Source organism: Flavobacterium sp. UW10123 (assembly GCF_040538975.1).
In the GTDB taxonomy this organism is placed as follows: Bacteria; Bacteroidota; Bacteroidia; order Flavobacteriales; family Flavobacteriaceae; genus Flavobacterium.
In genome coordinates this window covers 57,672-115,342 of sequence record NZ_JBEWQE010000008.1, presented here as the reverse complement: position 1 = coordinate 115,342, position 57,671 = coordinate 57,672, and the positions used below count along the sequence as shown (strand labels likewise).

Annotated in this window: 58 protein-coding genes and 1 riboswitch (1 of these 59 only partly in view); of the genes, 29 read left to right on the top strand and 29 right to left on the bottom strand. The window is 33.5% G+C overall.

Features of this window, described 5'->3' with window-relative positions; all coding sequences use genetic code 11:
• Positions 1 to 264 precede the first annotated feature (264 nt).
• From ABXT06_RS10840 to ABXT06_RS10790, 11 genes are all read left to right on the top strand, one after another.
• On the top strand, positions 265 to 3,387 hold the full coding sequence (locus ABXT06_RS10840) for a SusC/RagA family TonB-linked outer membrane protein (RefSeq protein WP_354590780.1): 3,123 nt from the start codon (positions 265 to 267) through the stop codon (positions 3,385 to 3,387).
• 11 nt (positions 3,388 to 3,398) lie between these two features.
• The gene (locus tag ABXT06_RS10835) at positions 3,399 to 4,907 is read left to right on the top strand and encodes a RagB/SusD family nutrient uptake outer membrane protein (RefSeq protein ID WP_354590779.1); all 1,509 of its coding nucleotides are present in this window, start codon (positions 3,399 to 3,401) and stop codon (positions 4,905 to 4,907) included.
• Positions 4,908 to 4,973: 66 nt separating this feature from the next.
• Complete coding sequence (locus tag ABXT06_RS10830) at positions 4,974 to 5,810, top strand: hypothetical protein (RefSeq protein ID WP_354590778.1); 837 nt, start codon at positions 4,974 to 4,976, stop codon at positions 5,808 to 5,810.
• Between the two features lie 147 nt (positions 5,811 to 5,957).
• Positions 5,958 to 7,412: a glycoside hydrolase family 30 protein gene (locus tag ABXT06_RS10825; protein ID WP_354590777.1), complete on the top strand. Its 1,455-nt coding sequence runs from the start codon at positions 5,958 to 5,960 to the stop codon at positions 7,410 to 7,412.
• A 91-nt stretch (positions 7,413 to 7,503) separates the two neighbouring features.
• Positions 7,504 to 8,955 (top strand): glycoside hydrolase family 30 protein, encoded by a 1,452-nt coding sequence (locus ABXT06_RS10820; RefSeq protein ID WP_354590776.1) that lies wholly within the window; start codon positions 7,504 to 7,506, stop codon positions 8,953 to 8,955.
• 29 nt (positions 8,956 to 8,984) lie between these two features.
• Positions 8,985 to 10,460: a glycoside hydrolase family 30 protein gene (locus ABXT06_RS10815; protein WP_354590775.1), complete on the top strand. Its 1,476-nt coding sequence runs from the start codon at positions 8,985 to 8,987 to the stop codon at positions 10,458 to 10,460.
• A gap of 16 nt (positions 10,461 to 10,476) precedes the next feature.
• A complete protein-coding gene (locus ABXT06_RS10810; RefSeq protein ID WP_354590774.1) occupies positions 10,477 to 12,219 on the top strand; it encodes a cellulase family glycosylhydrolase in 1,743 nt (580 codons plus the stop codon).
• A gap of 45 nt (positions 12,220 to 12,264) precedes the next feature.
• Positions 12,265 to 13,341: a glycoside hydrolase family 16 protein gene (locus tag ABXT06_RS10805; protein WP_354590773.1), complete on the top strand. Its 1,077-nt coding sequence runs from the start codon at positions 12,265 to 12,267 to the stop codon at positions 13,339 to 13,341.
• A gap of 72 nt (positions 13,342 to 13,413) precedes the next feature.
• On the top strand, positions 13,414 to 14,253 hold the full coding sequence (locus ABXT06_RS10800) for an endonuclease/exonuclease/phosphatase family protein (RefSeq protein ID WP_354590772.1): 840 nt from the start codon (positions 13,414 to 13,416) through the stop codon (positions 14,251 to 14,253).
• Between the two features lie 2 nt (positions 14,254 to 14,255).
• Positions 14,256 to 15,680 carry a glycoside hydrolase family 30 protein gene (locus ABXT06_RS10795; RefSeq protein WP_354590771.1) on the top strand — a complete coding sequence of 475 codons (1,425 nt, stop codon included), beginning with the start codon at positions 14,256 to 14,258 and terminating at the stop codon, positions 15,678 to 15,680.
• An 11-nt stretch (positions 15,681 to 15,691) separates the two neighbouring features.
• Entirely contained in the window at positions 15,692 to 17,920 is a 2,229-nt protein-coding gene (locus ABXT06_RS10790; protein WP_354590770.1) for a glycoside hydrolase family 3 N-terminal domain-containing protein, read from the top strand.
• Positions 17,921 to 17,964: 44 nt separating this feature from the next.
• Here the strand turns inward: ABXT06_RS10790 and ABXT06_RS10785 are convergent, their stop codons facing one another.
• Positions 17,965 to 19,986 (bottom strand): hypothetical protein, encoded by a 2,022-nt coding sequence (locus tag ABXT06_RS10785; protein WP_354590769.1) that lies wholly within the window; start codon positions 19,984 to 19,986, stop codon positions 17,965 to 17,967.
• A gap of 149 nt (positions 19,987 to 20,135) precedes the next feature.
• Positions 20,136 to 20,393 carry a hypothetical protein gene (locus ABXT06_RS10780; RefSeq protein WP_129748489.1) on the bottom strand — a complete coding sequence of 86 codons (258 nt, stop codon included), beginning with the start codon at positions 20,391 to 20,393 and terminating at the stop codon, positions 20,136 to 20,138.
• A 281-nt stretch (positions 20,394 to 20,674) separates the two neighbouring features.
• On the opposite strand from ABXT06_RS10780, the gene ABXT06_RS10775 reads away from it, so the two are divergent.
• Entirely contained in the window at positions 20,675 to 21,430 is a 756-nt protein-coding gene (locus ABXT06_RS10775) for an NUDIX hydrolase (protein ID WP_354590768.1), read from the top strand.
• Between the two features lie 18 nt (positions 21,431 to 21,448).
• Here ABXT06_RS10775 and ABXT06_RS10770 read toward each other — a convergent pair whose 3' ends face one another.
• On the bottom strand, positions 21,449 to 21,514 hold the full coding sequence (locus ABXT06_RS10770) for a hypothetical protein (protein ID WP_354590867.1): 66 nt from the start codon (positions 21,512 to 21,514) through the stop codon (positions 21,449 to 21,451).
• Here ABXT06_RS10770 and ABXT06_RS10765 point away from each other — a divergent pair.
• Positions 21,492 to 21,812 (top strand): MmcQ/YjbR family DNA-binding protein, encoded by a 321-nt coding sequence (locus ABXT06_RS10765; RefSeq protein ID WP_308853978.1) that lies wholly within the window; start codon positions 21,492 to 21,494, stop codon positions 21,810 to 21,812. The two genes, ABXT06_RS10770 and ABXT06_RS10765, sit on opposite strands and share 23 nt — an antisense overlap.
• Positions 21,813 to 21,817: 5 nt before the next feature.
• On the opposite strand, the gene ABXT06_RS10760 is transcribed toward ABXT06_RS10765, so the two are convergent.
• The 10 genes from ABXT06_RS10760 to ahcY all read right to left on the bottom strand — a co-directional run bounded on the left by ABXT06_RS10760 (position 21,818) and on the right by ahcY (position 30,664).
• Positions 21,818 to 22,426 carry an alpha-ketoglutarate-dependent dioxygenase AlkB family protein gene (locus ABXT06_RS10760; protein ID WP_354590767.1) on the bottom strand — a complete coding sequence of 203 codons (609 nt, stop codon included), beginning with the start codon at positions 22,424 to 22,426 and terminating at the stop codon, positions 21,818 to 21,820.
• On the bottom strand, positions 22,402 to 22,650 hold the full coding sequence (locus tag ABXT06_RS10755; RefSeq protein ID WP_354590766.1) for an Ada metal-binding domain-containing protein: 249 nt from the start codon (positions 22,648 to 22,650) through the stop codon (positions 22,402 to 22,404). Before ABXT06_RS10755 ends, ABXT06_RS10760 begins: the two co-directional genes overlap by 25 nt.
• A gap of 134 nt (positions 22,651 to 22,784) precedes the next feature.
• The gene (locus ABXT06_RS10750) at positions 22,785 to 23,489 is read right to left on the bottom strand and encodes a 2OG-Fe(II) oxygenase (protein WP_354590765.1); all 705 of its coding nucleotides are present in this window, start codon (positions 23,487 to 23,489) and stop codon (positions 22,785 to 22,787) included.
• Positions 23,486 to 24,241, bottom strand: coding sequence for an SDR family oxidoreductase (locus ABXT06_RS10745; RefSeq protein WP_354590764.1), 756 nt, complete (start codon positions 24,239 to 24,241; stop codon positions 23,486 to 23,488). Before ABXT06_RS10745 ends, ABXT06_RS10750 begins: the two co-directional genes overlap by 4 nt.
• A 162-nt stretch (positions 24,242 to 24,403) precedes the next feature.
• The gene (locus ABXT06_RS10740; RefSeq protein WP_354590763.1) at positions 24,404 to 25,246 is read right to left on the bottom strand and encodes a bifunctional helix-turn-helix domain-containing protein/methylated-DNA--[protein]-cysteine S-methyltransferase; all 843 of its coding nucleotides are present in this window, start codon (positions 25,244 to 25,246) and stop codon (positions 24,404 to 24,406) included.
• A 135-nt stretch (positions 25,247 to 25,381) separates the two neighbouring features.
• On the bottom strand, positions 25,382 to 25,843 hold the full coding sequence (locus ABXT06_RS10735; protein ID WP_354590762.1) for a GNAT family N-acetyltransferase: 462 nt from the start codon (positions 25,841 to 25,843) through the stop codon (positions 25,382 to 25,384).
• A gap of 66 nt (positions 25,844 to 25,909) precedes the next feature.
• Positions 25,910 to 26,242 (bottom strand): DMT family transporter, encoded by a 333-nt coding sequence (locus ABXT06_RS10730; RefSeq protein WP_354590761.1) that lies wholly within the window; start codon positions 26,240 to 26,242, stop codon positions 25,910 to 25,912.
• A 52-nt stretch (positions 26,243 to 26,294) separates the two neighbouring features.
• Complete coding sequence (locus ABXT06_RS10725; RefSeq protein ID WP_354590760.1) at positions 26,295 to 26,579, bottom strand: hypothetical protein; 285 nt, start codon at positions 26,577 to 26,579, stop codon at positions 26,295 to 26,297.
• 252 nt (positions 26,580 to 26,831) lie between these two features.
• Complete coding sequence (locus ABXT06_RS10720; RefSeq protein WP_354590759.1) at positions 26,832 to 29,150, bottom strand: patatin-like phospholipase family protein; 2,319 nt, start codon at positions 29,148 to 29,150, stop codon at positions 26,832 to 26,834.
• Between the two features lie 197 nt (positions 29,151 to 29,347).
• Positions 29,348 to 30,664 (bottom strand): adenosylhomocysteinase, encoded by a 1,317-nt coding sequence (gene ahcY, locus ABXT06_RS10715; protein ID WP_111426181.1) that lies wholly within the window; start codon positions 30,662 to 30,664, stop codon positions 29,348 to 29,350.
• Between the two features lie 316 nt (positions 30,665 to 30,980).
• Between ahcY and ABXT06_RS10710 the strand changes: the two genes are divergently transcribed.
• A complete protein-coding gene (locus ABXT06_RS10710; protein WP_354590758.1) occupies positions 30,981 to 31,631 on the top strand; it encodes a 4'-phosphopantetheinyl transferase family protein in 651 nt (216 codons plus the stop codon).
• Between the two features lie 27 nt (positions 31,632 to 31,658).
• On the opposite strand, the gene ABXT06_RS10705 is transcribed toward ABXT06_RS10710, so the two are convergent.
• The 3 genes from ABXT06_RS10705 to ABXT06_RS10695 all read right to left on the bottom strand — a co-directional run bounded on the left by ABXT06_RS10705 (position 31,659) and on the right by ABXT06_RS10695 (position 33,020).
• Complete coding sequence (locus ABXT06_RS10705) at positions 31,659 to 32,057, bottom strand: group III truncated hemoglobin (protein ID WP_354590757.1); 399 nt, start codon at positions 32,055 to 32,057, stop codon at positions 31,659 to 31,661.
• Positions 32,054 to 32,341, bottom strand: a complete 288-nt coding sequence (locus ABXT06_RS10700; protein ID WP_354590756.1) for a hypothetical protein — start codon at positions 32,339 to 32,341, stop codon at positions 32,054 to 32,056. Before ABXT06_RS10700 ends, ABXT06_RS10705 begins: the two co-directional genes overlap by 4 nt.
• A gap of 82 nt (positions 32,342 to 32,423) precedes the next feature.
• Positions 32,424 to 33,020, bottom strand: a complete 597-nt coding sequence (locus ABXT06_RS10695; RefSeq protein WP_354590755.1) for a Crp/Fnr family transcriptional regulator — start codon at positions 33,018 to 33,020, stop codon at positions 32,424 to 32,426.
• A gap of 95 nt (positions 33,021 to 33,115) precedes the next feature.
• Here ABXT06_RS10695 and ABXT06_RS10690 point away from each other — a divergent pair, with 95 nt between their 5' ends.
• The 5 genes from ABXT06_RS10690 (at position 33,116) to ABXT06_RS10670 (ending at position 39,436) form a co-directional block, all read left to right on the top strand.
• Complete coding sequence (locus ABXT06_RS10690) at positions 33,116 to 33,844, top strand: phosphoglycerol geranylgeranyltransferase (RefSeq protein WP_354590754.1); 729 nt, start codon at positions 33,116 to 33,118, stop codon at positions 33,842 to 33,844.
• Between the two features lie 20 nt (positions 33,845 to 33,864).
• Positions 33,865 to 34,488, top strand: coding sequence for a nicotinamide riboside transporter PnuC (gene pnuC / locus ABXT06_RS10685; RefSeq protein ID WP_354590753.1), 624 nt, complete (start codon positions 33,865 to 33,867; stop codon positions 34,486 to 34,488).
• Positions 34,449 to 36,563, top strand: coding sequence for a DUF4301 family protein (locus ABXT06_RS10680; RefSeq protein WP_354590752.1), 2,115 nt, complete (start codon positions 34,449 to 34,451; stop codon positions 36,561 to 36,563). The genes pnuC and ABXT06_RS10680 overlap by 40 nt, the downstream gene beginning before the upstream one ends.
• 1 nt (position 36,564) lies before the next feature.
• Positions 36,565 to 36,969: an alternative ribosome rescue aminoacyl-tRNA hydrolase ArfB gene (arfB, locus tag ABXT06_RS10675; protein WP_354590751.1), complete on the top strand. Its 405-nt coding sequence runs from the start codon at positions 36,565 to 36,567 to the stop codon at positions 36,967 to 36,969.
• A 280-nt stretch (positions 36,970 to 37,249) separates the two neighbouring features.
• A complete protein-coding gene (locus tag ABXT06_RS10670; RefSeq protein ID WP_354590750.1) occupies positions 37,250 to 39,436 on the top strand; it encodes a TonB-dependent receptor in 2,187 nt (728 codons plus the stop codon).
• A gap of 50 nt (positions 39,437 to 39,486) precedes the next feature.
• On the opposite strand, the gene ABXT06_RS10665 is transcribed toward ABXT06_RS10670, so the two are convergent.
• Positions 39,487 to 39,903 (bottom strand): Rieske (2Fe-2S) protein, encoded by a 417-nt coding sequence (locus ABXT06_RS10665; protein ID WP_354590749.1) that lies wholly within the window; start codon positions 39,901 to 39,903, stop codon positions 39,487 to 39,489.
• Positions 39,904 to 40,060: 157 nt separating this feature from the next.
• Between ABXT06_RS10665 and greA the strand changes: the two genes are divergently transcribed.
• The 6 genes from greA (at position 40,061) to ABXT06_RS10635 (ending at position 44,932) form a co-directional block, all read left to right on the top strand.
• On the top strand, positions 40,061 to 40,537 hold the full coding sequence (greA, locus tag ABXT06_RS10660) for a transcription elongation factor GreA (RefSeq protein WP_026728641.1): 477 nt from the start codon (positions 40,061 to 40,063) through the stop codon (positions 40,535 to 40,537).
• Positions 40,538 to 40,587: 50 nt separating this feature from the next.
• Positions 40,588 to 40,977, top strand: coding sequence for an HIT family protein (locus ABXT06_RS10655; protein WP_354590748.1), 390 nt, complete (start codon positions 40,588 to 40,590; stop codon positions 40,975 to 40,977).
• Between the two features lie 265 nt (positions 40,978 to 41,242).
• Complete coding sequence (locus ABXT06_RS10650; protein WP_354590747.1) at positions 41,243 to 42,508, top strand: hypothetical protein; 1,266 nt, start codon at positions 41,243 to 41,245, stop codon at positions 42,506 to 42,508.
• Between the two features lie 3 nt (positions 42,509 to 42,511).
• Positions 42,512 to 43,186, top strand: coding sequence for a hypothetical protein (locus ABXT06_RS10645; RefSeq protein WP_354590746.1), 675 nt, complete (start codon positions 42,512 to 42,514; stop codon positions 43,184 to 43,186).
• A gap of 118 nt (positions 43,187 to 43,304) precedes the next feature.
• Entirely contained in the window at positions 43,305 to 44,258 is a 954-nt protein-coding gene (locus tag ABXT06_RS10640; RefSeq protein WP_354590745.1) for a hypothetical protein, read from the top strand.
• Positions 44,259 to 44,263: 5 nt separating this feature from the next.
• Entirely contained in the window at positions 44,264 to 44,932 is a 669-nt protein-coding gene (locus tag ABXT06_RS10635) for a hypothetical protein (RefSeq protein ID WP_354590744.1), read from the top strand.
• A gap of 96 nt (positions 44,933 to 45,028) precedes the next feature.
• Here ABXT06_RS10635 and ABXT06_RS10630 read toward each other — a convergent pair whose 3' ends face one another.
• Complete coding sequence (locus ABXT06_RS10630) at positions 45,029 to 46,180, bottom strand: sensor histidine kinase (RefSeq protein ID WP_354590743.1); 1,152 nt, start codon at positions 46,178 to 46,180, stop codon at positions 45,029 to 45,031.
• 161 nt (positions 46,181 to 46,341) lie between these two features.
• Between ABXT06_RS10630 and ABXT06_RS10625 the strand changes: the two genes are divergently transcribed.
• From ABXT06_RS10625 to ABXT06_RS10610, 4 genes are all read left to right on the top strand, one after another.
• Positions 46,342 to 47,217 carry a flavin reductase family protein gene (locus tag ABXT06_RS10625; protein WP_354590742.1) on the top strand — a complete coding sequence of 292 codons (876 nt, stop codon included), beginning with the start codon at positions 46,342 to 46,344 and terminating at the stop codon, positions 47,215 to 47,217.
• Between the two features lie 33 nt (positions 47,218 to 47,250).
• The gene (locus tag ABXT06_RS10620; protein ID WP_354590741.1) at positions 47,251 to 47,622 is read left to right on the top strand and encodes a DUF3127 domain-containing protein; all 372 of its coding nucleotides are present in this window, start codon (positions 47,251 to 47,253) and stop codon (positions 47,620 to 47,622) included.
• 137 nt (positions 47,623 to 47,759) lie between these two features.
• Positions 47,760 to 48,404, top strand: coding sequence for a leucyl/phenylalanyl-tRNA--protein transferase (aat, locus tag ABXT06_RS10615; RefSeq protein ID WP_354590740.1), 645 nt, complete (start codon positions 47,760 to 47,762; stop codon positions 48,402 to 48,404).
• Between the two features lie 4 nt (positions 48,405 to 48,408).
• The gene (locus ABXT06_RS10610; protein WP_354590739.1) at positions 48,409 to 49,203 is read left to right on the top strand and encodes an MOSC domain-containing protein; all 795 of its coding nucleotides are present in this window, start codon (positions 48,409 to 48,411) and stop codon (positions 49,201 to 49,203) included.
• Here ABXT06_RS10610 and ABXT06_RS10605 read toward each other — a convergent pair.
• The 11 genes from ABXT06_RS10605 to ABXT06_RS10555 all read right to left on the bottom strand — a co-directional run.
• A complete protein-coding gene (locus tag ABXT06_RS10605) occupies positions 49,200 to 49,910 on the bottom strand; it encodes a HesA/MoeB/ThiF family protein (protein ID WP_354590738.1) in 711 nt (236 codons plus the stop codon). The genes ABXT06_RS10610 and ABXT06_RS10605 overlap by 4 nt on opposite strands.
• A 42-nt stretch (positions 49,911 to 49,952) precedes the next feature.
• Complete coding sequence (gene thiH / locus ABXT06_RS10600) at positions 49,953 to 51,065, bottom strand: 2-iminoacetate synthase ThiH (RefSeq protein ID WP_354590737.1); 1,113 nt, start codon at positions 51,063 to 51,065, stop codon at positions 49,953 to 49,955.
• Between the two features lie 131 nt (positions 51,066 to 51,196).
• The gene (locus ABXT06_RS10595) at positions 51,197 to 51,973 is read right to left on the bottom strand and encodes a thiazole synthase (RefSeq protein ID WP_354590736.1); all 777 of its coding nucleotides are present in this window, start codon (positions 51,971 to 51,973) and stop codon (positions 51,197 to 51,199) included.
• Positions 51,954 to 52,592 (bottom strand): thiamine phosphate synthase, encoded by a 639-nt coding sequence (locus tag ABXT06_RS10590; RefSeq protein ID WP_354590735.1) that lies wholly within the window; start codon positions 52,590 to 52,592, stop codon positions 51,954 to 51,956. The genes ABXT06_RS10595 and ABXT06_RS10590 overlap by 20 nt, the downstream gene beginning before the upstream one ends.
• Positions 52,585 to 53,337 (bottom strand): hydroxymethylpyrimidine/phosphomethylpyrimidine kinase, encoded by a 753-nt coding sequence (locus tag ABXT06_RS10585; RefSeq protein WP_354590734.1) that lies wholly within the window; start codon positions 53,335 to 53,337, stop codon positions 52,585 to 52,587. Before ABXT06_RS10585 ends, ABXT06_RS10590 begins: the two co-directional genes overlap by 8 nt.
• Entirely contained in the window at positions 53,304 to 53,906 is a 603-nt protein-coding gene (locus ABXT06_RS10580; RefSeq protein ID WP_354590733.1) for a thiamine phosphate synthase, read from the bottom strand. Before ABXT06_RS10580 ends, ABXT06_RS10585 begins: the two co-directional genes overlap by 34 nt.
• A 74-nt stretch (positions 53,907 to 53,980) precedes the next feature.
• The gene (gene thiC / locus ABXT06_RS10575; RefSeq protein ID WP_354590732.1) at positions 53,981 to 55,804 is read right to left on the bottom strand and encodes a phosphomethylpyrimidine synthase ThiC; all 1,824 of its coding nucleotides are present in this window, start codon (positions 55,802 to 55,804) and stop codon (positions 53,981 to 53,983) included.
• A 99-nt stretch (positions 55,805 to 55,903) separates the two neighbouring features.
• Entirely contained in the window at positions 55,904 to 56,110 is a 207-nt protein-coding gene (gene thiS, locus ABXT06_RS10570; protein WP_354590731.1) for a sulfur carrier protein ThiS, read from the bottom strand.
• A gap of 66 nt (positions 56,111 to 56,176) precedes the next feature.
• Positions 56,177 to 56,273: riboswitch (TPP riboswitch) on the bottom strand.
• A gap of 85 nt (positions 56,274 to 56,358) precedes the next feature.
• Positions 56,359 to 56,922, bottom strand: a complete 564-nt coding sequence (locus tag ABXT06_RS10565) for a DNA-3-methyladenine glycosylase I (protein WP_354590730.1) — start codon at positions 56,920 to 56,922, stop codon at positions 56,359 to 56,361.
• 73 nt (positions 56,923 to 56,995) lie between these two features.
• The gene (locus ABXT06_RS10560; protein ID WP_354590729.1) at positions 56,996 to 57,430 is read right to left on the bottom strand and encodes a lipocalin-like domain-containing protein; all 435 of its coding nucleotides are present in this window, start codon (positions 57,428 to 57,430) and stop codon (positions 56,996 to 56,998) included.
• Between the two features lie 164 nt (positions 57,431 to 57,594).
• Positions 57,595 to 57,671 carry the final stretch of a hypothetical protein gene (locus ABXT06_RS10555; protein WP_354590728.1) on the bottom strand. Its footprint extends 604 nt past the window's final position, so only the last 77 of its 681 coding nucleotides appear in the window; its start codon lies off the right edge, out of view; it ends in the stop codon at positions 57,595 to 57,597.

Sequence of the window (57,671 nt, the reverse complement as noted above, 5' to 3'; positions counted from 1 at the left end):
GTTGTAGTTTTAATAATTTTCAATAAAGTTTTGTTGCATAATTATAGTGTAGTGTTATTTATAAAAATTAACTTTTCTTTAGTACTATTTATTGCTTTTTTAAATAATTGTAAAACAGTAGTTTATGTTTTTTTTGATGTGTTTTTATAATATTAAAACTTTCTTTTTGATGTGTTTTTGTAATGATTTTTAGATGTGAAAAGTAAAAATTTAGTTTTAGTATTGCATCAAATTACTAATTAATTAACCAAAATTTTTAGAAAAATGAAATTAACAAAACTACTTGTTTTTTGTATTTCATCTTTATTATTCTCGGTTATAGCTGTGGCTCAGGATGTCACAGTAAATGGAATAATAAATGATGAAAATGGATTGCCTGTTCCAGGCGCTACTGTTTTATTAAAAGGCACTACGAAATCGACAGCGTCAGATTTTGACGGAAAATTTCAAATGCAAGTGCCATCAAATGGAACATTAACAATTACATTCATTGGTTATAGTACAGTAACTGAAGCTGTAAATGGAAGAACAAAAATTTCAATTCAATTAAAACCTGAATCACAATCTTTAAATGAGGTTGTTGTTGTCGGATATGGTACTCAAAAGAAATCAGTTGTAACTGGAGCAATTTCTAGTGTAAAAGCATCAGATTTAGAAGATTTGCCAATAACAAGGGTTGAACAATCTCTTCAAGGTAGGGTTTCTGGGGTTACTATTGCTGCAAATGCGGGACAACCTGGATCTTCTTCTACAATACGAGTAAGGGGTATTACTTCTTTTGGAAATAACGAGCCTTTATGGGTTGTTGACGGTGTAATTGTGGACTCAGGAGGAATTGGATATTTGAATCAGTCAGATATTGCTTCTATGGAGGTTTTAAAAGATGCAGCCTCTCAGGCTATTTATGGTGCTAGAGCAGCAGCTGGGGTTATCCTTATCACAACTAAAAAAGGTAAATCTGGAAAAATGAGTGTAAACTATAATGGGTACACTGGATTTTCTGCTGCAGCAAGAAAACTTGATTTATTAAATGCTACGGAGTATGCTACCATTATGAATGAAAGGTATGCAAATGGCTATAATGATCTTTCAAAACCTTATGATTTGCCATATAAAAACATGTCTTCGTATGGAGTGGGAACAGATTGGCAAAAAACTATTTTTAACGATCATGCAGAAAGAACAGGTCATGAATTAAGTTTATCTGGAGGAAATGATGTATCAACTTTTTATGTATCTTTTGGATTGTTAGATCAAGAAGGTATTGTTGCTAGTCCTATCTCAAACTATAACAGAAAGAACATTCGTTTAAACTCAACGCACAAAATCGTAAAGGGATTAACTTTTGGTCAAACATTAGGATATTCTCATGAAAAGAATGCTGGAATTGGAAATACAAATAATGAGTATGGTGGACCATTAAGCTCTGCTATTAACTTAGATCCAATTACACCAGCTATCGTTACTGATCCAACTATGGCGGCGGCTTATCCATATAATCAAGACTATATTTTAAGAGATCCGAACGGAAATCCTTATGGAGTATCTCAAGTAGTAACTCAGGAAATGAGTAACCCCTTAGCATATATTCAGACAAGACTTGGTAATTATAGCTGGGCTGATAATTTTGTAGGGAATGCCTATTTAGAAGTTGAGCCAATTAAAGGTTTAAAAATTAGAAGTACATTAGGAGGTAAGTTGTCTTATTGGGGTTCAGAAACTTTTACACCAGTATTTTATTTTAACTCATCAACTATAAACCCTATTAATAGTTTATCAAGAAACACTAATAGAGGTTTTGGGTGGAATATTGAAAACACTGTTTCGTATACTAAACAAATTGATGATCATAACTTTACGGTATTAGCAGGACAAGGTGCATATGTTGATAATATTACATATGGATCTACAGTTACTTATAAAGACATCCCATACACCAATTTTGACGATGCAACTTGGCCAGATAAACACCCGCAAGACAATATTGAAGCTACTGCTTCTAATGGTTTTGCACATAAAGTAACATCGCTATTTGCTAGAGCGAATTACGATTATAAGGAAAAATATCTATTTACTGGTATAATACGTCGTGACGGTTCTTCTCGTTTTGGTCAAAATTACAAATACGGAACTTTCCCATCGTTTTCTTTAGGATGGGTACCAACAAAAGAAAATTTCTGGCCGGAAAATAAAGTGGTAACACAACTTAAATTTAGAGGAGGTTATGGTATTACAGGTAGTGATGCTATTGGAGATTTTAAATTCTTACCAACTATTGGTACAGGAAGAAACTATACTTTAGGAAACCAAGGTTCAGTAGTTGTAGGTAATAGCCCAAATGCACCTGCAAATCCAGATTTGAAATGGGAAGAAACAAGCCAGGCTAACGTTGCTTTTGATATCACATTCTTCAATGACTTATCTTTGACTACTGATTTTTATGTGAAAAAATCTTACGGTATTTTACAAGAAGTTGACTTGCCTGGTCATATCGGTAGTTATGGTAAACCTTCCGCAAACGTTGCTGATATGGAGAACAGAGGTATCGATTTTGAACTTTCTTATCGTAAAAAAATCGGGCAGGTTGGTTTCAGCATTAGTGGAAATATTTCTTACTTAGAAAATGAAGTGACTAATTTGGGTAAAGATATCCAGTTTATTTCAGGTGATGCTTCTTTCCAAAATATGGGACCTGTTACAAGAACACAAGTTGGACAAACTTATAACGCTTTCTACGGATTTAAAACACAAGGAATTTTTCAGAATCAAGCAGAAATTAATGCTTATACAAATGCTTCAGGAGGTTTGATCCAGCCAGCGGCAAGACCAGGAGATTTTAGATGGCAGGATCTTAATGGAGATGGAACGATTACTGACGATGATAAAACTTTCATCGGAAGCCCACTTCCAAAATATACTTACGGTTTCACAATCAATTTAGATTATAAAAACTTTGATTTGTTAATCTTTACTCAAGGAGCAATCGGAAATAAAATTTTCCAAGGTTTACGTCGTCTAGATATTAATGATGCTAATTTTCAAACTTCAGCTTTAGGGCGTTGGACAGGAGAAGGTTCTACAAATTCTTATCCAATTATTTCTTCAGTTGATACTAATAAAAACTTCTCAAACCCATCAGATTTTTATTTAGAAGATGGAGATTATTGGAGAATCAAAACCGTTCAAATCGGATATAATTTGCCAAGTGATGTTGTTGCAAAAGCAGGTCTTTCGAAAACAAGACTTTATTTGACTGGAGAAAATTTATTAACATTTACAAAATACTCTGGATATGATCCTGAGATTGGAGGAGGAGTTTTTGGTATTGATAAAGGATATTATCCACAAGCAAGAACTGTAATGGTAGGGGTTAATTTACAATTTTAAAATTAAGAATCATGAAAATTAAAAATATAAGATATTCATTCGTCGCAGTTGGATTGTTGCTACTTAGCTCTTCTTGTGGTGAAGACTTTTTAACAGTAGACCCAAAAGGGCTTCCGTTAGTAGATAATTATTATAAAGATGAATCAGAAGCATTTTCGGGTCTGGTTGCCGCTTACGATATAATGGGAAAACAATCTAAAGGTTTTGAAAATATGATCACGATGCTAAATGCTGGATCAGATGATTTTTATGCTGGAGGAGGAGGTCCTGGGGATGGTGCTGGGATACATGCTTTTGATAATTATAAACTGGACAAAATAAATATGCCAAGAAGTTTTTGGGGGGATTTTTTTCAGGGAATTGCGAGAGTAAACATTTTATTGCAAAAAATGGATGGTGTGGATATGTCTGATGCTAAAAAAATCCGTTTCACAGCAGAAGCAAAAGCACTACGTGGTTATTACTATTTTGAATTAGTGAGAACTTTTAGAAACTTGCCATTAATTCTAGTTCCAATTTCGCCAGCTGAAGGATATAAAAGTACTCAAGTTGATCCAGCAGAAATTTATGCACAAATTGAGAAAGATTTATTAGAGGCTAAAGCAGCTCTTCCAAATACAATTGATGTTGCATCAGAAGGTGGGCGTTTTTCTAAAGGTATGGTTCAGGCTTTACTAGGAAAAGTATATTTATATGAAGGTAAAAATTCTTTAGCTGCAGCTGAATTTGCAGAGGTAAATGGTACACCAGGCGGAACTAGTAAGTATGGTTACAAATTATTAGATAAATACTCTGATTTGTGGGTGATTAGTAACAAATTTAACTCAGAAGCCATTATCGAAATTATGCATACAGACAAAAGTAATGCAGACTGGGGATTCTGGGGAGGCGCAGCCGATGAAGGGAACTCTGTTAATATCATGGTTGGACCAAGAGGATTTGGTAGAACAGGAACTACTGTGCCAGATTATATTTCTGGATGGAGCTTTAATCCTGTAACGCCAAGTTTATACAATGCTTTAAAAGGAGATCCACGTTTTGATGCAACAATTGTTGATATGTTAGCCTTAAAAGCAGCAGGTACAGCAACTTATGCTCCAGGAGATCAGGATACTGGGTATTTCTTGAAGAAATTTATGCCTTTAAATTCAGATTCTTCTCAAGGAGGAGGAGCTCAAGCTTTAAATTATAAACAAGATACATATGCAATTCGTTTAGCTGATACTTATTTAATGGAAGCAGAAGCTTTAGGCGGAACAGGATCTAGAGCACAAGCTTTATTAGATGCAGTTAGAGCTAGAGTTGGATTGGCTTCTGTGCCAGTTTCTTTAGACGCTATCGCGAATGAAAGAAGATTAGAATTGGCAGGTGAGGGACATCGTTGGTTTGACTTAGTAAGAACTGGAAAAGCAGCAAGTGTTCTTGCTTCTAGCGGATTTACTGCTGGTAAAAATGAAGTTTGGCCAATTCCGCAAAAAGATTTAGAGAACACTGCACTAGTTCAAAATCCTAATTACTAACAGTTAATAAGATAACATATGAAAATAAATTTAAACAAAAAACAAAGATTTTTACTATTGTTTTTTATGGCTGCTGTACTAGGATTTACAAGCTGCCAGCCAGAGGATTCTTTTGTTAATAATGGATTAACGAATGAAAATCTTGATGCAACTTTTGATATTGTTCCTGTAGAAGGTAAGGTAAATACCTATAATTTGGTTGCAAAAACGAGTCAAGTTCTAAAATCAATTTGGAATACAGGTGATGGAGATTTTATTGGGCAAGGAGTACAGGAAGTTTCTTTTCCTGATGCTGGAACCTATACAATTACACAAACTGCCATTGGTACTGGTGGAAGTAAGGCTACCGCTTCCAAAGAGTTAGTAGTTGCAAAAACAGATCCTCTTAAGGGGAATTTAGTGCAAGGAGGTACTTTTACTACCGCTGAAGATCAAGCAAAATGGACTGTATTGAATCTTAGTGCTTCAGGAGCTGCTTTTTGGTCATTTGCAAATAACAGTGCAACAATTCATTCTCCTGGAGGATGGGCTCAAGAAGGAATTTATCAAGCAATTGATGTTATAAAAGATAAAGAATATACAATAGATATGTTTGTTAGTTCTCCTAGCGGTTCAGATGAAACATGGCTTGAGGTGTATGCAGGTACATCTGTTCCTCAATCTGGAGTAGAGTACAAAGACAACAAAGTTATGGGATTAAGTACTTGGGACGGCTGCGCAAAATCTAAATTTTCAGGAATGCTTTCTAAAGTAGGATGCGTTAAAAATGACAAAACAGGAACTGTTTCTAACGTAGTGAAATTCGCTGCATCAGGGAAAATATATCTATTAATTCGTTCAGGAGGAAACAAGTTTACGCCAGACGGTATCACTGTTTCTAAAGTTGAATTTAGAGGAAAATAAAAAGTTAAGTTAAGTTTAAGTTTAAGTTTGGTTGTAAATAGCCCATAATCATTATGAGTATGGGCTATTTTTTAAATCCTCAAAGGGTAGAACTCGATTTTTTGATTTCTTCTAAACTTCAAATAAAAATATAATAATTGGAAGCGAATGAAAAAAAATAGCCTAAAAATTTTATGCCTTTTGTTTGCTGCTGCAGCATTTGCACAACAGCCAAAAACAAAAAATGAGTTTACAACCAACGGCAAAAAAATAACCGTTTATACTACCGCAGAAAACTCAAAGTTACGATTGACCACAACAGATAATTTGACTTTTTCTGCCGCAAAACAACCCTTAGAAACAGAAACTTCTGTTTTTGTACAGCCAGCTAAAAAGTTTCAGACTTTTATGGGAATCGGAGGAGCTATTACAGATGCTAGTGCCGAAATATTTGCTAAACTTTCAAAAGAAAAACAAGCAGAATTTTTAGATGCTTACTACGATAAACAAAAAGGAATAGGCTATTCTTTGCTAAGAACAACAATTCAAAGTTCTGATTTTAGCAGTGGAAGCTATTCTTATATCGAAGAAGGAGACAAAGATCTGAAGACTTTTTCTATTGATCATGATAGACAATATCGTATTCCTTTAATCAAACAAGCTATCCAAAAAGCGGGTGGAAAGCTTACAACTTATGTAGCGCCTTGGTCACCAAATGCTTTTATGAAAAGCAACAAGAATGTATTAAAAGGAGGAACCTTGCTTCCAGAATATTATCAGACTTGGGCAAATTTTTATGTGAAGTTTATAAAAGCTTATGAAAAAGAAGGAATTCCGATTTGGGGAACTTCTACGCAAAATGAGCCAATGGCTGTTCAGACTTGGGAATCTTGTATTTATACAGCTGAAGCTGAAAGAGATTTTATCAAAAATTATCTTGGACCAACTTTGAAAAAAGAAAATCTTGGGTATAAAAAAATCATTGTTTGGGATCACAACCGTGATTTAATGAATTATCGTGCTAACGTAATTTACTCTGATCCAGAAGCATCAAAGTATGTTTGGGGAATGGGATTTCATTGGTATGAGACTTGGTCAGGCGGAGCACCAATGTTTGATAATGTCGGAAAAGTAAATGAAGCTTATCCAGATAAAAAACTTATGTTCACAGAAGGATGTATCGAAAAATTTGATGCATCAAAATATCAATTTTGGGGTAATGCAGAGCGTTACGGAATCAATATGATTCATGATTTTAATAACGGGACAGTTGCTTGGACAGACTGGAATATTCTTTTAGACCAGTTTGGAGGACCAAATCATGTTGGAAATTTCTGTTTTGCACCAATTCATGCAGATACAACAACAGGAGAATTAATCTACACGCCATCTTATTATTACATCGGACACTTTTCAAAGTTTATCCGTCTAAATGCTACTCGAGTAAGTACAGCAGTAAGCAAAAGCGCTTTATTGAGTACCTCTTTTTTAAATGCTGACGGAACCATGGCCACTATTGTTATGAACCAATCAGCAAACGACCTTACCTACAATTTGATTATTGGAGATAAAAAGGCAGAAGTGAAAATTCCGCCACACGCTATACAAACACTTGTTTATTAATATTTTGCAGTAAAGTAATGAAGAGGACTAATTTGAATCATCCATATTAGTCTTCTCTTGCTTTTAATTTTAAAACGATTATTTAAGCAGCATGAAAGTTACCTCTCAAATATTTTTATCAGCCTTTGTCTTAATGCAATTAAGCTGTTTTACCTCGAAAATAACAGCTCAGAAAAATAATAAAATAAAGGTTTATACTACCGCAGAAAATACCAGTTTGAAATTATCATTATCAAATGATTTAATTTTAAAAAACAACACTACAGAACAAAAAACAACAACAGTATCTATTACTGTAAATCCTGAAAAAACAGACCAAACCTTCCTCGGAATTGGAGGAGCAATTACAGATGCAAGTGCAGAAGTTTTTGCAAAATTATCGCCAAAAAAAAAGCAGGAATTCTTAACTGCTTATTACGATAAAAATAAAGGTATTGGATATTCTTTGGCAAGAACAAACATTCACAGCTGTGATTTCAGCAGTGACAGCTATACTTATATTTCCGAAGGAGACAAAGATTTAAAGACTTTTAATATTGACCACGATCGAAAATATAGAATTCCATTAATCAAAAAAGCAATTGAAACAGCCGGCGGGAAACTAACGTTATTTGTTAGCCCATGGAGTCCCCCAGCTTTCATGAAAGACAATAATGATATTTTGCACGGCGGCGTTTTATTGCCTGAATTTGCCCCAGCTTGGGCATTGTATTACACCAAATTCATAAAAGAATACGAAAAAGAAGGAATTCCAATCTGGGGTTTAACCGTTCAGAACGAACCAATGGCAAAACAAAGCTGGGAATCTTGCATCTATACGCCAGAAGCTGAAAGAGATTTTGTTAAAAATCATCTTGGCCCAACTTTAGAAAAAGAAGGATTAGGTTCTAAAAACGTGATTATTTGGGATCATAATCGTGGAGATATGTTAACCAAAAGAGCAAATCTTGTTTTCTCAGATCCTGAAGTTTCTAAATACGTATGGGGAATTGGATTTCACTGGTACGAAACATGGAACGGAGGCCCTCCTCAATTCGAGTCTGTAGCAAAAGTTCACGAAGCATTTCCAAACAAAAACCTGCTTTTTACAGAAGGCTGTATCGAAAAATTTGATGCTTCAAAATATCAGTTTTGGGGAAATGCAGAACGTTACGGAATCAACATGATTCATGATTTTAATAACGGAACAGTTGGTTGGACAGACTGGAACATTCTTTTAGATCAGAACGGAGGCCCTAATCATGTTGGCAATTTCTGTTTTGCCCCAATCCATGCCAATACGACAAAAGATGAATTAATTTATACTCCAATGTATTATTATATTGGTCATTTTTCGAAATTTATCAGACCAAACGCAAAAAGAGTGCTTGAAACCATAAGTGACAAATCTTTATTGAGTACTTCTTTTAAAAATTCTGACGGACAATTGATTACTGTAGTAATGAATCAATCTGAAAAAGAAATTGTTTATTCTTTAGAAAATCAAACAGAAAAAACGACAATTACTATTCCGGCACATGCTATACAGACTATTGTATACTAATTGTTGAACTAACTAAAAAACCACAAAAAATGAAATTTAATTTAAAGAATACCATAAAAGTGTTTTTCTTCATGGCAGCTGTATTGGCTCAGGTAAAATGCTCTTCTTCAAGTGATCCTGTAGAAAATCCGCCAGTTGTAAATCCACCAGTTGTAAATCCGCCTGTAGTAGTTACAAATGATGTTGATTTCTGGCTTACAAAAGGAAATCAGAGCGTTTTGTTGGCAAAACAATCCGGTATATTAGGATTTGGAACAACTGCAAATGCTTATGCCAATATTGAAGTTAATGCCGCGCAAAAATATCAAACAGTTGATGGTTTTGGATATACCTTGACAGGAGGAAGCGTAGATGTTATAAACCAATTAAATACTACAAAAAGAACTGCTCTTTTACAAGAATTATTCGGGAACGGAGAAAACTCAATTGGAGTAAGTTATATCAGAATCAGTATTGGAGCTTCAGATTTAAATGCGACGCCTTTTACTTATAATGATCTTGCGACTGGAGAAACAGATTTAAATCTTGATAAATTTAGTTTGGAGAAAGACAAAAATCTAATTGCCATGCTAAAAGAAATTTTGGCGATTAATCCTAAGATTTTAATCTTAGCAACGCCTTGGTCTGCGCCTATTTGGATGAAAGATGTTGCTAGTTTTAAAGGTGGAAAACTGAAAACAGAATATTATAATGTTTATGCCAAATATTTTGTAAAATACATTCAACAGATGAACGCTGAGGGAATTACAATCGATGCTATAACTCCTCAAAACGAACCTTTACATGACGGAAACAATCCAAGCATGTACATGTCAGCAGCAGATCAGGCAAGTTTTATAAAAAATAGTTTAGGGCCAGCATTTAAAACAGCAAATCTAAATGTAAAAATTATCGCTTACGATCACAATTGCGATAATCCAAATTATCCAAAAGCAATTTTGGCAGATGCAGATGCATTTCCTTTTGTAGATGGAGCGGCGTTTCATCTATATGCTGGAGATATTAGCGCACTAACTAATGTATTCAATTCTTATCCGACCAAAAACGTATATTTTACCGAACAATGGACTTCTTCTGAAGGTAGCTTTGAAGGCGATTTAAAATGGCATCTTCGAAATGTAATTATCGGATCAATGAGAAACTACAGTAAAAATGCATTAGAGTGGAATGTGGCAAATAATGCAAATTTTGGGCCTCATACAGATGGAGGCTGTACAATGTGTAAAGGTGCAATAACCATAACTTCTAGTGATAGTTTTCAGCGCAATGTGGCCTATTATATTATCGCTCATGCCTCAAAATTTGTTCCGATGGGATCAATTAGAATTGAAAGTAATTCTGGAGGGAGCTTGCAAAATGTTGCTTTTATCACACCTTCAGGTTCTAAAGTTTTGATTGTTGAAAATGATGGTTCTGCTACAGAAACGTTCAATATTAAATTTAATGGGAAATGGGCAACAACTTCGCTAGAAGCGGGATCAGTTGGAACTTATACTTGGAAATAATTTAGAGCCATTCGATATGAAAAAAATATTTTTAACAGTACAGCTTCTACTTTCGATAGCTTCTTTTGGGCAAGGTTTCTTGCATAGAGACAGACAAAAAATTGTTGATGGTAATGGAAAAAATGTTCTTTTAAGGGGTTTAGGTCTTGGCGGATGGATGGTACAGGAAGGTTACATGTTGAAGACACAGCCATTTGCTAGTCCGCAATATCAAATTCAACAAAAAATACAAGATGTAATCGGCGAAGAAGCAACAAAGGAATTCTATGCCGCTTATAAAGCAAACGGAATAACAAAGCGAGATATAGATTCTTTGGCAAAATGGGGATTCAATTCGATTCGTCTTCCAATGCATTACAATCTTTATACACCACCCATCGAGCAAGAAAAAAATGGTGAAATCACTTGGATAGAAGAGGGTTTTACCATGACCGATAATTTACTGAAATGGTGTGCAGAAAATAAAATATATCTCATTTTAGACTTGCACGCTGCACCAGGCGGACAAGGAAATGATGCCGCAATTTCAGATTTTGATACAACAAAACCTGCACTTTGGCAAAACGAGGCTAATCAGAAAAAAATGATTGCGTTGTGGAAAAAATTGGCTTCTCGTTACCGAGACAATCCTTGGATTGGAGCTTATGATATTATCAACGAGCCAAACTGGAATTTTACAGGATCAAATAAAAATGGCTGCGACGAAAACTCAAATGTTCCTCTGCGAGATTTAATGGTTGCAGTTACAAAAGTCATTCGCGAAGTCGATACCAACCATTTAATTTTTATTGAAGGAAACTGCTGGGGAAATAACTACAACGGAATTTTTCCTCTTTGGGATGACAATCTAGCATTAAGTTTTCATAAATATTGGAATTATACCGACAAAGCTTCAATCGAACAGATGTTAGGATACAGAGAGAAATACGATGTGCCAATCTGGATGGGCGAAAGCGGAGAAAACTCTAATGTTTGGTTTAAAGATGCTTTGACATTAGTCGAAACAAACAACATTGGATGGGCATTTTGGCCAATGAAAAAAATCGACAACATTGCTGGAGTAACTTCTGTTACTAAAATTCCAGAATATGATGTTCTGTTGAAATATTGGAAAGACGGCGGACAGAAACCATCACCAGAATTTGCAAAAAAGACCTTGATGAAAATGGCCGACAATTACAAAATGGAAAACGTAACCGTTAAGCCAGATGTAATAGACGCGATGTTCAGACAAGTGCAGACAGATGATACAAAACCATACAAGAAGAACGCAGTTCCTGGTAAAATTGCGGCAACGCATTACGATTTAGGAACTAACGGAAAAGCCTATTCAGACACAGGTTTTGTAAATTATAGATCGGTAACTGGAAAAGACGAACAATGGAATCTTGGTGACAGCATGAGAAATGATGGAGTTGATATTTTGCCATGTACAGATAAAGATTCAAACGGTTATCAAGTTTCATTTATCGAAGATGGAGAATGGATTCAGTACACGCTTGATGCAAAAGAAGGAACTTACAATGTTGCGATTCGTTATTCGAGCGAAAAAGCAGAAGGAAAATTGTATTTAGAAATTGAAGGAATAAAATCAGTGGCAATTTCACTTCCAGCAACAAAAGGAATCGATAGATGGCAGACGGTTACATTGTCTAATCTTACATTGAAATCAGGTCCAAATAAAGTAAAAGCTGTATTTGAAAAAGGAGGTTTTAATCTGAACTATTTTGACTTTGTTATGAAAAAAACAAAGAAATAATATTTATATTCAATTTATTAACTAAACCATTTAAATAATAAAAAGATGAAAATAATTAATCTCGCAAATAGAGTTGGAGTATTTACTTTAGTCCTATTGTTTGCATTTCAATCTTGCAGCAGTAATAACGATTCAGCTGGAGATTCTCAAGCAAGCACCGTACCGGCAAATCTTTCTATTCAGATTGATGTTGTGGGAAAAACGGCAGAAAATCCAAATGGGGACGGAAGCGGAAAAGTAAAATTAACAATCAAAGCCACAAATGCACAATCGTATAAAGTGTTGATAAATAATGAACTTAAAGAAATAACAACTGGAGATTTAAGTTATGAGTTTACAACATCAGGAACTGTCAATTACCCTATTGTTGTTTCCGCATATAATGGAACAAAATTTATAAGCACTTCGACATCTGTAAATGTTTTTGTAGCTAGAGAATTAATCTGGTCAGACGAATTTAATACAGATGGAGCTCCAGATTCTTCAAAATGGGGTTACGATTTAGGAACTGGAAACGGTTTTGGGAATAACGAATTACAATATTATACAAACCGCTCTGAAAATGTAAAAATCGAAGGAGGTCTTTTGAAAATCACAGCAATCAAAGAAGCTTACCAAGGAAGCCAATATACTTCGACAAGGATGCTAACGAGAGGTAAATTTTCTTTTAAATATGGAAGAGCAGAAGTTCGTGCAAAATTACCTGTAGGAGGCGGTACTTGGCCGGCTTTCTGGCTCTTGGGAGATAATATAGACACAGTTGGTTGGCCGTCATGTGGAGAAATAGACATTTTGGAATCAGTTGGGAACAATCCAAATGTGATTCATTCTTCATTGCATTCTCCAGGACGTTCAGGAAATACACCAGATACAAAAACAACTACAGCTCCAAATTCGACAACCGAGTTTCATATCTATGCTGCCGAATGGGATGCAGAAAACATCAAATTCTATGTAGACGATAATTTGTTTTATACCTACAAAAACTCAAGTACAACTCCATTTAATGCCAAATTCTTTGTGATTATAAATTTAGCAATGGGAGGAAATTTTGGAGGGACTGTAGATCCAAATTTCAAAAGCGCTACTTACGAAATTGATTACGTAAGAGTATACAATTAACATAACTTTTAAATAGATTTTTTTCTTTAAAGTCACGTAAACACTAGCTTTACAAGATTAAAATTTTTTAACATGAAAAAGATAAACAAACTTGTTTTTGCAGTAATGCTGCTTTTAACCGTGAACTCATTTTATGGTCAGAATTTAAAAATTATGACTTATAATATCCGTTTGGATGTTGCTTCAGATGGAGAAAATGCTTGGCCAAAACGAAAGGATTATTTCACATCTCAAATCGGTTTTTACAGTCCAGAAATTTTTGGAGTTCAGGAAGCAACACCAAATCAAGTTTTAGATATTGCATCGGCTTTGCCAAATTATAACAGATTCGGACTAGGAAGAGAAGAAGGCGGATTGGGAGAAGCTTGTACGATTTACTATAAAAAAGATCGTTTTAAAGTCGAACAATCTAGCACTTTCTGGTTGTCTGAAACTCCAAATGTGGTTTCAAGAGGTTGGGACGCAGCTTGCAATAGAGTTTGTACTTATGGGCTTTTTAAAGATTTAAAAACTAAAAAGCTGTTTTGGGTTTTCAATTTGCATTTGGATCATATGGGGGAAGAAGCAAGAGTAAAAGGTGTTCAGCTTGTTCTTTCTAAAATGAAAGAACTTAACACTAAAAATTACCCAGCTTTTTTAATGGGTGATTTCAATTCTGAACCAAATACAACACAAATTGGAGAAATCAAAAAAGTGATGGATGATACTAAAGATGTTTCAAAAGAAAAGCCTTTCGGACCTTCTGGGACTTTCAATGATTTCAAACACAATGAACCTGTAACATTATTATTAGACTACATTTTTATTTCAAAAAATAGTGGTTTAACTGTTCAAAAACACGCAGTGCTAAGTGATTCTAAAGATTTAAAATATCCGTCGGATCATTTGCCTGTCTTAATAGAAATAGATTAAAAATGAAAAACATCAACAAAAAACTTCAAATCCTGGTTTTGCTGCCGCTTATTGCAATTCAGTTAAACTGTGGATCTTCAAAAAATGCAACAGCTAATTCTGGAAAAGTAGAATCATGGATTACTACAACAGATGAAACTTCAAAACTTAAAAAACAAACTGATTTAGTTTTTAGTTCAGAGACAAATTCAAATCAGACTATTGAAGTAAATCCAGCAGAGAAATTTCAAACCATTGAAGGTTTTGGATTCTCATTAACAGGAGGAAGCGCTCAAGCTATCAAAAAATTGGATAAGGCAAAAAGAGAAGCGTTACTTCAGGAATTATTTTCAAGAAAAGACAATGCAATTGGTCTAAGTTATTTAAGAATAAGTATTGGAGCATCAGATTTGAATGAAAAAGTTTTTTCGTATGATGATATGCCAGAAGGACAAACCGATATGAATTTGGAACATTTTAATCTTGGGCCAGATTTAGACGATGTAATTCCGGTTTTAAAAGAAATATTAGCCATAAATCCTAAAATTAAAATAATGGGTTCTCCGTGGTCGCCTCCAGTTTGGATGAAAGACAACGGAAGTTCTAAAGGCGGAAGCTTACAATCAAAATATTACGGAGTTTACGCTCAGTATTTTGTAAAGTACATTCAAGCAATGAAATCTCACGGAATTGTTATTGATGCCATTACGCCTCAAAATGAACCGTTGCACCCGGGAAACAACCCGAGTTTGTTAATGTTGGCAGAACAGCAGGCAGATTTTATCGGAAATCATTTAGGTCCCGCTTTCGCGAAAGCAGGAATCAAAACCAAAATTATTGTTTACGATCACAACTGTAACAAACCAGAATATCCTTTGACAATTTTGAGAGATTCAAAAGCAAATCCGTTTGTAACAGGATCAGCTTTTCACTTATACGAAGGAGATATTAGCGCTTTAACGACTGTTCATAACGAATTTCCAAATAAAGATTTGTATTTTACCGAACAATATACAGGTTCAGGAACTAATTTTGAAACTGACTTGAAATGGAGCGTAAAGAATGTAGTAATTGGTTCTATGAGAAACTGGAGTAAAAATGCTCTTTCATGGGGATTGGCAAATGATGAATTCTACAAACCTTTCACGCCAGGAGGATGTTCAACTTGTAAAGGTGCTTTGATGATCGATCAGAATCAGAACATCAAAAGAGAAGTAGGATATTATATCATCGGACATGCTTCTAAATTTGTTCCGGAGGGTTCAATAAGAATAGGAAGTAATATTGCAGGAAGTTTATATAATGTAGCGTTCAAAACTCCATCAGGGCAAACTGTTTTAATTGTAGAAAATGACGGAGCTTCGGCTGAAACATTTAATATTAAATACAACCAAAAACAAACTACAACCACACTAAACGCAGGTGCAGTAGCAACTTTCGTTTGGTAAAAACTTAAACTATGAAAAAAGTAACCACAATTACGCTGTTTATGCTTTCGCTTTTTGCGTCGGCGCAACAGCAGACAATAGATCAGAAAGTCAACGATCTATTGAAAAAAATGACGATTGAGGAAAAAGTCGGTCAGTTGAACCAATATACTGGCGACAATCAGGCAACAGGTCCAATTACAATTAATCCGAACAAACAGGCTGAGATAAAAGCAGGTTTAATTGGTTCGATGCTGAATGTTATCGGAACAAAATATACCAGAGGATACCAAGAATTGGCTATGCAGTCAAGACTTAAAATTCCGTTGTTATTTGGTCAAGACGTTATTCACGGATACAAAACTACTTTTCCGCTTCCATTAGCAGAAGCAGCGAGCTGGGATTTAGCGGCTATTGAATTGGGCGCACGTGTTGCTGCGACAGAAGCAGCAGCAAGCGGAATTCACTGGACATTTGCACCAATGGTAGATATTGGTCGTGATCCGCGTTGGGGACGTGTAATGGAAGGTGCAGGAGAAGATACTTATTTAGGTTCTAAAATTGCTTACGCAAGAGTAAAAGGTTTTCAAGGAAATAAATTGGGAGATTTAAACTCAGTTATGGCCTGCGTTAAACACTTTGCAGCTTATGGTGCAGGTGTTGGAGGAAGAGATTACAACTCTGTAGATATGAGCGAAAGAATGCTTTTAGAAACGTATTTGCCTCCTTTTAAAGCCGCTTTAGATGCAGGTGCAGCAACGTTCATGAATTCGTTCAATGATATTAACGGAATTCCTGCAACAGGAAATGCGCATTTGCAAAGAGATATCTTAAAAGGAAAATGGAACTTTCAAGGTTTCGTAGTTTCAGATTGGGGATCAATTGGAGAAATGGTGGCTCACGGTTACTCAAAAGATCTTAAAGAAGCAGCTTATTCTGCGATTACTGCAGGAAGCGATATGGATATGGAAAGTAATGCATACCGCAAGAATTTGGCAGAGTTAGTAAAAGAAGGCAGAGTTTCTATAGATTTGGTTGATGATGCTGTAAGACGTATTCTTCGCAAGAAATTTGAATTAGGTTTATTTGATGATCCTTATAAATATTCAGATCCAAAGAGAGAAGAAAAAGCTTTAGGAAATCCGGAGCATAGAAAAGCAGCTCTTGAAATGGCTGAAAAAAGTATTGTTTTATTGAAGAACGAAAATCAGACTTTACCAATTTCAAAAAGCACCAAAACAATTGCTTTTATCGGACCAATGGTAAAAGAATACAAAGCCAATATGGGATTTTGGGCTGTAGAATTGCCAGAGGTAAATTATGATAAATGGGTGGTTTCACAATGGGACGGTTTGCAAAATAAAGTAGGCAAAAACACCAAGTTATTGTATGCAAAAGGATGTGAAGTTACGGGCGATAATAAAGATGGTTTTGCAGAAGCTGTTGCAACTGCGAAACAAGCAGATGTTGTTGTTTTAAGTGTTGGCGAAAGACACGATATGAGCGGTGAGGCAAAAAGCCGAAGTGATATTCATTTGCCGGGAGTTCAAGAAGATTTGATAAAAGCAGTTATGGCTACAGGAAAACCAGTTGTAGTTTTAATTAATGCAGGAAGACCTCTTGTTTTCAATTGGACAGCAGACAACGTTCCTGCAATTTTGTACACATGGTGGTTAGGAACTGAAGCAGGAAATGCAATTGCAAATGTTTTATTTGGAGATTACAATCCGTCTGGAAAATTGCCAATGACTTTCCCGAGAGAAGTAGGACAAGTGCCAATTTATTACAATCACTTCAGTACAGGAAGGCCAGCCAAGGACGAAAATGCAACAAATTATGTTTCAGCTTACATCGATTTGAAAAACTCTCCAAAGTTTCCTTTTGGATACGGTTTGAGCTATACAACATTTGATTATTCTGGATTGAAATTATCTTCAACGAAAATAAAAAGCAATGAAACAATCAAAGTTTCTTTTGAATTGAAAAATACTGGAAAAGTTGCTGGAGAAGAAGTAGTGCAATTATACTTGAAAGATAAATTTGGATCTGTTGTAAGACCTGTTTTAGAATTGAAAGATTTCCAGAAAGTAAAACTAAATGCAGGAGAATCTAAAACAATCGAATTTACAATTGATAAAGAAAAACTTTCTTTCTACAACAATAAGTTAGAATGGGTTGCTGAACCAGGAGATTTTGCAGTAATGATCGGAACTTCATCAGCAGATATTAAATTAAAATCTGATTTTGAATTAGTAAACTAAATAAAAAACGGGGCTTCTTTTGAGCCCCGTTTTTTTTATCACAATTATTTAAGTCGTTTCTTAAAACTGTATTTCAGCATATTCAATAAACCTTCTTCAATAATATCAATTCCAATTCCGAAATTACTGTCGGCAACTTCATGATGCGCATTTCTAAAATCTTCAAAATCTTCACTCGGAATTTCTAGATTAATCAACGGTTTAAAATCGACAACAATAGAAGCACCATTTTTAGTTACTTTTTTACGGCTTGTATAATCAAAATACGGATTAGCAATAGTGCTTTCTTGAACAGTATATTTTTCCTGAGTATCTATTTTCTGATCTGTCGTTAAATTGATTTCGTATTTCTCATTATCAAAATTATGCCAGAAACAAAGATCACTATGTATAAAATCACGTGCTGAATTCTTAACCACATTTCGATCAAAATACATTAAAAAACGATTCTTTTCAGGATCTGTAAAATAAGGGTTTTCGATCGAAGTGTTATATTGAATTGTAAACTCGTTTAGCTTTTTATCATCACTTACAATTTCAATCGAGGCATCTTTAAAAATGGTTCTGATATCGGTTCCGTTTCGATCACTAGAATAATTTAAAGCATAGAACAAGAAATTATTCCAGCTGTCAATTATTTCTCTTTTGTTAGTGTTTTTGAAATATTTACGCATATAATTGGCACGATTTCCTTTGTAAGTTGTAACCAATTTTAGTGTTCCTGTATTGTTTTGAGCACTTAAATCTACTTTCTCATTTATGCCATAATAAGAAAATTTATGAGGTTCTTTAATCTGCAATTCCTGATTCGGTTTAACTTCAAGATAATGCATAAAATAGATATAGCCACGATTTTCAACTAATCCAAATTCATCTCTAGAAGTTGCATCAACAAAATAAGTTTCGCCTTTGTAATTAATTTTTACAATAACGTGATTAAAAGTCAATAAAGATGGAAGGTAATATTTGATATAATGATCTGAGTTAAAGTTTACCAATACGACAGAAGAATCAACATTGATATAATCTAAAACAACTTTTAATAAAACCGATTTTGCTTTACAGTCCCCCTGTTTATTTTCATAAGTTACCGATGGTTCTTGTGGTTTGTGGCCGTTCATTTCATCAGCATTAAAAATATAGTAGATGTGACTCTGAACATAGTCAATAGCAAACTGTAACTTTTCGTCTTGGTTTGCTATAGCATCCAGTTTTTCAACAAGGTTTGGAGCAAATTCTTTTAGAGAAGCTTTATTGTATATTTCTTCATAAAGCGGAGAAATATAATTAGACAAATCGATCCAATTACGATCTGTCGCAAAATCAATAAAAGATGCAATTTCTCTATTAACGTCAAACGAGTTAATGTAATTTTCTTTTTCGATTACAAAACGCTCTCCTTTTTTTAGGTAATTGATTTCTGGTTCTATAACATTTCCTTCTTCATCTCTGAAAAATGTTTTTTTGTAAGCAATTGTTTCTTTTCTATCATTGATAAATGAAAACTTATATGTTCCGTAAGCCCAATAAGAACTTGGCGTTACATACACATATTTAAGAAACTCTTTTCGCATAAAATCGCGATCAGTAAAAATCTTTGTGCGTGAATCTTCGGTAATTAAAACGTCATATAAACGTAAATCTTTGATGGTAATATTTACTTTTTTATTACTGCTCAAAATACCGCCTTCGCTTTGATTTTCGCTATCCAAAACTTTAATTTTAGTATCTGCGATTTTATCAATTAAAACACCATCTCTCAAAACACTGATTCTGTGTATAACATAAGTCTCGTTTTCTTCTACAACAACATCTCGTACTGAAGCGCTTTCTAGATTTGATGGTTCGTTAAGTGTATAGGCAACACAGGCATATTCGCTGTTTTCAGTATCACTTGTGTAATAAACTTTATCTAAGAAATAGCAGAAATCACGTCCTTCGTCAACTTGTTTGTTAGAGAAATCGGATTCTTTTATATAGTTAATAAGTTGATCGTCGTTAATTGTAGGCGCCCAGCTTTCTGGTTTTTGAATTTTGTAGCTTTCTGATTCAATGATGTTTTCCATGTACTTTTTCTATAGGGGTATATTCTTACTTTTAAAACAGCTAAAATAATTAATAAATGACCATTTTCTTTCATTTTATTGTGAAATTTATAATAAAAAAAGCCTCACTAAAAGTGAGGCCACATTATAAATTATAAACAGGGACAAAGTTATTTTATAACAGTATTTACAAAATCCATGGCGCCAATTCCTTTATAAGAAGCATACAAAGCCTTATCAAAAGCTTCTTGTTTTGCTTTTTTGTTTTTTGCATCAGTTTCAACAATCATCTCGTTGAAAATTCTTTCCTGCTCTTCACTGTATTTTAATGAAGCCTCTAAGAGATAAGTCTTAGAAACAAAACCAAAAGAATTTAGAATTTTGCTTCTAATCTTTTGATTAAAATTTTTTAAAGGATTGGCATTCATAACTTTCTACATTTAATTTCTACACTCACTTTGAAGATAAATGGTAGCTTTGTATTATTTTCTTTGTTTTTCGATTTCAATTTTAACAATTAAAACCGTTAATGTGTTATTATGACGCAATGTACTTATTTATTTTAAATTTGATTTTAAATTTTCGTTAAAATTGTAGTTTAAACACTTCTGTTTTGATTGAAAATCATCTCTTTGGAAAAAATACATCAGTTTTCTAAAAATGAAGTAAATTGCAGAGTTATTAAAAGAAGAATTTATAAAGATTTTTGATGTTAAAAGACATTATAGATAATAACGAAAATTACCAGCCAGGACTTTCTATAGATTGTGTCATTTTTGGTTTTCATGATAATCAGTTAAAAGTTTTATTGATTAAAGTAGAACGAGCCAATAAATGGTCTTTACCGGGCGGGTTTATTCCTGTTGATCAGGATATAGATACTGCTGCAATAACGGTATTGAATAGCAGAACTGGTGTTGACGGTGTTTTTTTAAGACAATTTGCAACCTTTGGAAAAGTAGATCGTAACAAACAACATTTTGACAAAAAAATACTTGAATACCTGAAAATTGAAGAAGCAAAAGGAAAATGGCTCTTGCGCCGTTTTGTTACAATTGGATATTATGCTTTGGTCGATTTTTCTAAAATTCTTCCAAATCCAGCAAATAGACATGAAATTGTAGAATGGATTGATCATAAAGAAGTTCCAGAACTTATTTTGGATCATAGAGAAATTTTGGATAAAGCTCTGGATACTTTAAGAATTGAACTGAATTTAATGCCAATTGGTTATAATTTATTGCCAGAGAAATTTACAATTCCAGAATTGCAGAAATTATACGAAACAATTTTGGACAAAAAGTTGGACCGCCGAAATTTTTTAAGAAAAATAACCAATATCGGAATCCTCAATAAGCTTGATGAGAAGAAAAGCAATGTAGCGCACAAAGCTCCAAACTTGTATTCATTTGATAAAGAAAAATACGATGAGGTTCTTAAAAATGGACTAAATCAAGGCTGGTAAATTTTACATAACGAAGACCTAACAGGTTTTAAAACCTGTTAGGTCTGATAAAAAAGTCGATATGGTTTCAATTGAAGAATTCAGAAAATTAGCAATGTCATTTCCAGATGCAACCGAAGAACCTCATTTTGAGAAAACTTCTTTCCGAATCAAAAAGAAGATTTTTGCCACTTTTGACGAAAAAAATAATCACGCTGTTTTAAAATTAAACGAAATTGATCAATCGGTTTTTTGTGCGTCGAGCGAAAAGATTTTCTATGAAGTTCCAAATAAATGGGGAAAACAAGGCTGGACAATTGTCGAGCTTTCAAGAGTAAGACCCGAAATGTTTGAAGATGCGTTGATACGGTCTTACGAAACTGTAGCTTCACAAAAGAAATAAAATTGCTATCTCACAATTGTTCTAAAAGTCAAATTAACCCTCGCTTTTTGTGTAGTTTTTGTTGGAGGTAATCGATGAAGCCAATGTGTTTGCGTTTCGTCTTTCATGACCAATAAACTTCCATGCTCTAAAATCATAGAAACGGTTTCTTTAGATTCTTTATGTTTAAAAGCAAATTTGCGTTCTGCGCCAAAACTTACAGACCCAATTGCACCATTTTTCTTTAAATCTTTTTCAGCATCGCTGTGCCAAGCCATTCCTTCTTCGCCAGAATGATACAAATTCAGCAAACAGGAATTGAAAGTTTCTCCTGTTTTTTCTTCAATAATTTTTTTTAGTTCCAAAAGTTCAGGTGTCCAAGGCAAAGCTTTTTTGGTTGTATTCGAATATGTGTATTCAAATTCCTGATCGCCATACCAAGCTACTTTTCGTTTGGTTAAAATTAATTTTCCAAAGATGATGGCCTCGTCATTTTTCCATTCAATTGTATTTAATAAAATATCACGATAGAAATCGGCTTCTGTTCTCGAGAATAATTTTCCGTAATAATTCACCGTTCCATCTTTCGGAAGAAGATTGGTTGTTTCGTCTATTTGCGGATTAAATAAGTCCATTTTTGATATTCCAATTTCATACAATGGCCGCAAGGCCTAAAACCGTTTTGTTTGGCTTCGTTTTCAGAGGAAAAGAAGACACGGTTTTCTCGTTTCATTCTTTTTCCTGAGGAACATTTAAATGTTCCGTAGATTTTTAATTTTTGGTTGCCACCGAAACAAATTTCGCCTTTTTTAATTTTATTCCGAAGAACTAGATCGGTTATTTTACTATGCTCAATCATAATTTATATTGTTTTAGATTAATTTCTCGCAAAGTCGCAGAATCGCAAAGTTTAAGACTTATTAACCTTAAAAATTTAAGTCTGCTAAGTCTTAAAAATATTTCTTTGCGACTTCGCGACTTTGCGAGCAAAAATTAAGAAAGGGCATCATGAAAAATAATTCCCAGCGTATATCTTTCACCAGAATGCACTTCGCTTACGCCATGTTTCATATTCACGCGATAGTAACCTTTTGTGCCTTTTACAGGTCTGAAATTGGTAGTGAAAGCCAGAATATCTCCTTTTTTAGGTTTTAAAACAATAGCTTTAGATTGCGCTCTAGGAGTTTGTTGCGTCAGCACAAATTCACCGCCAGTAAAATCCTCATCGGGTTCAGACAAGAAAAGCACAATTTGAATGGGGAAATAAACATCTCCATACAAATCCTGATGTAATGTATTAAAACCGCTTTTTCCGTACTTTAAAATCAAAACTGTAGCTTTCAATTGATTGTTGTCGTGACATTGTTTTAATAATTCTTGATGTTGACTTGGAAAAACAGTATTGATGTTCAAGGCTTTCATCCAAGTATTTGCGATTGGAGCCAATTTGGGATAAATGGAAGAACGAAGATTCTGAATTAAATCTGGAAGCGGATAATTGAAATATTTATATTCTCCTAAACCAAATCGGTAGCGTTCCATTACAACCGTTTTTCGATATAAATTGGGATTTGGATAATTGGCTTTTAAAGATTCACATTCTTCATTGCTCAGAACATTTTGAAGAACAGCAAATCCATTTTCGTGCATTAATTCGGTTATATTTTCCCAATCTAAAGATTCTATATTTGTTTTCATGATTTTGTTTTTGATAAACCACCGTCAACTCTTATTTCAATTCCGTGAATATAAGAAGCATCATCTGAAGCCAGAAAAAGTGCTGTTTTGGCAATTTCAGATGGTTCTCCAAAACGTTTGAACGGAAGGGTAGGTGTAACAGCATCAATTGTATTTTGGATGTTTTCTGGGCTCATACCCGTATTATTGAAAATATTTGTGGCAATGTAACCTGGACTGATTCCGTTTACACGTATCTTTTTTGAAGTGCATTCAGCAGCAAAAGTTTTAATGAAAGACTGAACGGCAGCCTTTGCCGCTGTATAAATGGACATATTAGGCTGACCGATATCGGTTAAAAAAGTAGTATTTAAGATAATCGAACTTCCTTCTGGCATTAACGGTAAAACTTGCTGTACCGTAAAAAAAGTTCCTTTAACAATCATATTAAAAACCTCATCGAACTCTTCTATCGTAACGTTTTCAATAGAATTGAATTTCCCATATCCAGCATTTACAAATAGGATATCTATGGTATCAGTATATTTTTTTATCTGATTTTGAAGTTCGAAAATGTCTGATAATTGCCCTGCGTTTGATACAATTCCAATTGCGTTTTTTCCTAACTCTTCAACGGCTTTATTTACTGTTTTTTCACTGCGTCCCGTTATAATTACTTTTGCTCCATTATTGATAAATTCCTGAGCAGTTGCAAAACCCATCCCGTTGGTTCCGCCTGTAATAAAAGCAGTTTTGTTTTTTAGTTTTTCCATTTCGTATGATTTTAGAATGCAAAGTTTCTAAAATTGGAAAGGGTAAAAAATCCGAAACTTGCGGTTTTGGAGCTTTGGGATTTTTCGCCACGAATTCACGAATTATTTTTAAAATCTATGTGCATAGAATTAGTTTAATTCGTGAATTTGTGGCTAAAAAAATTAAAGATTTATCTGCGCACCTTCCCAGCCAATTATTGCTGTTTTTCTGGTCTTCCCCCACATATAACCACCAAAGGTTCCAGAAGACTGAATCACGCGATGGCACGGAATTAAAAATGCAACGGGATTGCTGCCAATTGCAGTTCCTACAGCGCGAGAAGCATTTGGTTTTTGAATTTGATGCGCAATTGAACCATAAGTAGAGAGCTGTCCCATTGGGATTTTCAATAAGGCTTCCCAAACTTTCAGTTGGAAATCGGTTCCTTTTAGATGCAGTTTTATTTCTGATAATTTACTCCAATCATTTTGGAAAATAAATAAAGCATTTTGCTGTGCTAAATCTAGTTTTTGGATAAAAGAGGCATTCGGAAATTTATCTTTCAATGCAATAAGTCCTGTTATTTCATCTTCGGCGAAAGCCATAAAACAAACGCCTTTTTGGGTCGATGCAACAATAATATTTCCAAACGGACTTTCTGCATAACTGTAATTGATGGATAGATTTTTTCCGCCGTTTTTATATTCGGCTGGTGTCATTCCTTCGATATTTACAAATAAGTCATGAAGTCGGCTTGTGCCTGAAAGTCCAGTTTCGTATGCAGTTTCAGAAACAGAGGCTTGGTTTTCTTTGAGCAATTTTTTGGCGTGCTCGATGCTTGTATATTGTAAAAACTTCTTCGGACTTGTTCCTGCCCATTCGCTAAAAAGTCTCTGAAAGTGAAATGGACTCATATGCACTTTTTCAGCCACTTCATCCAGATTAGGCTGATCCTTAAAATTAGCTTTGATATAATCTATAGCTTCGGCAATGCGATTATAATTGATGGTTTCCTGTGTGTTCATTTTCTTTCCATTTTATAATACAAAGATCGATTGGTTTTGGCAGGTATGAAATCTGAAACTTGCTTTATTTTTTTGTTTCAGGTTTCAAGTCTCACGTTCCAACTTAACTTGAAACCTGAAACTTGAAACAAAATTTTACAATTCTTTTTCCATTTTATAGTTAATCAATTCAACGCCCAAACGAATATTTCTTTGTTCAGCTTTTACAGCAAATCCTTTTTTCTCAAAGAATGGTTTTGCAGTGATGCTTACGTCTGAAGTTATTATTTTTGAATGTTGACTTTTGGCTTCTATTTCTAATTCTGTTAAAAGTTTATCGGCAATTCCCTGTCGTTGAAAGTCTTTGTGAATGTAGAAGAAATCAATATAGTTTCCATCTTTTAAAGTTCCAAATCCAGAAATCTTATTTTCAATAACAGCTAGTAATACAAATTGATTTTTGATTACTTCAACCCAGCGCTCCATATTTTCTGCTCCTGAAGTCCAAACTTCAATCTGAGCAGCATTATAATCATCTTTGCAGACTGATCGAATGGTTTGGACAAATAATTCCTGCATTTCGGGAAGGTCTGAGATTGTAGCTTTTTTGAAAATCATATAAGTGTTTGATTTTTAGAAAAATGTCGATCTTGATAGTATCATTTGATAGTATCATTATCTTGTTTAATGAGCTGTAGTTTTAGAAAAAACATTAATCACAACTACGCCAATTATAATTAAAGCTAAGCCAATAATGGCTGGCAAATCTGGAATTTCTTTGAAGAAAATAGCTCCAATTGTTGTAATTAAAACAATCCCAACTCCCGACCAAATGGCATAAGCAAAACCTACAGGAATGGTTCTGATTGCGAAGCTCAAACAATAAAACGCGCCACAATATCCAATAATGGTAATGATACTTGGAATGAGTTTGGTAAATTCTTCAGACTTTTTTAATGCTGAGGTAGCAATGATTTCGAATAGTATAGCGATAAATAAAAATAAAAAATTCTTCATGATTGTCGTTTTTTACAAAGTTAAGCTTTGTTTAAAACGTAAAGGAATTTATTTATCGAATATGAATTTCAGTCTCATTATTTTTTACTTCATCAAAACAATCGATGCATAGCATTTGAAAATCGGCTTTGGCTTGAAAAACCTCAGTCCATTCTTCGCCATTATCAAGAAGCCATTGTTCGCATGCTCCACACCAAGCAATTTGTGGAAGATCTTCTTCGGCTTCTGAATAGTAAAAACCTACTTTTTCTTTAGAGTCTGTTGCCATTGCAATATGAATACAGCCAAAAGTCATTTCTTTTGTGCCATGGGTTTCGCATAAAACTTTTTCAATCATATTTTTTGATGTTATGTAGCTTCAAAATTAAACTTTAAATTTTAGAGTCGTAAATAATATTGTATTATTTAAGGTTCTTGGTTTAAGTGTGCGTGAGGGATAGGAGCTGTCCGCCGCGGCGGAGCGGATAGCCCGACATAATTTAAGAAAAGGCCTAATACGCGCAAAGCATATCAGGCCTTTTCTTAAATTATGGCACGCCCAGATTATTTTAGATTTCTGAATTGAGATTTTAGATTTAATTGTTTTCTCTCACGGATTGAGTGATAGTCCTACGCTGAAAAATAATCTTACTTTGTCAATATTATTGATCCAAGAAGTATCAAAATGAATTGGGCCTAAAATGGATTGATAGGAAATCGCTGCGCCTCCTGATATTACAAGACTGGTTTCTAAGTTATCATCCCAATTTCCTTTTGGATTGAAGGCATGTTTTATATAATCGTTAAAATTATCAAAACCTACAGAAGCAAGATTGAAATGAGGAGTAAGATAAATTTTCCCGATCAAGTTTATTTGAGATCCAAGTTTGAGCCCCATATATTGCGTTACATTCAGTTCATCTTCATGAAGCCCTGCAAATGAGAAGCGATTACTGCCAGAACTTGGAATAATGCCACCTATAAAATATTTTGCAGCATAACCAAGTCCTGAAAACGGAAGATCGTCATTTTTCTCTTTATCCTGAAAAATAAAATAAGAGTCGAATCCTATAATTCCTGTAATTTTCTTTTTTATGGGTAATCTCTTCTCATAAGTTAAACCCAATTTGGTGTAGCCATTTGTTGAGCCAGAAATACGCTTAAAGTCTGGATCGTAAAGTGAGGCATCAAGATCGGTAAGAAGTGATCGCGCTATGTTTGATTTTATAATAGTTCCGTCGGTAGCAAAGAAAACTTTATCCATGTCATTATAAGAATAATGCAAGTTGAACTCGATATTGTTAAAGCTGTAGTTGTTGATGCTTAAATAATTGGGGTTGTATTCACGGTCATATTTAGGTTTTAGATTCGTGTAACTATAGTTTAGTCCAAAACCGACATAACTTTTTAGAGAATTTAAATTTCTGTTTATCTCATTGTTGATTTCAACAGTGTTGTAAAGTATATTATCTGATGCTTTACCATTGATATAAATTTCTTGGCGAAGTAAAGCTCCATAGGCCTCAGACATCCACCACCATTCTCGGTGTTGTCCAAAATTTTTCTGATAATTGATTCTGGCTTTTGGCTGTTCGGCAATATCTACCGTTAGGAGAAGGCGTGATGCATCGGCAAGAACATTTCTTCCTGTATAGTTAAAAATTATACCTACACCTCTGTAAGTGTCATAATGCACGGATGTATTTAGCTGGTTTTTGGCACGTTCAAATCCGAATAAGGTAATGCCTAATTTATCTTCGTCTTTGATGAAATAACTGTAGGTGATCTCGTCAAAAAGATTGGTTCCCATTGCTCTGTTAATACCCGCTATTAAATCTTTGGTGGTATATTTTACATGAGTTTTAAGATTGGCTCTTCCGACAACCAACGGCATATTTTCCGGACTTATTTTTTTATAAACTATAGTGTCTAGAACAAACTCATTTGGCATATCGGGCAATTTGTGAGTTCGTTGCTGAAATCCTTTTAACTTTTCTGATAGGGCAACTAAAGCGGGAAGATTTTGATCTGTGGCAATTTTACCGTCCTTGTAGATTTCGTTGCTATTGGCAAAATCGGCAGTAGAAAAACGGAGATTAGGTAAGTGATCGACCAATATTGTACATAAATCACGATTTGCAGGATTTTTGATGTTACTCGGAAACATACTGGTCTGCATTAATATGGTCATAAGATTGTTAAGCTTATCGACAGGTTCCATTCCGCCCCCGACATCACTTCCAATAATAATATCGGCACCCATTTGTTTGGCAACATCAGTAGGGAAATTATTTAGGACTCCGCCGTCTACCAAAACTGTTTTCCCGTAAGGCATGGGCTTGAAGATGGCTGGCAGCGACATGCTGGCACGCATGGCGTAAGATAAACTCCCTTTGCTTAAAATAACTTCTTTTCCTTCGACCAAATCTGTGGCCATCGCCCTGAAAGGAATCGGAAGACTATCAAAATCTTTGACATTGTATACAGGAAAGGTTAATTCAGAAAGGTATTCTCTTAAGTTTTGGTCATTTAACAGAGATCCAATACTGTTAAGTTTTCCGTCTTTAACGCCTATTCCGACTAAATATCTTTGAAATTCTCTTTTTTCTTCTGCGCTTACAGCTCGTAATGATTGGCCGCCGCCTAAGAGTTTATCCCAATAAATATCTTTAGTGATTTTTTCTATACTGTCACCAGAATATCCCATTGCATATAAGCCACCTATAATACTTCCCATACTGTTTCCAACAATAAGGTCTGGAACAATGTGAAGAGAATCTAGTTTTTGTAAAAGAGGGATATGCGCAATTCCTTTTGCACCACCACCACTTAAGACCAATACAACTTTAGGCTTTTTTTCCTGAGAAAAAATAATCAGCGGAAGGCTTAATAAAAACAAGAATACGAATAAATAAGATGTTTTTTTCAAGATTACAGTGTTTATGTAGTTGAGAAATAGTAACTTATTTTAATTATTAAAATTAAGAGATATTCTTTAAAAAGCATATTTTTTATAGAAATCTTTTTTGTCTGCTAAAAACAAAACCCGACAAGTTTTAAAAACTGTCGGGTTTGAAATATGTAATTAAAGAAATCTAAAATCAGAAATCTTCAATCTAAAATCAATTAGTATCTGTAGTATTCTGGTTTGAATGGACCTTGAACTTCAACACCAATGTAAGCAGCTTGATCTTCACGTAAAGTTTCTAATTCAACACCTAATTTAGCTAAGTGTAAAGCAGCAACTTTTTCATCTAAATGTTTTGGTAACATGTAAACTTCATTTTTGTAAGCTGCACTGTTTTTCCATAATTCGATTTGAGCTAAAGTCTGGTTTGTAAATGAGTTACTCATTACAAAACTTGGGTGACCTGTAGCACAACCAAGGTTTACTAAACGACCTTCAGCTAAGATAATGATATCTTTTCCAGCGATAGTATATTTGTCAACCTGAGGTTTGATTTCGATTTTAGAAGCACCGTGGTTTTTGTTTAACCAAGCCATGTCGATTTCGTTATCAAAGTGTCCGATGTTGCAAACAACAGTTTTGTCTTTCATTTTTTCGAAATGACTACCAACTACGATATCTTTATTTCCTGTAGTTGTAATGATGATATCAGCATTAGCAATTACAGTATCTAATTTTTTAACTTCGTAACCGTCCATTGCAGCTTGTAAAGCACAAATTGGATCGATTTCAGTAACTGTTACAATAGAACCAGCACCTCTAAAAGAAGCAGCAGTTCCTTTTCCTACGTCACCATATCCACAAACGATTACTCTTTTTCCAGCTAACATTAAGTCAGTTGCACGACGAATAGCATCTACTGCAGATTCTTTACATCCGTATTTGTTATCAAATTTAGATTTAGTAACAGAGTCGTTAATGTTGATAGCAGGCATTGGTAAAGTTCCAGCTTTTACTCTTTCGTAAAGTCTGTGAACACCAGTTGTAGTTTCTTCAGAAAGACCTTTAATTCCAGGAACTAATTCTGGGTAACGGTCAATAACCATATTTGTTAAATCTCCACCATCATCCAAAATCATGTTCAATGGTTTTCTGTCTTCACCAAAGAATAAAGTCTGCTCAATACACCAGTCAAATTCTTCTTCATTTAAACCTTTCCAAGCGTACACAGAAATTCCAGCAGCAGCAATTGCAGCAGCAGCCTGATCCTGAGTAGAGAAAATGTTACAAGAAGACCAAGTAACTTCTGCACCAAGAGCAATTAAAGTTTCGATCAAAACAGCAGTTTGAATCGTCATGTGTAAACATCCAGCAATACGAGCACCTTTTAATGGTTGTTCGTCTTTGTATTCAGCGCGAAGTGCCATTAAACCTGGCATTTCAGCTTCAGCTAGTTCAATTTCTTTTCTTCCCCAAGCCGCTAGAGAAATGTCTTTTACTTTATAAGCCACATAAGGCGTAGTTGTAGTACTCATTTATATTATATTTGTATAATTGTAAAATTTTTGCAAATTTACGGAATACCTTTTTATTTTTACTAATTTCTGTCAGATTTGTGAAATCTTTAATTTCTTAATCTCTAGAATGTTACTCTGAAAATTGTTTTTAACCATATAAGTGATGTAAGTTCTTTTAAAAAAGATTCGGAAACTATTACCTTTGTTGCGAATTGCTTATATTTACTAATGCATTCTTTAAGCCAACAGCTATATTTTCTTTAATGCTTATATGGTTTAAAATTTACCACCAATAATTTATAATTAACCATTTACAATTCATAATTAAAAAGAAATGCCTTTATTTCAAACCATACAATTCAACGAAACTACTAAAATCTTAATTTGGGAAATAACCGAATCATTTGATGAATTGTACAGTCGTGTTACCTTAAAAGAAAAAACACAGCGAAGACTGGACGGAATGAAATCTCAGATGCATCAGCGTGCTTTTTTAAGTGTGCGAATGCTAATTCAGGAAATGGGTTTTACTGATAAAGATTTGCATTATGACGAATTCGGGAAACCGTATTTCGATTGTGATAATCATATCTCAATTACACATTCGTACCATTTTGCGGCAATCATTATAAGCAAAGAAAAGGTTGGAATTGATATGGAATTGCAACGAGAGAAAATTCAAAAAATCGCTGATAAATTTACAGATTATGAATGCGAGTATTTAGAACCGAAATCTACAAAAGAATACATAAAAAAACTTACCGTTATCTGGGGTGCTAAAGAGGCGATCTTTAAAATAAGAAATGAAAAAGGTATAAGTTTTAAAGATCATATAAATGTGAGCAACTTTTCTTTAGAAGAAACCCAAACGAAGGCAAGTCTTCATTTTGATAATTTAATTAAGGATTTTGATGTACATTATCAGGAAATCAAATCAGATAATTTTGAAGGAACTTTTACTTTAGTTTATGCTTTTGAGAAATAGATTTTAGTCTCAGTCTAAGTTTTCAGTTTAAACTTCACTTTCTTTTTGTCTATGCTGAAACATACTCATGTACAGAAAAGTACTCATTTTACGTGCACGTCTTTTTAGTGTTTCAGCGTTTTCTCCTTCAAAATGTTCGTCAATAGTCTGGAACCAATGATTGAGCCAGATTCCGAATTCGTTTGCTGTAATTTTTTCATCAAAATGAGCATCAACTTCATTATGTACCGCATGAGGATTTCCTTTGTATTTGCGAACACCAAAAAGGTTGGTTTCCCAAAAATCAGTCAGTTTTTCTAGATGCGCATCCCAATCAGAAATCATTTCATTAAAATAAAAGCCGATTTCTTTGTCGGCTCTTATTTTAGCATAAAATTGATGCACTAAAAAAGATACATCATCTCTATTTTCTATTTGTTTTTTCATAGGATAAAACTATTCAAGAGTATAAAAAATACACTTAAAGTTGCGCTTAACATAATAAGATTGAAAACTACTTTGTGTTTCATTTGTGCTAAGATAGATGTATTTGCGAAAACGCAAGCTAAAACAATAATTCCAAGCTGAATCATTTGCGGAATAGAAGTTCCGTTGGCTAAAACATACATAGCTGCAGCGCCTCCTAAACAGCTTTGTCCAATTACTGCCATTGCAGCAGAGCCCATATAGTTTCTATTGAAAATGTCGAATGTTGTTTGATATAGTGTCATGATATTCAGTTTTTTATATCAACAAAATTACAGCTACAATGGTACTGCATTTTATGATTAAAATCATAAAACGAGAATTTTTTTATCTGTATACTTTTCGGTTAATAATCTTTAATTCGCCTTTTTTTTCTAATGCTTTTATCGCTCTAATGACGGTTTCAACCCGTAAACCAGTTAAATCTCCGATCTGCTGTCTGGTAAAATTAATGAGATAACCACTTTTGTCTTTTTGAAAATTGAAGTAAGCAATTCCGTGGTCTATTAATTTTAAAACGCGATGTTCAGGTTCATGCGTAGATATTTCAGCGGCCATAACCGATTTGTAGTACAAGCGTTGCGCTAGATTTTCGATTGCTTTAATACTGACTTTTGGATTTTCTTCTAAAAGCTTCATAAAGTTTTCTTTTGGAAGAATAAAAAGCTCGGTATTTTCAACAGCAATTGCATTTGCTGGATATTTTTGATTTAAAAACAATGGAGGTTCTCCAAAAGATTGTCCGTTATAAAAAATGCCTTGAATAAATTCACGTCCATCATCATTATAATTACTCATTTTTACTTCGCCAGAAATAATCTGGTAATAGTTGGATGGCAAATTTCCTTCTTCTAAAATTACATCATTTTTATCAAATGATTTTTTTATAACTCCGTACTTTTCTAGTAATTCAACTGTAATCATAATGTGTTATTTACGTTATCAAAAGACGTTCAACAAATATAATTTATTCAAAATAGTTCTTCTGCATTAAAAATCTTTTACTTTTACACCCCGTTATGCAAGAACAAATACTCACTATTAGACAACAGATTTTAGAAGCTAAAAGCAATGGCCAAAAATTATTGGCAGTGCTTTTGGATCCTGATAAAATTGTGTTGGAAAATATCAATCGTTTAATTGAGAAAATAAACCAGTCGCCTGCAACTCATATTTTTGTAGGAGGAAGTATTGTTCAGAATAACATTTTAGAAGAATTGATTTCGGAGTTAAAGCAAAAAACAAATCTTCCTGTTATTTTGTTTCCTGGAGACCCTTCTCAGATTTCGCCACAAGCAGATGGTATTTTATTCCTGTCTTTATTGTCTGGCCGAAATCCAGATTATTTGATAGAATATCAGGTTCAGGCGGCTCCAATTCTTAAAAAAACAAATTTAGAAGTTATTTCTACAGGTTATATTTTGATTGAAAGCGGCAACGAAACTGCCGTTGCTCGTGTGAGTAAAACAAAACCTTTGAGTCGCGAAAATCTTGATTTGGTTTTGGCAACTGCACAAGCGGGAGAAATGTTAGGAAATCAGCTCATTTATTTAGAGGCGGGAAGTGGTGCAAAACAGCCTGTTCCAACGGAAATGATTGAACTTGTTTCTCAAAATATTCAAATTCCTGTTATTGTTGGTGGAGGAATTGTAGATTTGCACGGAATTCAAAAAGCATATAACGCTGGCGCAGATTTAGTTGTTATTGGAACTGCTTTTGAAAATAACAGTCGTTTTTTTGAGTTATAAAAAACAAATACCACATTTTCATGATAGATTTTTTTTTAGAAAGTTATAAAAATGCACCGCTATGGCATATTGCTTTGGAGTTCTTGGTATTTGTTTGCGGAATTTTAAGCGTTTGGTTTGCTAAAAAAGAAAACATTTGGGTTTACCCTACCGGACTAATTGCGACGGCAATATCAGTATATCTTCTTTATGTTGCAGGTTATATTGGGGACATGATTATTAATGCTTATTTTTCGATTATGAGCATTTACGGTTGGTATGTTTGGGCAAAAGGTGGGACTGCAGAAGACAATCTGCCAATTACCCGTACAAATTTTAATGAAAAAATAATCGGAATCTTACTGTTTGTTGTGACTGTTTTTGTAGTTTTCGGGATTTATAAATATTTTGATTACGAAATACATCCAGACAATTACGTCGATATGATTTCATCCGGAATATTTTTCGCAGGAATGTGGTATATGGCCAGAAAAAAAATAGAAAACTGGACACTTTGGATTATTGGTGATATTATTGTTGTGCCCCTCTATGCTTATCGTGGTTTAGGGATGTTGGCGCTACAGTATATAATTTTTACAATTTTGGCTATTTCAGCTTATTTAGAATGGAGAAAGATCTTAGACAGCAAAAAACAAATATCATAAAAATTGCTTTGTTTGGTCCTGAAAGTACAGGAAAAACAACCTTAGCAAAACAGCTTGCAGATTACTACGAAACCGAATGGGTTCCTGAGTTTGCACGCGACTATCTGCAAGAAAAATGGGAAGAGAATAAGCATATTTGCGTTGCAGATGATATGATGCCAATTGCGTATGGTCAAACTGCATTGGAAAATGAAAAACTGGCAAAAGCAGACAAATACTTGTTTTGCGATACCAATCTGATGGTAACCAAAGTATTTTCTGAAATGTATTACGGTTTTTGTGACCCGCTTTTAAATGAAGCAGCATTGAAACATGAATACGATTTGTTTTTCCTTACCGACATTGATGTTCCTTGGGAAAAAGACGATATTCGCGATACTCCAGAAGGGAGAGAAACTGTATTTTCTGTTTTCAAACAGACTTTAATAGATACAAAAAAGCCTTTTATAACCTTATCCGGGGACAAAGAAACACGTTTAGCAAAAGCAACAGCTATTATTGATGAATTGACTTTAGCTAAAGAGAATGATTTTTCGTCTAATGATTTTGTACAGATCTATAATAGAGGAATTGCTTTTGAGACTATTTTAAAGCAATTAAAAAGTTTTAAAAAAGGAATCTCAAAAAGTGATTTAATTAAGCCCGCTACAATCAATGATGGAATTTTAAATTTATCAGACAACGAATTCCAGCAGAAAGCATTATTTTTTGATCAGCAAAAGGATAAGTTTAAAATTAAAAAATTTGTTCCAGCGTCTGGTGCAGCAACAAGAATGTACAAATTCTTAATCGCATTTCTGAATGATTTTGATATTACAAAAGAAACCATAAATGCCTATATCAACAGAAAAAATGATAAAGAACTTGCCATTTTTATTGTTGGTATGGAAAAGTTTCCCTTCTTTGAAAAGGTGGATAAAAAACTAAGAGAAATTTATCGTGATTTTGAGACTTTAGAAAGAGATTATAAAAATTATTATTTTATAAAACTGCTATTATCTGCAGATTATTTTAACTCAGCAAATAAGCCCAAAGCGGTTTTGCCATTTCACCAATATGATACTCATATTGCCAATCCGATTGAGGAGCATTTAAATGAATGCGTACATTATGCATCATCAAAAAATGTATCTCATTTGCATTTTACAGTTTCAGAAATACATCAGTATTTATTTGAAAAAGCAGTTGATGAAATTAAAGAAAAAATAGAAAAGCCTTCAGGAATTAAGATTGATATAGGATATTCATATCAAAGTAAAAGCACAGATTCTATTACAATAGATTCAAAAAATAAGCTGGTAAAAGATAAAAATGATAATTTAATTTTCAGGCCAGGAGGACATGGCGCTTTGATTGAGAATTTAAATAATCTTGATGCCGATGTAATTTTTATTAAAAATATAGATAATGTAATTCAGAATCATATTGATCAAATTACATTGTATAAGAAAGCTTTGGCAGGTGTTTTGGTCGAAATGCAGCAAAAAGTTTTTGAGTACTTAAAATTAATAGATCAAGAGAAAATTCAGGAAGACAATATTGAAGAAATACTTCTTTTTTTAGAGAAGCGTTTTAGTGTTGAAATGACTGCAGATTTCAATAAATTTACTTTCAAAAATAAAATAAATAAACTGAAAGAACTTTTAGATAAGCCAATTCGTGTTTGCGGAATGGTTAAAAATGAAGGAGAGCCAGGAGGTGGGCCATTTTGGGTTATGAATAAAAAGGGTATAAAATCACTTCAGATTGTAGAAACATCTCAGGTTGATTTAGAAGATAAAAAACAAGAGAAAATTTTAGCTGAAGCGACACACTTTAATCCGGTTGACTTAGTTTGTGGTATAAAAAACTATAAAAACGAAAAATTTGATCTTCTTCAATATGTAGATCAAGAAACTGGATTTATTGTAGAAAAAAGCATTGATGGGAAATCGGTTAAAAATTACGAATTACCAGGATTATGGAACGGATCAATGGCTAATTGGTTAACCGTTTTTGTGGCAGTTCCATTAATTACATTTAATCCAGTGAAAACGGTAAATGATTTATTGAAAGCGGCGCATCAGCCACAATAATATGGATGCGGAAAAAATCATATCAGAGTTAAATTTCAAAGCTGTTCGAAGCAGTGGAGCAGGTGGGCAAAATGTGAATAAGGTTTCGTCTAAAGTTGTTCTGAATTTTGACCTGAATGCTTCGCAAGCTTTATCTGAAGAAGAGAAACTGCTTTTGCAGCAAAATATTGCAGCAAGATTAACCTCGGAAAACACCTTGATCTTAAACTGCGACGAAGATCGTAGTCAACTTAAAAACAAAGAAATTGTAACAAAACGATTTCTGGAAATTATCAAAAAAGGACTTTATGTTCCTAAAATTAGGAAATCAACAAAGATTCCAAAAGCGGTAGTTAAGAAAAGAATCAAAGACAAAAAGAATGTTTCTGACTTGAAGCAATCAAGAAAAAAACCAAAAATAGATTAAATCTCAATTTTAAAGTTCCAAATTCCACAAGACTAATTAAAAGTAAGTTTTTGGAATTTGGAATTTCTTTTTTTGGAGTTTTAAATATTTTAACACTAAATTTGCATTGTCTCAAAGGGGTGCTCTAAATAACGAGCTGAGATCATACCCAAAGAACCTGAGCGAGTAATGTTGCTAAGGGAAAAACGACACTATTGAGCGTGCACACTTTATTTTGTCGTGAAACAATTTATTAATTTAACAAAGAATAATTCCCCCTTTTATTCGTAATTCTTTACGAATGAAAACAGTTTTTAAAGGTGCTGAGGTACAAAGGTACAAAGGTACAGAGGTTCGATTTGTGAGAACCAAAATCATTTTCTTTACTCTATTTTCTTTTTTCTATTCTCTAACTTTTTTCGCGCAACAGCAAGATTCTACCAAAGTAAATCAGCTTGATGATGTATTGGTTTCTGCAGTTCGTGTTACTTCAAAAACACCAGTGAGTTTTAGTAATATGGATAAAAAGGAAATTAAGTATAGAAATTTAGGTCAGGACATTCCTGTTTTGATGAATTATCTTCCTTCAGTGGTAACAACTTCAGATGCAGGAAATGGTGTTGGATATACTGGAATTAGAGTGCGTGGAAGCGATGCAACACGTGTAAACGTAACCATAAACGGAATTCCGTACAATGATGCTGAAAGTCAGGGAACTTTTTGGGTAAATATGCCCGATTTTGCTTCTTCTGTAGAAAGTCTTCAATTGCAGCGTGGAGTTGGAACATCAACAAATGGGGCAGGTGCTTTTGGTGCCAGTTTAAATATGCTTACAGATAGTTATGCAAGAAAAGCGACAGGTGAGATTTCAAGCTCTGCAGGATCATTCAATACAATTAAAAATACTGTAAAGTTTAGCACTGGTTTATTAAATGATCATTTTGAAATTGCTGGACGTTTGTCTACAATAAAAACGCACGGATATATTGACCGCGGAAGTGCTGATTTAAAATCATATTTCTTGCAGGGAACTTATGTTGGCAAAACCACTTTGATTAAAGCCTTGGTTTTTGGTGGAACTCAAAAAACGTATCAATCTTGGAACGGAATTGATGCAGAAACGCTTAATACAAATCGTACTTTTAATTCTGCCGGAATGTATACAGACGATGCAGGAAATGTTCATTTCTATGATAACGAAACCGATAATTACAATCAGGATCATTATCAATTACATTGGAGTGAATCTATTTCTGATAAATGGAGTACAAACCTAGCATTTCATTACACAAAAGGAAAAGGATATTACGAAAATTATAAGGAAGATGAACCTGTTGAAGGTTATGGGCCAATTAAGCCAACAAAAACAGTTGAAGATGACAATGGGAATTTAGTTCCAGTAACCGATTTGATTCGTCAAAAATGGTTAGATAATGATTTCTACGGAACGACTTTTTCTGCTAAATATGTGACAGAAAAACTAAATGTTATTTTAGGTGGAGGCTGGAACAAATATGAAGGCGATCATTTCGGAAAAGTAATCTGGGCGCAATATTCAGATCAATCAGCGTTAGGGGCTCATTACTATGATGATTATTCGTCTAAAATAGATGGTAATATTTTTGCGAAAGCAAATTATCAATTCACAGAAAAATTAAGTTTCTACGGAGATTTGCAATACAGAAATGTGAAATATAAAGCAAATAGTAAAGAAACTGGTTTAGTAGACGATAATTTTAATTTCTTTAATCCGAAAGCTGGTTTGAATTACGCTTTCAACGAAAAAAACACGTTGTATTTCTCTTACGCAAGAGCAAATCGTGAACCAAATAGAACAGATTACGAAGGTGGAAATGTAAAACCAGAAAAGCTAAATGATTTTGAATTAGGATGGAGATTCAATTCAGAGAAATTTCAATTGAATTCTAATTTGTATTATATGGGATACAAAGACCAGTTGATTTTAACGGGAAGATTAGACGATGTTGGAAATCCTATTCGAGCAAATACTGAAAAAAGCTACCGTTTAGGTTTTGAATTTGATGCGACGATTGCGCTTTCTGAGAAATTCACGTTAAGACCAAACTTTACTTTAAGCAGCAACAAAAATGTAGATTTAGCAGTTGATGGCGAATTTTACGGAACAACTAAAATTGCGTATTCTCCAGAAGTAATTGCAGGAAACGTTATTGTGTATAAACCTATCGAGAGATTATATCTTTCATTATTGCAAAAATATGTTGGAGAACAGTATATGAACAATATTGAACTTCCAGCGGCAAAATTGGCCGATTATTTTGTAAACGATTTTAATGCATCTTACGAAATAAAACCAAAAACGATTTTTCAATCTATAACAATTACAGCTTTAGTAAATAATATTTTCGATAAAAAATATGTTTCAAACGGAGCAATGTGGGATATTTATCCATACTATTATCCTCAAGCAGGAACAAATTTCCTAATTGGTTTGAGCTTGAAATTCTAATGAAGCGAAGACACAAAAAAGCCTGAAAGTAGTTTCAGGCTTTTTTGTTTTTAATTGTATACGTGAATGACAGTTCCAGAAGATTCGACGCGATATTGTTTCATCGGATATTCTTTTCCGCCAAGTCCTGTAAATAAGTTATATTGAGTTTTGTCGCAAGAACAAACAGCGTAAATCCCGTCAATTGTCATTGCAGTACAAGAATTTAAAGCTTGGTTTGGGCACGCAGCATCAAAAGCGGTATAAGTTCCTTCTCCAGTTTTCATTACAATAATTCCTTTTGCGCCATAATTTGCAACATAAACAGGATTACTGGGATGTATTAATTTGTTATAAGTTGGAAGATTAGTGTCGAGATAAGCGTTTACCGAATAGTTAGGAATGTTCGGATTGTTATTGCTTCGATTATTGTCACTGCAAGCAAATAAAACTGCTGTAAATGCGATAAAAAACCAGATTTTTTTCATTATTTGAATAAGAATTAGTTAAAACAAAAATAATTTATTTAGATTTGAAATCTATATGATTAACATATAATTATGTACTATTAAAAATTATAGTATATTTGTGGTAAGAAAATCCCGTCGCGATGGGATTTTTTGTATTTATATAAACGATGAAGTTATGAGTAAAGTATCTTATTATACAGCAGAAGGATTAAAAAAATTAAAAGATGAATTGGAGCATTTAAAGAGTGTAATGCGTCCAAAGGCATCTCAAGATATTGCAGACGCAAGAGATAAAGGAGATTTGTCTGAAAATGCAGAATATGATGCAGCAAAAGAAGCGCAAGGTTTATTAGAAATGAGAATTGCTAAACTTGAAGAGGTATATGCAAATGCAAGATTAATTGACGAATCGCAATTGGATGTTTCTAAAGTTTTGGTTTTATCGAATGTAAAAATCAAAAACCAAAGCAACGGAATGGAGATGAAATATACGCTTGTTGCAGAAAGCGAAGCAGATTTAAAAACAGGTAAAATCTCTGTAACTTCTCCGATTGGAAAAGGTTTGCTCGGGAAATCTGTCGGAGAAGTAGCTGAAATTACAGTTCCAAACGGAGTTTTGAAATTTGAAATTCTAGAAATTTCGAGAGACTAAGTCATTGCGCGGAACGAAGCAATCACAGTATAAAGATTTAAAAATAAACCATGAGCTCAATATTCACTAAAATAGTTAACGGAGAAATTCCTGCATATAAAATTGCTGAAGACGAAAATTATTTAGCATTTTTAGATGTAAATCCAAACGCAAAAGGACACACGCTTTGTATTCCGAAACAAGAAATCGACAAGATTTTTGATATGGATGACGAACTGTATTTGGGTTTAATGAAGTTTTCTAAAAAAGTTGCGGCAGCTTTAGAAAAAACTGTTCCATGCAAAAGAATCGGAATCGCAGTTGTTGGGCTTGAAGTTCCTCACGCTCACGTGCATTTGATTCCATTAAATCATATGGATGAAATGCGTTTTATTGATAAAGTTTCGCTTTCAAAAGAAGAATTTGAAGCTTTGGCAAAAGATATTCAATCAAATTTATAGAATCACCAGATTGAATTAAGCCGAAACCTTTTCAATCTAAAAAAGCCTGCTTTTCTGAACTAGAAAAGCAGGCTTTTTTTTAGAATTCTCCTAAACTTTTCTAAGAAAGCATACTTTTAAAAACTACTGAAACTACTGATTTCTAGGCTTAAAAATCTTTTTTAATATCCAGCTTTATAATAGTTTTACCCTTTTAAAAAAGGCGATAAATTATTGTTATTTCTTGCAAATTTCTAAATGACAAAAAAAATTAAATGATATAACTATGATTAGAAAGAACCATACAATCGTACTTGAAGATACCAGTCCTTCGGAAATGGCAAGATTTAGACAAATTATGCTCAACATTTGGAGACAGCAGATTGAGGATGATAAGAATGCTATTGAGATGGAAAGTTTTATTAAAGAGCAGCAGGAAAAAACTACAGAGCCTAAAGAAAAATATACTACTACTTGGCTTGGAGAAGTCGTATTAAATAGCGATCTTCACGGCTTTAATTATAGGAATAATCCTAAACAAAATATCTTTAATACATCTACAGGAGATTTTGTTGATGCCATAGAAGATAAGTTTATTGATTCTAGTGTAAGCGTAAACGGTCATTTTTATAATAAAAATGGAACGTTTGAAGGAAAAGTAAATATTTCAAATAACAAAGGAAGCGTTAATGATGTATATGTCTGCGATGGGAAAGGAAATGCAAAAGATACATTTGTAAATGCAATTAAATTAGATATATCACATGAAAATTTTTGCTATATAGCAGGGGTGATAAATGCCGAGGATTCGAGTACTTTTGAAAGTGCAGCTGCAACTACTCAGGCTACATTTAATGCCGTTAAGTTTGAAAAAGGGGACAAACTTTCTATGGAAGAACAGGGGAAATTAGCAAAGAAACTACTTTCTACAGGTTATTCAACGGCTACATCGAAAAAATTATTAAAAGATGAAGATAATAACAGTCTTTATAAAAATGCGCGAAAAGGATTGATTCATGTTCTCCTAGGAAAAAAAGATTACTCCGAAGGAGCGGTATTATGGGATGGTATTGATTTTGCTGACAAAGGTATTACTCATAACAAAGCAACAAAAGAGGGAGGGATTTCTATTTCCAAAGAATTGTGGGTTAAATTCATAGAGAACTCTAAGTTTAAACCTGACAGCAAAGGAACTCAAAGACTTCTTTTGCATAAACCAAATTCACCAGCCCACGACAAAGATAAAACGAAAGTAGAAGCTTTAGCAACTATACCATTTGAAGAAGAAGAAAAAACAACAATAAAAACATCTTATGAGCCTTACATTTTTGATCTTTTTCCATCTCAAAATAAGAATTGGAACTTTCAGATTGAGTTAGAGGACAAAAAAAACATTGACTATTATGAAACTTTAGGCACTAATAATAACTCTGGAAGAGTTTTGCATAAAGCCACGGTAGTTTATGGAGGTCACATTTTTTGGAAGTTTTACTATGAACATCCAAATAATAAAGGTTATTTATGGAAATATTATATGAATCATAAATTATAAAAAATGAAAAATAAAATTTTAATCATTTTATTGATTTGCTTTATCAGTTGCAAAACTGAACCAAATAAAATTACTAATAAGGAAAAAAAAGAAAAAAAAGTCTATACTAATACTGCTTTTGTTGACGAACATACAGCAGATAGAATTGTAGCAGATACATTCTATTTAAAAAACAATTATAAATTAATAATTTTCCCCACTTTAGATAAAGGAAAAAAAGTAATTAATTTTAGATTAATTAAAGACAAAAAAGACAACACTTACCTATTAACAGATATACTTGAGTCACCTTATATTCCAATATATCAAAGTAAAGATTTTAAAAATTATTTTGTTTTACATGCAAGCTTCGGCACTCATAACCCTTATTTTTGGTTGTACGATAAAAAAACGGGAAAAGAAGTTTTTACTGGTATTGAAAGAGATTTTGACCTAAAAAATGAATTAATTTTATATGAAGATGAAAATAATGATGACAATTTATTTATTTATGATGTAAATACTAAAGAAAAGACATTGGTTGATATTCCATCTTATTTTATAAGTAAATATGAATGTACGAAATATAATGATTTCTATAAGAGCATTTATATTAAATATGTTACCGATAAATATTATTTTATAGCATTTAAAGATTGCCCATCTACAGTTGAATTTAAAGTAAAGAAGTCTAAATAATGTTTTACACAGATTTTGCGAATTCAGATTATTGGATCTCTGGGACAATAAGTGCAGGAAAGAGTATATTTTGGAAAATAACAAAAAATAGATTAACAAATGAAGCCCCTATAAACAAATGAAAAAAATAATAAACTTATTTTCAATTGCTTGTCTTTTGTTATTCTTTTGTAGCTCAAATATAAAAAAAGACAAATCTAATTATACTATCGCTTTTGTAAAAGAGGTATATATTGATGAAGGAAATTATACTTTCAATGATGAAAACGATAGTACTTATACCAAAGCGGAAGGAGAGAGAATTGAAAATTTTATAGGTATTTTTTCAAAAAAACAGGATACTGTTACAGTATACAAATTAAATCAAGATTTAAACGAAAAGCCTGAAAAATTTTCCTTTTGGTCGAAAAATAAAAATAATAAATCAATAACGTTTTATTGTTCTGCCGGAGATGATATAAAAATCACTTTTAGCAACCTAAATAAAGTTATCGTTAACAACGATACTTATCAGGTAAACAAAGAGTATTATAATTTTTTAAAACAAAAAATACTTATTGAAAAATCAGTTTTAGATCTAGGTTTTTTCTTAAAAGATGGTTATGGTGATTATGAAGAGTTCTTAAAGCCATTAAATAAAAATTGGAGAAATCAAAAAGAAAATAATAAATTTAAAATCATTCAAGCGAAAATAAAAAATAAAAATTATCAAACTGACAACCATTTTTTCACATATAGTTTTACTTATAAATATGATAAAAATGGAATCGTAGAGAATGTTTTAGGAGAAAATAGTTTCAATAAAAAATTTGTCAAAGAAAATAATAAGTACATAATATATGTTATAAATCGCTCAATAAACGAGAGAGCTTCGGAGAATGAGCATTTATATAAAAATAAAATAACATTTTTTGATTCTATTGTCGGAAATAGAACGAGATATTCTAATGCGACCACTTACTGTTACAAAAAATATCAATCCAAATTAAGCACTATTGATGTTGAAACAAAACCTCAAAAAATTCAAGATGTTTTGAAATTATTGAATATTGACCAAAATTGTCTTAACTAAAAAAAATGAAAAACATAATTTTAATCATTCTCTTGATTAGTTTTTTCAGTTGTAAAACTGATAATCGCAAATTTTCTAATGAGGAAAAAGAAACAAAGAAATCAATTGATACCGTCTTTTTTGATGATAGAGGTGATACAATAAAATCACAAACATATTATCTCAAAAACAACTATAAATTAATTATTTTTCCAACTTTAGATAAAAATGAAGAAGTAATTAAGTTTAGATTGATTAATGGCAAAAAAGACAACACATATGTATTAGTTGAAACTTTCCAAGCAAATCATCGACAATATTATGAAGGAGTTGATCTTCAAAACTATTTTGCTTTACATGCCAATTTAGGTACTCATAATCACTATTTTTGGCTGTATGAAAAAGAAACAGGGAAAGAAATTTTTACCGGTATTGGAAGAGATTTTGACCTAAAAAATGAATTAGTTTTATATGTAGATGAAGATAATAATTATAACGAATTTATATATGATGTAAATACAAAATTAAAGACGCTGGTTGATATTCCTAAATCATTTGCAGATAAACAAGAATGCACTCGTAATGACTATTTTGAAAAATCTTCATATATAAAAAGAGTTACCGATAAATATTATTTTATTGCATTTGAGGATTGTCCATCTACAGTTGAATTTAAAGTAAAGAAGTCTAAATAATACTTTATGTAGATTTTGAGAATCTAGGCTATTGGATCTAGAATCTTTATTATGAAACTAGGATAAAAATAATTAGATAAAGTGCAGTAAGTTATGTTACTGCACTTTTTTATTTAAAGCAATTTGAAAAGTAGTTCCTTTTCCTATTTCAGAGGAGAGCACTTTAATTTTTCCATTATGATACTCTTCAACAATTCTTTTCGTTAGAGAAAGTCCAAGTCCCCAACCGCGTTTTTTTGTGGTATATCCAGTTTCAAAAATCGTTTTAAACTGTTTTTTAGGAATTCCAGTTCCCGAATCTTTAATGTTGATTTTTACCTGATGTGCGTCTTGCTCAATTTGAAGGTCAAGAGTTCCTTTTCCTTTCATGGCATCAATAGCATTTTTAACCAAGTTTTCGATAGTCCAGCTATGCAAAGTAGGGTTTATCATTCCTAAAATAGGAGAATCTGGAGCATGAAACGAAAAAGCAACTTGTTTAGAAAAACGAGATTGCAGATACTCATAAGCCGTTTTGGTTTCTTCTACAATATCATGAAGTTCTAAAACAGGAATAGAACCAATTTTAGAAAAACGATCTGTAATGGTTTGCAAACGCTCAATATCTTTTTCAATTTCAGTACTAATCGACGGATCTATATCTTCGGTTTTTAATATTTCTACCCAGCCAATTAATGAAGAAAGAGGAGTTCCAATCTGATGTGCCGTTTCTTTTGCCATTCCCGCCCAAAGTTTATTCTGGGTTGCCATTTTAGTGCTTTTGTAAAAGTTGTAAATTAAAGCAATGCATAAAAATATAATCAGAAGCAGCGCAATCGGGTAGTATTTAAGTTTATTTAATAAGGAAGAGTTTCCGTAATATAATGTCTGATATTTCCCTGGAGCATATTCAAAAGTAATAGGTTCGTTTTCATTTTTTAACTTATTCAAAAAAGCTGTTAGTTTTTTCTTGTTATTAAGAATTTCATCAGGAACGTTGACCGCACTCACCACTTTATCATACAGCATTATTATACCTGGAATCGAAGTATTATTGTTGAAAATCTGGAGAGGAAGTTCTACATCGGTATTTTCATCGGCATTCACTATCGTAATTTGTGCCTTCACAAAAAGGTTCATTTTCAAGCGTTCTTCATTTTTAAAAATTTGGAAGAAAGTATAAGTGTTCCAAAGAATTAGAGAAATGATTATAAAACATACCGAAATAATAATCCAGCGGGTTGTATTTGTTCTTTCAGAAAAAGACATATCAGTTTTTTTGAGGTATAAATATAACGAAATATACACATTTTATATTTTGCCGATATAGAAAGATTTTTTCGTTTTTATCTGTAAAACTATTTCTTCGAATTAAACCATTTCAATACTTTTGTAGCTTCTAAAATGAGATTCTGTCTAAATTTTAAAGTATGATCAGCGTTAACCCAAAAGAGATTCCAACGGCCAAATTGCAAGGCTATCTACAGAGTTCAATCGGACCTAGACCTATTGCTTTTGCAAGCACAATTAGCGAAACTGGAGTTCCAAATTTATCTCCGTTTAGTTTCTTTAATGTGTTTAGTGCTAATCCGCCAATTTTGGTTTTTTCGCCATCAAGACGTGTTCGCGATAATACAATTAAACACACTTTGATCAATGCAGAAGCGACTCGCGAAGTGGTAATAAATGTTGTTAACTACGATATTGTGCAACAGACATCTTTGGCAAGCACAGAATATGGAGATGGAGTAAACGAATTTATAAAAGCTGGATTAACCCAAATTCCATCCGATTTAGTAAAACCATATCGCGTAAAAGAATCTCCAGTTCAGTTTGAATGCAAGATTACGCAGATTATTCCGTTAGGAACAGAAGGTGGAGCAGGAAATTTGATTTTATGTGAAGTCGTGAAAATTCATATTGACGAATCGATTTTAGATGAAAATGGAGCGATTGATCAGCATAAAATTGATTTGGTTTCAAGACTTGGAAATAATTGGTACTCAAGATCTAATCAAGGGCTTTTTGAAGTCGCAAAACCCTTGACTACATTGGGAGTAGGTGTAGATGCGATACCGGATTTTGTAAAAGAAAGCCCTGTTTTTGATGGGAACGATTTAGGAAAATTAGGAAATGTTGAAACCTTGCCTACAAAAGAAGAAGTTAGTATATTTGTGAAAGAAAATTTCGCAGTCAAAGGAGTTTTAAGCTCAGACGATCAGAAAAAAGTGCATTTAGAAGCTAAAAAATATCTGGATAATGGCGATGTAGAATCGGCTTGGAAAGTGCTTTTAGCTAGAAAATAAAAGAAATAGAAACAATAATTAATATAGACGAAGATGGAAGTTACAGGAAAAGTAAAAGTGGTTAACCCAGAGCAGCAAGTTAGTGCCTCATTCAAAAAAAGAGAATTAGTTGTTACTACTGAGGAGCAGTATCCACAACATATTTTAATCGAATTTACACAAGATAAATGCGATTTGTTGAGTAGCTATAAACAAGGAGATGCAGTAAAAGTTTCTATCAATTTAAGAGGAAGAGAATGGGTTAATCCACAAGGAGAAACTAGATATTTCAATAGTATTCAAGGTTGGAGAATCGAAAGATTAGCTGCAGAAGGATCTGCACAAGGAGCTCCAATGCCAGCAGCAGAAACTTTTGCTCCAGCAACAAACTTAAACGAAGACGAACCAGACGATTTACCGTTCTAAGAGTTTAAAATTCAATTTACTAAATTCCAAATTCCAATTCATTCTCGTGAATTTGGAATTTGGAATTTTATTTTTGATTCTTTTTATTTATCTCAAATCTTGGAATTTGGAATTTAAAAAATTGATTAGTTTTAAAAATGTACTATTTATTCAACGATTTATTTTTTCCGCCAGTTACAGAAGCTGATGAAGAAGGTGTTTTAGCTATTGGAGGCGATCTAAGTCCAGAGCGTTTACTATTGGCTTATAAAAGCGGTATTTTCCCGTGGTTTAATGAAGGAGAACCGATTCTTTGGTGGGCACCTGATCCGCGAATGGTGTTGTTTTTTGATGAATTAGTAATATCCAAAAGCATGAAAAAGATTCTCAATAAGAAAATGTTTAAGGTTACTTATAATAAAAATTTCAGAGAAGTAATTTCAAATTGCCAGCAGATAAAACGTGAAGGACAAAACGGAACTTGGATTTCTGATGAAATGATAAATGCGTACTGCAAATTGAATGAAGAAGGAGTGGCAAAATCCGTTGAGGTTTGGCAGGATGATGTGATGGTTGGTGGTTTGTATGGAATTGATTTAGGAAAAGGAAATATTTTTTGCGGAGAAAGCATGTTTTCTAAAGTTTCAAATGCATCAAAAACAGCTTTTATTGCTTTAGCCTTATATTTGAAAAAAGAAAATTACAAATTATTAGATTGTCAGGTTTACAATCCGCATTTGGAGAGCTTAGGCTGCCGAGAAATTGATCGTGAAGAGTTTATGTCCATTTTAAAAAGTAAATAGAAAAATGAGTGCAGTGTATAGCGTAACAGAAATTTATATTTATCCAATAAAGAGTTTGGCAGGAATTAGTCTTGAATCCGCAAAAGCTGAAGAAATGGGATTTGAAAATGATCGCCGTTGGATGCTTGTTGATGCAGAAAATCAGATGCTGACACAGAGAGAACATCGCATTATGAGTCAGTTTTATCCACAGATTTCAGATGGAAAAATAAGCATTACTTTTCAGGACCAAAAGCATGAATTTTCTGTTGCTGAGCATTTAGAAAATGTGATAGAAGTTAATGTTTGGGATGATAAAAGTGAAGTGGTTGAAGTGAATCTTGAAACTTCAAAATGGTTCAGCCAACATTTAGGTTTTGATTGTAAATTGGTTAAAATACTCAAAAATGGAGCTCGTAAACACGAAAGTTCTAAATTAAAAGAAACATTCAATGTGAGTTTGGCAGATGGTTATCCATATTTAATGATTGGATCTAAAAGTTTAGATTTTCTGAATGATAAATTGGATGAAAAAATTACTATAAAAAGATTTCGTCCCAACATTGTAGTAAGCACTGAAAATCCTCATGAAGAAGATGATTTTAAGACTTTTACAATAGGAGAAGTTCAATTTAAAAACATAAAACCCTGCGGAAGATGTGTCATGGTTAACAATGATCCAGAAAATGGGCGTTTGAAAAAAGAACCTTTAAAAACTCTAAGCAAGTACAGAAATGTAGATAATTCTGTTTTATTCGGAACCAATCTTGTGAGTTTGAATTCAGGAATTATCAGCATTGGTGATAAGGTTGTTTTCTAGAAATTCAGTTTTATAAAATTCCAATTTAAAGTATTAAAAATTACCAATTCATTTTTTAAAGTCGGTAATTCTAAGATCAATTTTAAGGTTTCATGCGCCATCATGTTGCCAACAATTCCGGGTAAAGTTCCGAGAACGCCATTCAAATTGCAATTCGGAACGTCTTTTGGATCGGGCATTTCAGGAAATAAATCTCTAAGATTTTTGCTTCCGTTATGATTAAAAACTGCAATCTGACCTTCAAATTTTAAAATGCTTCCGTAAACTAACGGTTTGTTAAGCTGAACGCAAGTATCATTGACTAAATATCGAGTAAAGAAATTATCAGAACCATCTACAATAATATCATAGTGCTGAATGATTTCCGATGCATTTTCAGCAGTTAATTTTTCATTAATAGCAACAGCTTCAATCAGCGGATTTAGTTTAGAAACGACTTCTTTAGCAACAATTGATTTATGCTGACCAATTTCATTTTCAGTATATAAAATCTGTCTATGAAGATTGTGAATTTCAATTGTGTCAAAATCCATGATTCCGATAAAACCAACTCCAGCGGTTGCAATATATTGTAAAATCGGACAGCCTAAACCGCCTGCGCCAATTACTAAAACTCTAGCTTTTTTTAGTTTTTCCTGACCTTCATCACCAATTTCTGGAAGAATAGTTTGCCTATTGTAACGAAGGAATTCTTGTATAATACTCATTTTTTTAATTGTGAATTGTTAAGTCTTGAAACTTGAAACATTTCAACTATAAGCTTTGTTCCAATCTTTCCAAACAGGTTCATAACCTGAATTTTTTATGATTTTTGAAATTTCTTCTGCTGAGCGTTCATCGCTGATTTCGAATTGCTCTAAAGATTGCGGGTCGACAACATAACCGCCTGGATTTGTTTTAGAGCCCGCACTCATACTCGTAACGCCAATCGGAATAATATTGTTTCTGAATTTCTCGTTTTCACGAGTAGAAATCGAAATTTCTAGATCTTCATTCCATAAACGATAAGCACAGATTAATTGTGTCAAATCTTTATCGTCCATAATAAAATTGGGTTCGATAATTCCTTCAGCAGGACGAAGACGCGGAAAGGAAACCGAATATTTTGTCTGCCAATATTTTTTTTGAAGATAATCTAAATGTAGAGCATTGAAGAAACTATCTGTTCGCCAATCTTCTAAACCTAATAAAACACCTAAACCAATTTTGTGGATTCCTGCAGTTCCAATTCTATCAGGAGTTTCCAATCGATAATCGAAGTTTGATTTTTTACCTTTTGTATGATACTTTTTGTAAACTTCCTGATGGTACGTTTCCTGATATACCAAAACAGAATAAACGCCAGCATCATGCAATCGTTGATAATCTTCTGTAGAAAGTGGCTGCACTTCAACAGAAATAATGGAAAAATCTTCTTTGATTAAATTAATGGCATTCAGAAAATAATTGATGTTTACAGTATAATTTGCTTCACCTGTAACCAATAAAACATGATCAAAACCGATGTTTTTTAAGGCTTCGACTTCCAGTTTTATTTCAGCATCAGTCAGCGTTTTTCTTTTGATTTTATTGTCTAAACTAAATCCGCAATACGTACAAATGTTTTGGCACTCGTTGCTTAGATATAACGGAGCGTACATTTGTATCGTTTTTCCGAAACGTTTTTTGGTAGTTTCATGGCATTTTTGTGCCATTTGCTCTAAATAATTTTGAGCAATAGGCGAGATTAAGATCAAGAAATCGTCGAGATTGTATTTGGTTTTTGCTAAAGTACGTTCGACATCTTTTGATGTGGTTTTGTATATTTTAGATTGGATTTCATCCCAATTATATTGCTCAAAAATGGATTTGAAAGTATTCATGTGAGTTTAGTTTTACTGCAAAAGTTTTTTAACGCAAAGCGCGCTAAGAATACGCAAAGTTCGCTAAGCTTTGAGTTCTTGTCTTTGACAAAAAGTTCGCAAAGCTTAGCGAACTTTGCGTTAGAAAAAAATTACTCATAAAGAAAAGAAGTCAAAGGACTAGAAGCCGAAGCATATTTTTGCTGATTGGCAACTTTAGCCTCAAAAGCCTTTCTTCCAGCAATAACGGCTTCTTTGAAAGCCTCAGCCATTAATTTCGGATTTCCTGCTACAGCAATTGCCGTGTTTACTAAAACAGCATCGGCACCAATTTCCATTGCTTTTGCTGCGTCAGACGGTGCACCAATTCCGGCATCTACGATAACAGGAACGTTACTTTGTTCAATTATGATTTCTAAAAAATCGATAGTTTTCAAACCTTTATTGCTTCCAATTGGTGAACCTAAAGGCATTACAGCCGATGTTCCAGCACTTTCTAAGTGTTTGCACAAAACGGGATCGGCGTGAATATAAGGAAGCACGATAAAACCCAATTTTGCCAATTCTTCTGTAGCTTTTAATGTTTCAATTGGATCGGGCATTAAATATTTTGGATCAGGATGAATTTCCAGTTTTACCCAGTTGGTTTCAAGAGCTTCTCGAGCCAATTGCGCAGCAAAAACAGCTTCTTTCGCATTTCTTGCTCCAGAAGTATTGGGCAATAAATTGATATTTGGATGTTTTAAATGCGATAAGATAGCGTCAGTATCAGTTTCAAAATCAATTCGTTTTAGAGCTACAGTAACCAATTCGCTTTCGGAGGCCAAAATAGCCCGTTCCATTTCTTCATTCGAACCAAATTTTCCCGTTCCGAGAAACAGACGGGACACGAAGGCTTTGTCTCCTATGTTAAACAATGATGTTTGCATATAATTTTTCTTTTAATTGTTGAATTAATTTTTCCTTTTCATCACTTTCAGTAATGATTCCAGACAAGGCAATTCCGAAAATTCCAGTTTCCATTAATGGACTTACATCGCGTAATGTGATTCCGCCAATAGCATAAACAGGAACGTCGATTTTATTTTTTTTCAGTTTTTGAAGAATTTCATGATAACCTGACAAACCCAAAATAGGACTAAGTTTTTCTTTAGTTGCTGTAAATCTAAAAGGCCCCAAACCAATATAATCACAGCCGTTTTTCATATGATTTTCAATATCTTCAAAAGTATTGGCAGTTCCTCCGATAATTTTTGTAGAGCCTAAAATTGCTCTTGCTTCGTCGATTTTCGTATCAGTTAATCCTAAGTGAACTCCGTCAGCTGCAATTTGTTCTGCGAGATGCAAATCGTCGTTTACAATAAAATTGGCAAGATATTCTTCGCATAAAGGTTTTACGGCTTCCGCTAAAGTAAAAACGTCTTTTGTTGTTTGATTTTTAAATCTCATTTGCACCCAATTGCATCCAGCATCAAGTGCCTGATGTATGTTGCGTAATTGGTCGTCAATTGTTTCGCCTTGCGAAATATATTGCAGTTTGCTATACATGATGGTATCCGATTAATGTTGATGTTGAAGTCAAGTATTTTTCTATGTAGGTTTTTGCATTTTTACAAGCTATTTCCATAGTTTGATCTAGTGCTAAATTTGAAGCGATTGCTGAAGAAAGGACACAGCCTGAACCATGTTTCTCATGGCAGCCTTTTTCCGTCGGAAATAAATCAAGAATTTTATTTTTCAAAAACAATTGATCTTTTCCAATTTCATTCGAATTATGACCACCTTTGAGTAGAATTGCAGTTGAAATTTCATTCTCAATCCAAAGATGGTCTTTTATAAAACCAGGAAACAATTTTTCAATTTCTATGTAATTAGGTGTAATCAAATTAATTTTGGAAAGGATTTGGTTTAGATCTGAACGATCTTCAATGTTTAAGAAATCAAACTCTGTAGTCGATTTTAAAACTGGATCCCAGACAATTTTTGTATCGGGAGAAATTAGTTTTATCGTTGAAAGAATTCGGTTTAAATAAGATAACGATGGTACAATTCCGATTTTAACAGCACTGATCTTATAGCTTTGAAACAAGACTTCAATAGATCGTACCACAAAATTGATATTGATCCATTCAATCTTATAAAATTCATTTTCAGTCTGAATAGTATTAGCTGTTGCAATAGCGAAACCAGTAACTTTATGCTGTTCAAACGTTTTGATATCAGCCAAAATTCCAGCACCTCCCGAAGGATCTAAACCTGCTATTGTAAGTACGAATGGACGATTTTCTGACATAATTTAAATTGTTCTAACGGATTTTCATTGTTCCAAATACTTCCTAAAAGCGCAACATCATCAAAACCATTTTCAAGAGTTTTTTGAATGTTTTCTGCATTAATTCCGCCTAAAGCGATCGCTTTTGTTTTATTGTTTGTTTTTGATTTTAAAGCTTCAAAAAGATCAATTTTTGGATGATAATTTTCTTTAGAAATACTTTTAAAAATGGGGCTCAAGAATGCATAATCAAATTCATTTTCTAACGAATTAAAATCTTGGATAGAATGCGTCGATGTTGAATTAGATTTGCAAGGCTTTGAAAACCTTATCGGAAAGTCTGAATTCTGTTTTCTTTCTTTTTCAGAAAAATGAAATCGGTCGACACCAAAATCTTCTGCTAAATAATGATGATTGTGCAAAACAACTTTATTACGAAATTCTAATTTTATCTGATTAATAAATTGAGCCATTTCTAATGCTGAAAAATCAGGTTTTCGGATATGAAGTAAAGACAATCCTTCTTCAAATAAAGAATTCAGCATTTGAATTTCATCTTCAATAAAAAAAGGATTTGTAATCACAATCATAATTTGAAAAATGTTTTTTGTGAGATGTAAAATGTGAAAATCAAAGCGTTTCACATTTTACAAATTCCATCTCACTATATATAAATCTCTTTCCCCTGTTCAATAAACTCTTCTGATTTCTCTTGCATTCCTTTTTCAGCAGCAGCGACATCTCTAATTTCTTGAGATATTTTCATAGAGCAGAATTTTGGTCCACACATTGAACAGAAATGCGCCACTTTTGCACCATCAGCAGGAAGTGTTTCGTCATGAAATTCTCTTGCAGTATCTGGATCTAAAGCCAAGTTAAACTGATCTTCCCAACGGAATTCAAAACGAGCTTTACTTAGGGCATTGTCTCGATATTGCGCTCCTGGATGACCTTTGGCCAAATCGGCAGCGTGAGCTGAAATTTTATAAGTAATCACGCCGTCTTTTACATCTTTTTTATTCGGTAAACCGAGATGTTCTTTAGGTGTTACATAACACAACATTGCACAACCATACCAGCCAATCATTGCTGCTCCAATTGCCGAAGTAATATGATCATAGCCTGGTGCAATATCTGTAGTTAAAGGACCTAAAGTGTAAAATGGGGCTTCATGACAATGTTCTAATTGTTTGTCCATGTTCTCTTTAATCATGTGCATAGGAACGTGTCCTGGGCCTTCAATGAAAACCTGAACATCATGTTTCCAAGCAATTTTGGTTAATTCACCTAAAGTTTCTAACTCTGCAAATTGCGCAGCATCATTGGCATCTGCAATCGAACCTGGACGCAAACCATCTCCAAGAGAAAAAGCAACATCGTATTGTTTCATGATTTCGCAGATTTCTTCAAAATGTGTGTATAAGAAGTTTTCTTTATGATGAAATAAACACCATTTTGCCATGATTGATCCGCCTCGAGAAACGATTCCAGTAACACGATTTGCGGTTAAATGAATGTAACGAAGCAAAACTCCGGCGTGAATCGTAAAGTATGAAACTCCTTGTTCTGCTTGCTCGATTAGCGTATCTCGGAAAATCTCCCAGGTTAAATCTTCTGCGATTCCTTTTACTTTTTCCAGAGCCTGATAAATAGGAACGGTTCCAATTGGAACTGGCGAGTTTCTAATAATCCATTCTCTCGTTTCATGAATGTTTTTTCCTGTAGATAAATCCATAATTGTATCAGCTCCCCAACGACAAGCCCAAACGGCTTTTTCAACCTCTTCTTCAATACTCGAACTCACGGCGCTATTTCCAATATTGGCATTAATTTTTACTAAGAAATTGCGACCAACAATCATCGGTTCGCTTTCGGGATGGTTAATGTTGTTTGGAATAATTGCTCTTCCACAAGCAACTTCAGAACGAACAAATTCGGGTGTGATTTTGTTTTTTGGAGTATTTGCACCAAAGCTGTTTCCGTTGTGCTGGCACTGCATGGCTTTTGTTTGTTCGTTTAAAAGCTCAATTCTTTGGTTTTCACGAATAGCAATGTATTCCATTTCCGGAGTAATAATGCCTTGTTTTGCGTAATATAACTGTGTTACGTTAGCGCCTTTTTTAGCTCTTTTTGGCTGATGCAGATATTCAAAACGAAGATGATTTAAATTTTCATCTTTCAATCGGCTTTGCCCATAATCTGAAGTGATTTCATCTAAAACTTCAACATCATTTCTGCCTAAAATCCAATTTTCGCGTAAGCGTGGCAATCCTTTTCTAACATCAATTTCAACATTTGGATCTGTGTAAGGCCCTGAAGTATCATAAACAGTTACGGGAGGATTTTTTTCTACTCCGCCATTTGAAAGTTTGGTGTCACTCAAAGCAATTTCTCGCATGGCTACTTTTATAGGATGAATTTCTCCATCGATATAAACTTTTTTAGAATTTGGAAATGGAGTTCTAGATATTTGTTCTTCGTTTGTCATAGCTTGTATATTGTAAAATGTGAGATGTAAAATGTAAAATGTGAATTGTAGAGACGTACTGCAGTGCGTCTACGCCCGATATATAATTGGAATTTTATTCTATCCTCCCTGCGTGGCAGAAATAATTAAAATTTCGTCGGTCTCTTGTACGAAGAATTCGTTCCATTTGAGTTTTGGAACAACAGTATTGTTAACGGCAACGGCGATTCCGTTTTGTTTGTTGGGAATTTCGAGATCGAGCAATGATTGAACGCTTATCGATTCAGCATTGAATTGTTTAGTTTGTTGATTGATTTTTAGTTCCATTCCTTTTTAGTTTAATGTATAGATACACATTAGGAATGGCTACAATGACACATAGAAATGCGTTCAAGAAGTCATCTTACTTTTCCCTACGCTAGTATGAACTAGATCAGGTTCAGAGGGTAAAATCTCAGCCTACAACTTGTAGACACCCCTAAAGTGTGAAGCAAATGTAATAAAATTTTGTTTGAAAGTTCCAATTTTCAGGTTTCAGGTTAAAAAAAACTGAAAACCGTGGCTTAAAACGGCGTCTATTTAGCTTTTCGAGTAAAGCAATCTTCGATATGATCATTGACCATTCCGGTTGCTTGCATGTGAGCGTAAATAACAGTTGAGCCAACAAATTTGAATCCGCGTTTTTTTAAATCCTTGCTGATGGTGTCAGAGATTGGAGTAGTTGCTGGAACATCTTTTAGAGTTTTTGGCTTATTGTCAATTGGTTTACCGTTGGTAAATTTCCAGATATAATCAGAGAATGTTCCAAATTCTTCTTGGATTTTCATAAAAGCCTGAGCGTTTGAAACGGCAGAGTTAATTTTAAGTTTATTGCGAATAATTCCAGTATTCTGCATTAATTCGTCAATTTTATCTTCAGAATAATTAGCAATTTTTTTATAATCAAAATTGTCAAAAGCTGTTTTAAAGTTTTCTCTTTTATTTAAAATAGTAATCCAGCTAAGTCCCGCTTGAAAAGTTTCTAGAATTAAAAACTCAAAAATAGTTGGGTCGTCATAAACAGGAGTTCCCCATTCTTCGTCATGATATTTTTTATATAAATCACTGGCAGAGCACCAGCCGCATCTTAGTGGTTCCATTTTTTTATTTTAAATGTATAAAAAAACCTCAAACTATTAGAAGTTTGAGGTTTTAAAAAGTTTAAAAAAATAACTATTTACGTTTTAATTCAATGATGTATATTTCAGATGCATCGTTTTCACGTGTGTAAGTATATTTAATTTTTAAGGTGTTCTTATCTAATACTAAAATTTCTCCAGTATCTCCTGAATCATCCCCATATTTAAAAGTTATTTTATTATCTGTTTTGGTCCATGTTCCGATATCGTTATACTCTTCACACTTTGAATTAGAATACTCAGAATAGTGATCGATTACTTTTCCTCCTTCTTGAATTTCAAGAAAACCTTTGCTGCAACCTCCTTCATTAGTTATTGGTGTTAATTGCTCTTTTCCGTCAACGATGGTTCCGTCTTGGTAAGCTTCCCATTTTCCTTCAATAGAAGCTTTGTCATCATCACTGCTACAAGATACTGTAGTTAAACCTAGTGCCAATACAGACACAAAAAAAATACTTAGTTTTTTCATTTTTGGGTGGATTTTATTTGTTAAATGTTACGGCAAAAGTAAAATCTTTTGAAATAAAACCAAGAACTCATGATAAGTTTTTTCGTATTTTTTTATTGTTAATATGTAATGAATTGATTTTCAATAGAATCTAATGTCTTTTGTTTGATAAAACTTTTCTTGGACTACCTTCCAATCTGCCAGCTATATCCTTTTACACTCGGAATATAAGCCGAACGTCCAACTATCACTAAATCATTAT

Bases quoted from the DNA above. Each gene is read 5' to 3' on its own strand.
- ABXT06_RS10840 (WP_354590780.1), top strand. From the start codon at position 265: ATGAAATTAACAAAACTACTTGTTTTTTGTATTTCATCTTTATTATTC.
- ABXT06_RS10835 (WP_354590779.1), top strand. From the start codon at position 3,399: ATGAAAATTAAAAATATAAGATATTCATTCGTCGCAGTTGGATTGTTG.
- ABXT06_RS10830 (WP_354590778.1), top strand. From the start codon at position 4,974: ATGGCTGCTGTACTAGGATTTACAAGCTGCCAGCCAGAGGATTCTTTT.
- ABXT06_RS10825 (WP_354590777.1), top strand. From the start codon at position 5,958: ATGAAAAAAAATAGCCTAAAAATTTTATGCCTTTTGTTTGCTGCTGCA.
- ABXT06_RS10820 (WP_354590776.1), top strand. From the start codon at position 7,504: ATGAAAGTTACCTCTCAAATATTTTTATCAGCCTTTGTCTTAATGCAA.
- ABXT06_RS10815 (WP_354590775.1), top strand. From the start codon at position 8,985: ATGAAATTTAATTTAAAGAATACCATAAAAGTGTTTTTCTTCATGGCA.
- ABXT06_RS10810 (WP_354590774.1), top strand. From the start codon at position 10,477: ATGAAAAAAATATTTTTAACAGTACAGCTTCTACTTTCGATAGCTTCT.
- ABXT06_RS10805 (WP_354590773.1), top strand. From the start codon at position 12,265: ATGAAAATAATTAATCTCGCAAATAGAGTTGGAGTATTTACTTTAGTC.
- ABXT06_RS10800 (WP_354590772.1), top strand. From the start codon at position 13,414: ATGAAAAAGATAAACAAACTTGTTTTTGCAGTAATGCTGCTTTTAACC.
- ABXT06_RS10795 (WP_354590771.1), top strand. From the start codon at position 14,256: ATGAAAAACATCAACAAAAAACTTCAAATCCTGGTTTTGCTGCCGCTT.
- ABXT06_RS10790 (WP_354590770.1), top strand. From the start codon at position 15,692: ATGAAAAAAGTAACCACAATTACGCTGTTTATGCTTTCGCTTTTTGCG.
- ABXT06_RS10785 (WP_354590769.1), bottom strand. From the start codon at position 19,986: ATGGAAAACATCATTGAATCAGAAAGCTACAAAATTCAAAAACCAGAA.
- ABXT06_RS10780 (WP_129748489.1), bottom strand. From the start codon at position 20,393: ATGAATGCCAATCCTTTAAAAAATTTTAATCAAAAGATTAGAAGCAAA.
- ABXT06_RS10775 (WP_354590768.1), top strand. From the start codon at position 20,675: ATGTTAAAAGACATTATAGATAATAACGAAAATTACCAGCCAGGACTT.
- ABXT06_RS10765 (WP_308853978.1), top strand. From the start codon at position 21,492: ATGGTTTCAATTGAAGAATTCAGAAAATTAGCAATGTCATTTCCAGAT.
- ABXT06_RS10760 (WP_354590767.1), bottom strand. From the start codon at position 22,426: ATGGACTTATTTAATCCGCAAATAGACGAAACAACCAATCTTCTTCCG.
- ABXT06_RS10755 (WP_354590766.1), bottom strand. From the start codon at position 22,650: ATGATTGAGCATAGTAAAATAACCGATCTAGTTCTTCGGAATAAAATT.
- ABXT06_RS10750 (WP_354590765.1), bottom strand. From the start codon at position 23,489: ATGAAAACAAATATAGAATCTTTAGATTGGGAAAATATAACCGAATTA.
- ABXT06_RS10745 (WP_354590764.1), bottom strand. From the start codon at position 24,241: ATGGAAAAACTAAAAAACAAAACTGCTTTTATTACAGGCGGAACCAAC.
- ABXT06_RS10740 (WP_354590763.1), bottom strand. From the start codon at position 25,246: ATGAACACACAGGAAACCATCAATTATAATCGCATTGCCGAAGCTATA.
- ABXT06_RS10735 (WP_354590762.1), bottom strand. From the start codon at position 25,843: ATGATTTTCAAAAAAGCTACAATCTCAGACCTTCCCGAAATGCAGGAA.
- ABXT06_RS10730 (WP_354590761.1), bottom strand. From the start codon at position 26,242: ATGAAGAATTTTTTATTTTTATTTATCGCTATACTATTCGAAATCATT.
- ABXT06_RS10725 (WP_354590760.1), bottom strand. From the start codon at position 26,579: ATGATTGAAAAAGTTTTATGCGAAACCCATGGCACAAAAGAAATGACT.
- ahcY (WP_111426181.1), bottom strand. From the start codon at position 30,664: ATGAGTACTACAACTACGCCTTATGTGGCTTATAAAGTAAAAGACATT.
- ABXT06_RS10710 (WP_354590758.1), top strand. From the start codon at position 30,981: ATGCCTTTATTTCAAACCATACAATTCAACGAAACTACTAAAATCTTA.
- ABXT06_RS10705 (WP_354590757.1), bottom strand. From the start codon at position 32,057: ATGAAAAAACAAATAGAAAATAGAGATGATGTATCTTTTTTAGTGCAT.
- ABXT06_RS10700 (WP_354590756.1), bottom strand. From the start codon at position 32,341: ATGACACTATATCAAACAACATTCGACATTTTCAATAGAAACTATATG.
- ABXT06_RS10695 (WP_354590755.1), bottom strand. From the start codon at position 33,020: ATGATTACAGTTGAATTACTAGAAAAGTACGGAGTTATAAAAAAATCA.
- ABXT06_RS10690 (WP_354590754.1), top strand. From the start codon at position 33,116: ATGCAAGAACAAATACTCACTATTAGACAACAGATTTTAGAAGCTAAA.
- pnuC (WP_354590753.1), top strand. From the start codon at position 33,865: ATGATAGATTTTTTTTTAGAAAGTTATAAAAATGCACCGCTATGGCAT.
- ABXT06_RS10680 (WP_354590752.1), top strand. From the start codon at position 34,449: ATGGAGAAAGATCTTAGACAGCAAAAAACAAATATCATAAAAATTGCT.
- arfB (WP_354590751.1), top strand. From the start codon at position 36,565: ATGGATGCGGAAAAAATCATATCAGAGTTAAATTTCAAAGCTGTTCGA.
- ABXT06_RS10670 (WP_354590750.1), top strand. From the start codon at position 37,250: ATGAAAACAGTTTTTAAAGGTGCTGAGGTACAAAGGTACAAAGGTACA.
- ABXT06_RS10665 (WP_354590749.1), bottom strand. From the start codon at position 39,903: ATGAAAAAAATCTGGTTTTTTATCGCATTTACAGCAGTTTTATTTGCT.
- greA (WP_026728641.1), top strand. From the start codon at position 40,061: ATGAGTAAAGTATCTTATTATACAGCAGAAGGATTAAAAAAATTAAAA.
- ABXT06_RS10655 (WP_354590748.1), top strand. From the start codon at position 40,588: ATGAGCTCAATATTCACTAAAATAGTTAACGGAGAAATTCCTGCATAT.
- ABXT06_RS10650 (WP_354590747.1), top strand. From the start codon at position 41,243: ATGATTAGAAAGAACCATACAATCGTACTTGAAGATACCAGTCCTTCG.
- ABXT06_RS10645 (WP_354590746.1), top strand. From the start codon at position 42,512: ATGAAAAATAAAATTTTAATCATTTTATTGATTTGCTTTATCAGTTGC.
- ABXT06_RS10640 (WP_354590745.1), top strand. From the start codon at position 43,305: ATGAAAAAAATAATAAACTTATTTTCAATTGCTTGTCTTTTGTTATTC.
- ABXT06_RS10635 (WP_354590744.1), top strand. From the start codon at position 44,264: ATGAAAAACATAATTTTAATCATTCTCTTGATTAGTTTTTTCAGTTGT.
- ABXT06_RS10630 (WP_354590743.1), bottom strand. From the start codon at position 46,180: ATGTCTTTTTCTGAAAGAACAAATACAACCCGCTGGATTATTATTTCG.
- ABXT06_RS10625 (WP_354590742.1), top strand. From the start codon at position 46,342: ATGATCAGCGTTAACCCAAAAGAGATTCCAACGGCCAAATTGCAAGGC.
- ABXT06_RS10620 (WP_354590741.1), top strand. From the start codon at position 47,251: ATGGAAGTTACAGGAAAAGTAAAAGTGGTTAACCCAGAGCAGCAAGTT.
- aat (WP_354590740.1), top strand. From the start codon at position 47,760: ATGTACTATTTATTCAACGATTTATTTTTTCCGCCAGTTACAGAAGCT.
- ABXT06_RS10610 (WP_354590739.1), top strand. From the start codon at position 48,409: ATGAGTGCAGTGTATAGCGTAACAGAAATTTATATTTATCCAATAAAG.
- ABXT06_RS10605 (WP_354590738.1), bottom strand. From the start codon at position 49,910: ATGAGTATTATACAAGAATTCCTTCGTTACAATAGGCAAACTATTCTT.
- thiH (WP_354590737.1), bottom strand. From the start codon at position 51,065: ATGAATACTTTCAAATCCATTTTTGAGCAATATAATTGGGATGAAATC.
- ABXT06_RS10595 (WP_354590736.1), bottom strand. From the start codon at position 51,973: ATGCAAACATCATTGTTTAACATAGGAGACAAAGCCTTCGTGTCCCGT.
- ABXT06_RS10590 (WP_354590735.1), bottom strand. From the start codon at position 52,592: ATGTATAGCAAACTGCAATATATTTCGCAAGGCGAAACAATTGACGAC.
- ABXT06_RS10585 (WP_354590734.1), bottom strand. From the start codon at position 53,337: ATGTCAGAAAATCGTCCATTCGTACTTACAATAGCAGGTTTAGATCCT.
- ABXT06_RS10580 (WP_354590733.1), bottom strand. From the start codon at position 53,906: ATGATTGTGATTACAAATCCTTTTTTTATTGAAGATGAAATTCAAATG.
- thiC (WP_354590732.1), bottom strand. From the start codon at position 55,804: ATGACAAACGAAGAACAAATATCTAGAACTCCATTTCCAAATTCTAAA.
- thiS (WP_354590731.1), bottom strand. From the start codon at position 56,110: ATGGAACTAAAAATCAATCAACAAACTAAACAATTCAATGCTGAATCG.
- ABXT06_RS10565 (WP_354590730.1), bottom strand. From the start codon at position 56,922: ATGGAACCACTAAGATGCGGCTGGTGCTCTGCCAGTGATTTATATAAA.
- ABXT06_RS10560 (WP_354590729.1), bottom strand. From the start codon at position 57,430: ATGAAAAAACTAAGTATTTTTTTTGTGTCTGTATTGGCACTAGGTTTA.